Raw genomic sequence first — 55224 nt, 5'->3', positions numbered from 1 at the left:
GCAACCATGAACGAGGCCCGATCCGGCACGCTGGCCCGTGCAATCGACTGGTTGTTCCGGAATCGGCGCACCGGCGCGTTGACCGTGGCGCAATGGCCGAACCTGCCGCTCTGGCTGTTCGGCGCATGTTTCCTGGCGGCATGGTGGGAGCAAACCGACCCGTCCGTGGCGTCATGGCTGTCGCTGGGCGCCGACTTGACTTTGACGTGGTGGGCGCTTGATGAACTCCTGCGCGGTGTAAATCCCTGGCGCCGGCTCCTCGGGGCTGGAACCTTGCTTGGCCTGCTCGCACTCATCACGCTTCGGCGAGCAGGATGAGCCAGGAACGATCTGCCAAAGCCGCATTCGCGTTCATGACAATTCAATTCGTGGGCGCCAACAAGCTGGCCGAACCCGCCTTAACCTCGGAGCGCTGCCCTCCCTCCGCTGTTTGCAACAAGGTAGAAACCTAACGGTAGGTTGCACCGCCCGCGAATATGTGGATGTTCGCGCCGGGCGTCGGCGGGTGCGTCCGAATGAGGTTTGGTGTTCAGGGCATCATGACGGACGCAGGGGGATTTGATCCCATGGGCGCCACTTCATCCGCCGAGGAGCGGGCGCGGCTGCTCACACAGATCGCAGAGGCGTTGAAGATCCCCGTCTCGACCTTCCGTTCCCGGGGGAGCGTGAAGGCGGCGTCGGGCGGACCGACCGCCCCGGAATGCGCCGCGCTGCTGGCCGCCTTTGCGCGGATCGATGATCCGGAGCGGCGCCGGGAATGTCTGGCGCTGGTGGAACGATTCGGCGAGCCCTGACGCACCCAGCCGTGCGCAGGCGCACACGGAAGCCGTCCAGGCCGCGACATGGCGTGTTATAGCGCCGGCCGTCCTGGAGGCGGCTTCCGTCGGTTGACCGATGCGAGAGCCGACGGCTCCGGACTAGTCCAATGTCGTTCGGGACCTGATGCCGATCCTCTCCATCTCGAAGCTGACGAAGACCTATAAAACCGGCTTCACGGCATTGCGCGACATCAACCTCGCGATCGAGCGCGGGGAGATCTTCGCGCTGCTCGGCCCGAACGGAGCCGGCAAGTCGACCCTGATCAACATCGTCTGCGGCATCGTCACGCCGAGCTCCGGCACGGTGCTGGTCGATGGCCACGACATCGCGGACGATTACCGTGCGGCCCGCCGGGCGATCGGGCTCGTTCCGCAGGAACTGACGACCGACGCCTTCGAGACGGTGCTGAACACGGTGAGCTTCTCGCGCGGCCTGTTCGGGCTTCGGCCGGACCCCGGCCATATCGAGCGGACCCTGCGGGCACTCTCCCTCTGGGACAAGCGCGACAGCCGGCTGATGACCCTCTCGGGCGGCATGAAGCGCCGGGTGCTGATCGCCAAGGCCCTGTCGCACGAGCCCCGGGTGCTGTTCCTCGACGAGCCGACCGCCGGGGTCGATGTGGAACTGCGCCAGGACATGTGGCGCCTCGTGCGCGAGCTGCGCCAGCAGGGCGTGACCGTCATCCTCACCACCCACTACATCGAGGAGGCCGAGGAGATGGCCGACCGCATCGGCGTGATCCGCCGGGGCGAAATCATCCTCGTCGAGGAAAAGGCCGCGCTGATGCGCAAGCTCGGACGCAAGCAGCTGACCCTGAATCTCCAGCAGCCGATCGACAGTGTGCCGCCCGACCTCGGCGATTACGAGCTGGCCCTGGCCGCCGATGGTCGCGAGTTGGTCTACACCTACGACACCCGGGCCGAGCGGACCGGCATCACCGGATTGCTGACCGGGCTGGCTGCGGCAGGCATCCGCTTCAACGACCTCCACACCGAGCAGAGTTCGCTGGAGGACATCTTCGTGGATCTCGTCCGCGAGGAGGGAGCACGGGCATGAACGGTGCCATCCGCATGAACTGGCCGGCGGTCCGGGCGATCTACCTGTTCGAGATGGGGCGATTCTGGCGCACCGCCGGACAGAGCATCCTGGCCCCGGTCATCTCGACGACCCTGTACTTCGTGGTGTTCGGCGCCGCGATCGGCTCACGGGTCACGGCGGTGGACGGGGTCCCCTACGGGCTGTTCATCGTGCCCGGGCTGATCATGCTCTCCCTGCTGACGCAGAGCATCTCCAATGCCTCGTTCGGCATCTATTTCCCGCGCTTCGCCGGCACGATCTACGAGATCCTCTCGGCGCCGATCTCGCCCCTGGAGGTGGTTCTGGGCTTCGTCGGGGCAGCGGCCTCCAAGTCGATCCTGATCGGCCTGATCATCCTCGCGACCTCGGCGCTGTTCGTGCCGCTGCGGATCGACCATCCGCTGTGGATGATCGGCTTCCTGCTGCTCACCGCGGTGACCTTCAGCCTGTTCGGCTTCGTGATCGGCCTGTGGGCGGACGGGTTCGAGAAGCTGCAGCTGGTGCCGCTCCTCGTGGTGACACCCCTGACCTTCCTGGGCGGCAGCTTCTACGCGATCGGCATGCTGCCGCCGTTCTGGCACGCGGTGAGCTTGCTCAACCCGGTCGTCTACCTGATCAGCGGCTTCCGCTGGGCGTTCTTCGGCAAGGCGGACGTGAACATCGCGATCAGCCTTGGAATGACGGCCTTGTTCCTGGTGATCTGCCTCGGCCTGATCACCTACATCTTCCGCACCGGCTATCGGCTGAAGAGCTGACGCCTCAGGGCTGCGCGGCGAGGAAGGCCAGAACGCCATCCCGGTGCGGCTTGGCCCCGACCGCGGTGGAGTGGTCCTTGCCCTCGATCTCGAGGGCCCGCGCATCCGGGATCAAGGCGGCAAGTGCCGGTCCGGACCCCGCCACCGTGTCGAGGGTCCCAACCGAGACCAGCACCGGCACCTCGATCTGCGCGAGTTCCGCGCGGCTGAGCGTCTGGCGCGAGCCACGCATGCAGGCGGCAAGCGCCCGCAGGTCGCTTCGGGTCTGCTCGGCGAAGATGCGGAAGGCCGCAGCCGTCGGGTTCGGTGCTGGGGTGCCGGCGGGCGCCTCCAGGGCCTCGGCGATGCCCGACGGAAGCCCCTTGCCTTCGACGAGGTGCATGCCGAGACCGCCGATCAGCGCGGAGCGGACCCGGTCGGCGTGGTCGAGGGCGATATGCGCCGTGATCCGCCCGCCCATCGAGTAGCCCATCACGTGGGCGCGTTCGATCCCGAGATGGTCGAGCAGACGGATCGCGTCGCCTGCCATCGCCTCGGAGCTATAGGCGGCCGGATCGTAGAGCTTCTCGCTCTCGCCGTGGCCGCGATTGTCGAGGGCGATCGCCCGGTAGCCGGCCTGGGTCAGGGCCTTCACCCATTGCGTGTTGACCCAGTTGACCGCGTGGTTCGACGCGAAGCCATGGATCAGCAGGATCGGCTTGCCCGCCCCATTTACCGGCGGGACGTCGATATAGGCGATCCGCACGCCGTCGGACTTGAAGGACTCCATCCCGCGCAATCCATGCTCCGTAAGCTCGGCCACCCGCTTAGACCACCGGGGCGCGCCGGGGCAACGCGGCGCGTTTCGCTTGCGGGGCCGGGCGCCGGCTGGCAAACCGCCCCGGTCATGACGGACACGCAGCCCTACGGCACCTACGAACCCACCGGTCTCGTGGCGGCAATCACCCGCCGCACGAACCGGATCCCCGCCGGATCGTGGTACGGGCGGCGTCTTGCGCTGTTCCTGCGCCGGATCGCGATCTCGCGCCTCCGGGGCAAACCCCTGGACGTGACCCGCTACGGCGCGCGGATGCGGCTGCACCCGTACAACAACAATTGCGAGAAGAAGGTGCTGTTCACGCCGCAGTTCTTCGACCCCGAGGAGCGGGCGCTTCTCCAAGAAAAACTGCCACCGGACTGCGTCTTCCTCGATATCGGCGCCAATATCGGTGCCTACGCCCTGTGCGTGGCGGCCTTCTCGAGTGCGGCGGCGCGGATCGTCGCCGTGGAGCCGCAGCCCGACGTGTTCGACCGCCTGACCTACAACATCGCCCAAAACCCATTCCACACGGTCAAGGCCGTCGCCTGCGCGGTGGCCGACAAGGCCGGCGAGCTGACCCTGTTCATCGATCCGCGCAACCGGGGTGAATCGAGCCTGCGGATCGTCGGCACCAATGAGGGCGCCCGCATCACCGTGCCGGCGGTGACGCTCCTCGATCTGCTTCGCAGCGAGGGCCTGACGCGGGTGGATGCCGTCAAGCTCGACGTGGAGGGCGCCGAGGATCTGATCCTGGAGCCGTTCCTGCGCGAGGCGCCGGACGCGCTCCTGCCGCGCCTCCTGCTCATCGAGAACGGCACCGGGCAATGGCAGCTCGACCTGCCGAAGCACCTGGAGGGCTTCGGCTATCGCGAGATCGCGCGCTCCCGGCTGAACCTGATGTTCGAGCGGCCCGCCGTCAGGGCGGCGTAACCACCGGGATCTCCCCCACGATAGCAACACCCTCCGGCTCGACGGCGCAGCGATAGGCGCGGACCTCCACGCCCGCAGCCCGCGCTTCCCGGAAGGCTCGATCAAAGGCCGGATCGATATCGCGGGCGACGTCGAAGGCCTCCGCGCGCATCTGCACGACGACGACGACCAGCGCCCGGCCGCCTTCAGCCACCACCTGGGCCAGATCGCGCATGTGCCGGGCGCTGCGGGCGGCGGTGCAGTCGGGGAATTCCGCCAGGCCGGCCCGGCGCATCAGGTGGCAGTTCTTGACCTCGACATGGCACGGCCCGCCCAGGCCGCTCGCCACGAAATCGACCCGGCTCGCCTGTGCGTACCGCACCTCCGGCTTCAGCGCGTCGTACCCGGCCAGCGCCGGGATCACCCCGGCCCGGAAGGCCTCGGCCACGAGGGCGTTCGGACGCAGGGTGTTGAGGCCGACCCATTGCGGGCCACCGGGCAGATCGGCCTCGACCAGCTCCCAGGTCAGCGGCAGCTTGCGCTTCGGATTTGTCGAGCGGGACAGCAGCACCCGTGCCCCGGGCTGGTTGAGGCCCAGCATCGCCCCCGGATTGGGGCAATGCGCGGTGACGAGCCCCTCCGCGGTCTCGATATCGGCCAGGAAGCGCTTGTAGCGGTGGACCAGCCGTCCCGGCAGGAGCGGCGCGGCGAACTGCATGGCATCCTCGGCATTGTCGTAGTCGGGCGAGCGTGTCGCGCTATCTGCCCGCGCGATCCACCCGACGCCAGAGACCCATGGACCAGCCCTCCGAATCCATCACCGCCGCCATCCTCGTGATCGGCGATGAGATCCTCTCGGGTCGCACCAAGGACAAGAACATCGGCACCATCGCGGATTTCCTCACCGCGGCCGGTATCGACCTGCGCGAGGTGCGGATCGTGCCGGACGAGCCGGACATGATCGTCGAGGCGGTGAACGCCCTGCGCGCCCGCTACACCTACCTGTTCACCACCGGCGGGATCGGCCCGACCCACGACGACATCACCGCCGATTGCGTTGCCCAGGCCTTCGGGGTCGGCATCGATGTCGACGAGCGCGCCCGGGCGATGCTTCTGGAGCGACACAAGCCCGAGGATCTGAACGAAGCGCGCCTGCGCATGGCGCGGATTCCGTTCGGGGCCGATCTGATCGCCAACCCGGTCTCGAAGGCGCCGGGCTTCCGGATCGGCAACGTCCACGTGATGGCGGGCGTGCCGAGCATCATGCAGGCGATGCTCGATTCGATCGCCCCGACCCTGAAGGGCGGGGCCGCGATGCTCTCCGAGACGATCGAGGCGCAAGGCCTGCCGGAGGGCACTTACGCCGGAGACCTCGGCGCGATCGCCAAGGAACGGCCGAAGGTCTCGATCGGATCCTATCCCGCGATGACGCCGGAGGGTTTCCGCAATCGGATCGTGGTGCGCAGCCGGGATCCTGCGGCGCTCGCCGAGGCGCGCGAAGCCGTCGAAGCGCTGCTGGCGCGGCTGTCGGCTTGATTGCGTGTCGAACATCCGACTGAAACGGGTTGCGTAGCGGAGCAGGGCGGATGGTGCGGGACAAGAACAAGCGTGCCGATCCGGAGGTCCGCCGGGACGAGTTGCTGAAGGAGGTGTCCGAGATCGGCCGGCCGGACGCCTACGTACTGCACGAGGTCATCCGGCTCGAAGGCGACGAGGAGTTGCGGCGGCACGGCCTCGCGCTGTTCCTGTCGGCCTTCGCGGCGGGCTTGAGCATCGCCCTGTCGCTGATCGTGCCGGGCGTCCTGCGCAGCCACCTGCCCGAGACCGACTGGGCGAAGATCGTGAGCTCCATGGGCTACGCGGTCGGATTCCTCGTCGTGGTCCTGGGGCGGCAGCAGCTCTTCACCGAGAACACCATCACGCCGGTCCTGCCGCTGCTGCACGACCGCTCCGTGAAGACAGCCGTCCGGGTCGTCCGGCTCTGGGCGATCGTCCTGTCTGGCAACATTCTCGGGACGCTGGCGATCGCCGCGGTGGTGGCCCATTCGGGCGCCTTCGAGCCGCCGGTGCTGAAGGCCTTCGCGGAGATCAGCCACGACGCGATCGCGCACGACTTCTGGGCGACGTTCGTGAAGGCGGTCTTCGCCGGCTGGATGATCGCCCTGATGGTGTGGTTCCTGCCGGCGACCGCCAGCGCGGCGCCCTTCGTGATCCTGCTGATGACGTGGCTGGTGGCGCTCTGCAGCCTCGCCCACATCGTGGCCGGCTCGGTGGAGGCGTTCTACCTCGTGGTCACCGGCGCCGCCTCGATGGGCGATTACGGATTCAAGTTCTTCCTGCCGACCCTGCTCGGCAACACCTTCGGCGGTGCGGCCCTCGTGGCGGTTTTGAATTACGGGCAGGTGGCGCCCGAGGTGGAGGAGACCAAGGCGGTCGAGGGCGAGCGGCCCGATTGAGGCAGGCCGGTCAGTCGAGCTTCACCGGCGGGCTGATCAGGTGGTCGAGGTCGTCGAGCAGCCACGTCATGGTCCCGCGAACGGGTCCCAGCAGGCCGATCTGGTGCTGGCGGTACAGAAGGTCGTGTGTCAGCCGGGCGGACAGCCCGTTCAGGCGGCCGCCGCCGAAGGTGTAGCGGCCCAGCGTCCCCCAACCGTTGAAATCGGCCAGCGAGACGATGGCACCCTTCTCGACATAGTGGAACGGCGGGAGTTGCGCCGCCACCGGGTCACCCTGGGCCAGCGCCCGCCCGAGATGGCGGGCGAGGTGCTGGGCCTGCTGGCGCGCAGCCTGGGCCGTGGCGGGAACCGGCTTGCCGGTCTGCGGATCGGCGAGGCTGGCGCAGTCGCCGAGCGCGAGGATCGCCGGGTCGCGGGTCGTACGCAGGTCCGGGCCCACGACGAGCTGTCCGGTCCGTGACCGCTCCAGCCCGTCGAGGCCGGAAAGGATGTCCGGCGCCTTCACGCCGGCCGCCCAGACCTTCAGGCCCGCGGAGATACGGCTCCCGTCCTTCAGGGTGAAGCCCGTCGCGTCGGCCGCGGTCACCATGGCGCCGGTCCGGACTTCGACGGCGAGATCCGACAGCGTACGCGCGGCGGCCCGCGAGACCCGCTCCGGGAAGGCTGGCAGCAGGCGCGGCCCGCTCTCGATCAGGGTCAGCCGCAGGCGCTGCGGCAGATCCGGAGAGCCGTAGGCCGAGAGGAGGTTGATCGCGTGCTTCAGCTCCGCGGCGAGTTCGACGCCGGTGGCGCCCCCACCCACGATCGCGATCTCCAGCATGCCGCCGCGATCCAACCGCGCCAGCAGGTGGCACCGGAGCTGATCGTGAAAATGCTCAGCCTCGTTGAGGTCGTCGATGGTGAGGCAGTGTTCAGCCACGCCCGGCGTGCCGAAATCGTTCGCCCGGCTGCCGATTGCGAGAATCAACAGGTCGTAGGCGAGTTCGACCTCCGGCTGCCCCTCAGCGGCTTCGACGGCGAGCGTCACGCGCTTGGCGTCACGGTCGATCCCCGCCAGGGCCCCAGGTTGGAATCGAAAGCCGTTGCGGCGCCCTTGCGCGAAAAAATTGACCTTCTGCCGGTCGGCCCGGGCGGTGCCGGCCGCGAAGGTGTGCAGCATCGGCTTCCAGACATGGGAGAGGCTGCGGTCGGCGAGGATCACGTCGGCGCCGCCGCCGCGTCCGAGGCTCGTGGCCACCTCGATGCCGGCGACGCCGCCGCCGACGATCACGATCCGCGCTGTGCCTGCCATGCCGTCCCCGTGCTCACTCCGTGTCGGGAACGTCATTCAGGGCATCGTCGTTCGCTGCCGCGATCACGGATGCACCCCGTCTTTGCGAGGGTAGCGAAGCAATCGCGTGGCGCCACGCGGATTCAGGTCGCGCCGCCCTGGGTCGCTTCGCTTCGCTGGCGATGACGGGGTGGTCCAACATGAAAAAAGCCGCCCGGAGGCGGCTTTTCGATGCGGTCTTGAGGGGGATCAGGCCCGCAGGCGAGTCCGGACCTCGCCGAGGCTCGCACGGATCAGGCCCTGGGCGGCCTCGCCCTGCAACCGCTCACGCAAAATCGTCTCCGACACCTTCACGGCAGCCTCGGCGGCGGCGGCGCGGACCTGGGCCTCGGCCTGAGCCTCGGCCTGGGCGATCTTGGTCTCGGCAGCCTTGGTGCGGCGGGCCAGGAAGTCGTCGAGCTTGCGGTGGCCCTCCTCGGCGGCGCGCTGGGCCTCCTCGCGGGCGCCGGTGATGATCGCCTCGGCCTCCTTCTCGGCCTCGGCGCGGCGGCGCTTGTAGTCGGCCAGCACGGCGGCCGCCTCCTCGCGCAAGCGCTTGGCCTCGTCCAGTTCGTTACGGACACGCTTGGCGCGGCCGTCCAGCCCCTTGGTCATCGCCGAGAAGGCGCCGGCCTTCCAGGCGATGGCCATGAAGATGACGAACGCGACGGCGACCCAGAATTCGGCTTCGAGCAGCATCGTTGGGGTCCCGTCTAGTGTGCGGTGGCGTCGAGGGCGCGGTCGAGGGTCGCCCAGTCGGGGGCCTGACCCGTCAGACGCTCGACGATCGCCGAGGCGGCCTCGCCCGCGATGGAGCGGACATTGCCCATGGCGGCCTCGGTCCGCTGGCGGATGGTCGCCTCGGAGGCCGCGAGCCTGGCGTTCAGCTGCTCCTCAAGCGCCTTGCGCTTGGCGTCGGCCTCGGAGGCCAATTCGTTGCGGGTGGTCTGCGCGATATCGCGCGCCTTACCCTGAGCGTCGCGCAATGCGGTCTCGAAGGCGACGCCCGCGGCATCGGCCTCGGCCTTCATCGCCTGAGCCTGGTCCAGATCGGCACGGAGCCGCTCGGCGCGGGCATGCAGAATCGACTGGATGCGCGGCAGCGCGATCTTGTCCATCAGGTAGTAGAGGAGGCCAAAGGCCAGGGCGAGCCAGATCAGCTGCGCCAGGAAGCCGGAGCTCTCGAAGGGCGGGAAGGCCCCCGTATGGGCTTCCGTATGCTCGACATGGCCCGGCACGATCTGCGTGTCGGCGCCCGGGGGCGGCGTGGTGAGGGGATTGGGCTGCGCCATGGGACCGCTACACTGACACCGTTCGCTGAGGCCACCGCGGTGCGGTGACGGACGAAGGCGGGCGCTCCGTCACGGAGCGCCCACCGATTGACCGGGAGGCCGAAGCCTCCGATGCCGATCAGACGGCGAAGAGCAGCAGCAGCGCGATCAGCAGCGAGAAGATGCCGAGCGCCTCGGTGAGGGCGAAGCCCAGGAGCAGGGTGGCGCGCTGCCCGTCGGCGGCGGACGGGTTGCGAAGGGCGCCGGCAAGGAACTGACCGAACAGGTTGCCGAGGCCGATGCCCGCACCCGCCATGCCGAGGCAGGCGAGGCCGGCGCCGATGTACTTCGCAGCGACGGGATCCATGATAACTCCTGAGGTCTCTTCAGATCGAAACGTGCTTTGACGTTTGCGGCGGGTGGAGCCGGCCGGATTAGTGGCCGGGGTGAAGGGCGTCGTTGAGGTAGATCGCCGTCAGCGTCGCGAAGACGTAGGCCTGCAGCGCTGCAACGAGGAACTCGAGGGCGGTCAGCGCGATCGTCAGGAACAGCGGGAGCGGCGATAGCACGCTCCAGGCGCCTGCGAGAAGAAGCTGGACCACGAAGAACGCGAAGATCTTCATCGCGATGTGGCCGGCCAGCATGTTGGCGAAGAGACGGACCGACAGGCTGATCGGGCGCGAGATGAACGAGATGATCTCGATCGGCACCAGGATCGCCAGAAGCGGCTTCGGCACGCCCGACGGCACGAACAGGCCGAAGAAGTGGGTGCCGTGCTTCATCACGCCGAAGATCACCACCGTGGAGATCACCAGGGCGGCGAGCCCGAAGGTGACGATCAGGTGGCTGGTCACCGCGAAGGCGTAGGGGATCATCCCGAACAGGTTCAGGATCAGCACGAACATGAACAGGGAGAAGACCAGCGGCATGAAGCGCTTGCCGCCGTCGCCGGTCGCCTGGTGCAGCGTGTCGGCGATGAATTCGTAGAAGATCTCGGCCAGCGACTGCATCCGGCCCGGCACGATCGAGCGCGACGCGGTCGCCACGATGGTGATCAGCGCGATCACGCCGACGGCGGCGAACATGTAGAGGGCGGATTGCGTGAACGCGAGCTGCTGATGGCCGATATGGCCGAGCGACACGAGCGGCTTCAGCTCGAACTGCTCGATCGGGTCGATCGTGACCGCCATTCCCGCTCCCGCCCTTCTTGTCCGACGCACCAGCTCCCGCCAGCCGCCTCGATTGTCACCGACCGGCGCGCCTTATGGCTCCTGCCGGTCGCGCCGCTCTGGACGCGCGCCGGAGAACCCCGACACCCGCATCACGTTGTAGACCCCCGCGACGAACCCGAGCATCAGAAGGACGATCAAGCCCCAGGGTTTGGTCCCGAAGACATGATCGACGATCCAGCCGAGTATGCCCCCCGCAATCACGCCAGCGACGAACTCCGTGGAGAGCGTCATGGCCTGGCCCAGCGAGGACGACCCGTTGGTCCGAGGGCGCATGGAAGGATCGGCAGCAGCCTGCGGCCGCTTCCGTTCGATCTGCGTCTCGAGACGTCTGAGCCTCGCGGAGAGTTCGCTGTCTGTCGGCGTCCCCTCGGTCCCGTTCCCGTCCCTCGCGTCGTCGCCGTTCACGGCTCAAAACTCATAGGGCGGGAGGATCCGAAACCGGCTGGACGCCCCCAGCAAGCGGGCGCACCATAGTTTCGCCTATCTTGAGTGTCAAGGCGAAGCCCATACATGGTAAGCCATTGAGGGCGCTTTGGTATTCCAGTCTCGGCCGCTTCTTCTGCGTGGTGCTTCGCGCGAGCGGCGGCCGGGCATTCAGGCGCCAATCAGCGGCTTGATCACCTTCTCCATGCCCTCGACCGTCATCTCGCCGGTATAGCGCTCGCCGTTGATGAAGAAGGTCGGCGTGGAATCCACCTTGAACACATCGAGCCCGCGCTGCTTCACGGCGTTGACCCCGGCGTAAATCTTCTGGTCCTTCAGGCAGGCCTCGAAGGTCTGCTTGGTGTAGCCGGCCTGACGCAGCATCTGCTCCAGCGCGTCCACCGGCTTCGGGGTAAAGGCCCAGGCCGGCTGCTGGTCGAACAGCAGGTCGACGATCGGGTAGTACTTGGAATCGCCCTCGCAGCGCGCCAGCATGAAGGCGGCCGTCGCCAGCGGGTCGAGGGGGAACTCACGCAGCGTGAACCGCACCTTGCCGGTGTCGATGTAGCGCTCTTTGAGCGTCGGCCACGTGTTGCGATGGAAGGCGGCGCAGTGCGAGCAGGTCATCGAGGCGTACTCGATGATCGTGCACTTGGCGTCCGCAGGCCCGAGCCAGACATCACCCAGCGGACCCGGCTGCATCAGGGCGGCGACATCGGAGCCCTGAGCCCGCGCCGTACGGGACAGATAGGGAAGGGTAAGGCCGGCGCCGAGGGCGAGGCCGGAGAGTTTGAGAGCGTCGCGTCGCGTCGTCATCGGGCAGGCTCCGCCGGATTGAACAGTCTTGGCGTCCCGATGCGGGTACTCGGGCACGGCCCTCCTGGCAAGGCGACCGAATCGCCCCGCTCAACGCTCCGGGCGCGTCGCGACGGCGGCGGTGCCGAGGCGGTCGAGGGCCGCGCGCAGGCCGTCATCGGCGATCCCGGCAACCGCCTTCTGCACCTCGATGGCCCGGGCCGGATCGACGCGGGTGCGTCGCGCCTGCGTGCCGCCCCGGCCGACGCGATCCTGCTGCAGCACGATCCGCGACACGCAGGCCCAGCCGTAATGCGCGTTGATCCGCTGGATCACCACCGGGGCGAGGTGCTGCAACTCGATGGCGAACACCCCCTCGACGCGCACCACCAGCGTCCCGGATTCCGGCGTTTCGGCATCCTTGCGGCGGCGCTTCGGCCATTCGAGCCGGGACGGCCGGCAATAGCGGGCGAGCCGCTCGCCGACGATCTCCGGCCAGGCGGCCAGGATATCGGTGGAGGCAAAACCCTGCGCCGCGAAGGCCGGGCCAATGCAGCCCTCGATCAGTTCGGCCAGCGGTTTGACGCGCGCCATGGTGGTTCCGGCCCTGTGGATGCGACGAGATTAGCGCAGGAAGGTTGACGAAGGGAGGACGCAGCCGCGCTTTCGCCGCCCTATGATCGCCACCGGCCTCCGGCTATGCAGCGCGGACCCAGTCGACCCGATCATGCCGCCCCGCACAGTCACGGATCATCCAGCCGGTCCCGAACCGCGCGCCGACGACCTGCTCGCCTGGTACGACCGGCATCGGCGGGTCCTGCCGTGGCGGGCGCTCGCCGGCGAGGTGCCCGATCCCTACCGGGTCTGGCTCTCCGAGGTGATGCTGCAGCAGACCACGATCGCGGCCGTCAAACCGTATTTCGAGCGGTTCCTCACCCGCTTTCCCGACATCTTCGCCCTGGCCGAGGCCCCCGAGGAGGCCGTGATGGCGACCTGGGCGGGGCTCGGCTACTACTCCCGTGCGCGCAACCTGCACGCTTGCGCGAAGGCCGTCGCGGCGGCCGGCGGGCGCTTCCCCGATACGGCCGAGGGCCTGCGCAAGCTCCCCGGGATCGGCGCCTACACGGCGGGCGCGATCGCGGCGATCGCCTTCGACCGGGCCGAGGCCGCCGTCGACGGCAATGTCGAGCGGGTCCTGAGCCGGGCCTACGCGGTCGAGGCGCCCTTGCCGGGGAGCCGGCCGGAGATCCGCCGGCTGACGCAAGCGCTGGTTCCCGATGAACGACCCGGAGACTTCGCCCAGGCGCTGATGGATCTCGGCGCCACGATCTGCACGCCGAAGCGCCCCGCCTGCGCGCTCTGCCCCTGGATGCTGCCCTGCCGCGCCCGGGCACTCGGCACGCAGGAGGCATTCCCGCGCAAGATCAAGGTGGCCAAGGGGGCGCTGCACCGCGGCGCGGCCTTCGTGGCGATCCGCAGCGGCGACGAGGCGGTGCTGCTGCGGACGCGGGAACCGGAGGGCCTTCTCGGCAATATGGCGGAGCCGCCGGGCAGCGCCTGGGAGCCGGATTACGATGTCGCCGGTGCGCTGCTGGACGCGCCCCTCGATGCCCGGTGGAAGCGCCTGCCGGGCCTCGTCCGCCACGGTTTTACACATTTCCCCTTGGAATTGACCGTGTTCGCGGCCCGCGTGGCCCTCTCGACACCGGCACCGGCCGGCATGCGCTTCACCCCGCGGAGTGCCCTCGACGAGGAGCCGCTGCCGGGCCTGATGCGCAAGGTCCTGGCCCACGCCTTCGATCCGAAGCCCGAGCCGGAGAAGAAGCCGCGCGGGCGCCCGAAGAAGGAGCCGCCGTCAATGCCGCTGCTGGCGGCCATGGAGGCGCCGGTCTCGATGCCGGACCCCGAGCCGCGCCCGCGCATCCGAGCCGTGCCGAAACCGCAGCCGAAGCCTGCGCCCATGCCACCGCCGGACGTGGATGATCTCTTGGAGGGAGAGGTTGAGCTATCGACCGCTCCGGTGCGTGCCCGATCGTCGGCCCGCCGGCCAGGGTCGGTCCGGAAGCGATAGCCCAACCGTCATCGCGAGCGCAGCGACGCGACCCAGGGCAGCGCGACACGGACAGGCGTGGCGCCGACTGGGCTGCTTCGCTCCGCCCGCGAAGACGGTGGGCGTGTCAGCCGTTCGCCATCGCCTGCCGCAGGCCCGCCCGGTAGGTGTCGATCACCACCGGCTTGCCGCCGCGCTCGACGTGCCAGAACGTCCAGCCGTTGCAGGCCGGCAGACCCTGGACCAGCGCCCCGATCTTGTGGATCGAGCCGATCACCAGACCGTTGTCGAGCTGCCCGTCCGGCCGCACCGTGGCGCGGAAGCGGCGGCGCTCGTCGATCACGGTCTCGCCGGGGCGGATGTGACCCGCCTCGATCACCGACAGGAACGGCACCCGCGGCTCGGCGCGCTTGGTCGGCGCCACCATCAGGGCCGCCTTCGACAGGGGCTCCACGGCGGCGATCCGCGCGCGGGCCGCCTCGGCGTAGGTGGTCTCGCGCTCGATGCCGATGAAGCGGCGGCCGAGGCGCTTGGCGACGGCGCCGGTCGTGCCGGTGCCGAAGAATGGGTCCAGCACCACGTCGCCGGGATTGGTCGCGGCCAGCAGGGTCCGGGCGAGCAGGGCCTCGGGCTTCTGGGTCGGATGGACCTTCTGCCCATCCGAACCTTTGAGCCGCTCCTCGCCGGTGCAGAGCGGGATGAACCAGTCCGAGCGCATCTGGAGGTCTTCGTTCCCCCCTTTGAGCGCCTCGTAATGGAAGGTGTAGCCCTTCGACTGTGCCGAGCGCGAGGCCCAGATCAGGGTCTCGTGGGCGTTGGTGAAGCGCTTGCCGCGAAAATTCGGCATCGGGTTGGCCTTGCGCCAGACGATGTCGTTGAGGATCCAGTAACCGAGATCCTGCAACGCGCTCCCGACCCGGAAGATGTTGTGGTATGACCCGATCACCCAGAGGGTTGCGTTCGGCTTCATCACCCGGCGGCAGGCGGCAAGCCAATCCCGCGTGAAGGCGTCGTAGGCCTCGAAGGTGGCGAACTTGTCCCAGTCGTCGTCGACGGCATCGACGCGGCTCTGGTCCGGGCGCAGCAGGCCGGCTTCGCCGAGCTGCAGGTTGTAGGGCGGGTCTGCGAACACGCAGTCGACGCTCGACGCCGGCAGGGCGTTCATGGCTGCGATACAATCCCCGACCAGCACTTGGTCGAGGGGCAGGGGACGCTGGGCGGGTACGAGACCCATCCGTGGCGCCGACGCGGGCCGCCCGGCACGCGAGACCTGTTTCCGGGCGACGGCGTCGGCAGCCACGGTACGCGGGGAAGCCATGGCAAACACCGGTTACGCGACTGACCGGCAGACCATGCTCCCGACAGGGTAAAGGCCGGGTTTTCAAATTTTCTCGATGAGCGTCCCGTTCTGGGGCTGCAGTTTTTGCCGGGTCCGGAACCCGCGAATCCCGAACACGTTAAGGAAGCTTGATGACGGTGTGGAGCGCCACAGCCGGCAGGCTGCCCCATGGCGCTGTGCTCTTGTCCCAGGCCCGGCCATGTCGGAGCCGCACGACCCGGACATCTATGCGGACGATCGCGCGCTCCCCGGAGCGAGCCGTGCGGACCAGGCGCTTCCCATCTGGATCCTGTGGACGATTGAGCGCCTGAGCTTGACGGCGCGCATCCACCTCAGTGGGATACTGGGTCACGCTCAGCGCAAGGCTTTGGACTATTTTCCTTTCGCCGTGTGTTCCAGCCTGGCCTTGGGAAAAGCTTGCATAATTCCAGCTTTGACTTGCCAGCCTGTATTTCCAAGCAAAACTGGAAACGCTCCGCAACAATCGCGCATGTAATCAGAATCTGACGCGAAAAAGCCGGGCGCAATGCAACCGCGGCCGCAAGTGAAGACCCGCCTTATTCCGGCCGATTTCCGAAACGACTGGCGCCGTCCCGAAAAAACAAGGGAATGCGCAAAGAATGACGTTTGGTTTCGGTAAGCTCGTTGTCTCGCTTGGAATGCTGTCCACCGTCATCGGAGCAAGCCTCCCGGCCGCCGCGCAGAGCGGAGCGGCCTCCTGGTACGGGAGCGGTCACCGCACCGCGAACGGCGAGCGTTTTAACCCCAACGGACTGACCGCCGCCCATCGCAGCCTGCCGTTCGGCACCCGCGTCCGCGTCGAGAATACCCGGACCGGCCGCTCGGTGGTCGTTCGCATCAACGATCGCGGGCCGTTCGTGCGCGGCCGCATCATCGATCTGTCGCGCGGCTCCGCCCGCGCCCTGGGCATGGGCGGCACGACCTACGTGTCGCTGCAAGTCCTGCACTGATCCCACACGGAGGTCGGGCCGCCTCCGCCTGAGAGGGTGGGGCGGTCCCGACCGTTGTCTGGGGCGGCCCGAGGCCCCATCTGCTGCCGGGTTCAAGCCCGGATCAGCGTTTCATGCCCAAGCCCCTCATCGTCGACATCCCGCACGACCTCGGCCGCGACGAGGCCAAGCGGCGCCTGGAGCACGGCACCGATCAGGCCCGGGCGTTCCTCGCCAAGAGCGGCGTCACGGTGGACCAGCTCGCCTGGACGGGGGATCGCCTCGATTTCGGTGTCTCTGCCGTTGCACAGAAGATCGCCGGCACGATCGATGTCGGCGCCGAGAGCGTGCGGCTCGAGGTGAAGCTGCCGTTCCTGCTCGCCCTGTTCGCCGAGAAGATCCAGAAGGTGGCGAGCAAGGAAGGCAATCTTCTGCTGACCAAGAAGTAACCGCCCGGAACCGGATCAGTCGGGCCTTGTTTCCGCCCGAACGACGTCGGTCCCACAGATCGGGCCGCCGTCGGTCTCGCGGAGGATAGCGATGCCCGATTTCACCCTCGCCGACCCGGGGCAGGTCCCCGAGGTGCCGCCGCAGCCCAGCCCGGCGCCGGACCGGCCCTACGAGCCGCCGCAGGCACCGACGCAGCCGCCGGGTCCGGAAATCCCGGGCAACACCCCAGCCGAGTCGCCTGGCATTCAGCCGCCGGAGATCCCCGTGAACGATCCGGGCGCGCCGGAAATCAGCCCCCCGGGGCCGGCGAACCCCGTCGCCTGATTCCCGGGACGGCCTGGATTTGCATTCATGACTGCCCAGGCGGTCAATTCGGGAAGGCGCAGGCCCCCTCTCCCGTACGGAAGAGGGGGCTCGGTTGCACGCCATCGGAGGCGTCGTCTGTCGCCCTGTGTAGCCGTTGCAGTGTGATCGGCCAGCATCTGAGGCACCGGCGCGGGTTTGAACGGTGAGCCGCACACTGCCATAAGCCGGCGCATGGCCGCTCCCCCGCTACTGACTCTCCAAGACGTCGCGCTGACCTTCGGCGGCACCCCGCTGATTACCCGCGCCGAGATCGCCATTGCGCCGGGCGAGCGGACCTGTCTCGTCGGGCGCAACGGGTCCGGCAAATCGACCCTGATGAAGATCGCCGCCGGGCTGGTCGAGCCCGACAAGGGCCGCCGGTTTGTGCAGCCCGGCACCACGATCCGCTACCTCGCGCAGGAGCCCGATTTTTCCGGCTTCACCACGACGCTGGATTTCGTCGAGGCCGGTCTGCCGCCGGGCGAGTCGACCTACCGGGCCCGCTACCTGCTGGAGAGCCTTGGCCTGACGGGGGAAGAAGACCCCCAGAAGCTTTCGGGCGGGGAGGGGCGGCGCACCGCGCTCGCCCAGGCGCTGGCCCCAGAGCCCGACGTGCTGCTCCTCGACGAGCCGACCAACCATCTCGACCTGCCGGCAATCGAATGGCTCGAATCGGAGCTGCGGAACACCCGCGCCGCCCTCGTGCTGATCAGCCACGACCGGCGCTTCCTCTCGGCCCTGTCGCGGGCCACGATCTGGCTCGACCGCGGCGAGACCCGCCGGATCGACCAGGGATTCTCTGGCTTCGAGGCGTGGCGCGACGCCTTCTTCGAAGAGGAGGAGCGCGACCAGCACAAGCTCGACCGCAAGATCGCCGCCGAGGAGCACTGGCTCCGCTACGGCGTCACCGCGCGGCGTAAGCGCAACGTCCGCCGGCTCGGCAACCTGCACGAACTCCGGCAGAACCGCCGCGAGGTGCGCCGCCCGGTCGGCAGCGTCAGCATGCAGGCCTCGGATGCCGAGTCGTCGGGCAGCTTGGTCGTGGAAGCCCGTGACATCGCCAAGGCCTATGGCGAGCGGAAGATCGTCGAGGGCCTGTCGCTGCGGGTGATGCGTGGCGACCGGCTCGGCATCGTCGGGGCGAACGGCGCCGGCAAATCGACGCTGATCAACCTGCTGATGGGCCGGCTCGAACCGGATTCCGGGCAGGTGGTGCTCGGTACCAACCTGATGCCGGTGGTGCTCGATCAGGCCCGGGCCGTGCTGGTGCCCGGCATGACCGTCACCGACGTGCTGACCGGGGGCCGGGGCGACAGCGTCACGGTGAACGGCCAGAGCCGCCACGTGATCGGCTATCTCAAGGACTTCCTGTTCACCCCCGAGCAGGCGCGCACGCCGGTCTCGGTGCTGTCGGGCGGCGAGCGCAACCGGCTGCTGATCGCCCGCGCCCTGGCGCAGCCGGCCAACCTCCTCGTCCTCGACGAGCCCACCAACGACCTCGACCTCGAAACCCTCGACCTGCTTCAGGAGATGCTGGGCGATTACCAGGGCACGCTGATCCTGGTGAGCCACGACCGCGACTTCCTCGACCGGGTGGTCGGCAGCGTGCTCGTGTCGGAGGGGGCCGGCCGCTGGGTCGAGTATGCCGGCGGCTACAGCGACATGCTGATCCAGCGCGGCCAGGGTGTCGAGGCGCGCACCGTCGCGCCGAAGGCCAAGGAGCCCAAGGTCCGCGCCGCAGCGCCGGCGGCCGCACCGTCCGGCAAGCCGAAGCTCGGCTTCAACGAGCAGCACGAGTTGAAGACGCTGCCGGCCAAGATGCAGAAGCTGGAGGCGGCGATCGGCCAGCTCAAGACGATCCTGGCCGACCCCGACCTCTACGCCCGCGACCCCGCCCGGTTCGACAAGGCCTCGACCATGCTGGCCCAGGCCCAGACCGAGCTGTCGCAAGCCGAGGACCGCTGGCTGGAGCTGGAGATGCTGCAGGCGGGGTAAGCGCCGCAACCCTTTACGAGACTGACCGGACCGGAGATCGCATGACCGCCTATCAGACCCTCGAACAGCGCTTCGCCCGGCTCGCCGCCCTCGAAGGCGCCGCCGGGATCCTCGGCTGGGACGCGCAGACCCTGATGCCGGACGGCGCCGCCACGGCGCGGGGCGACCAGCTCGCGATCCTGCGCGGTCTCGCCCACGCGATGCTGACCGAGCCCGAGGCGGCCGCGGAACTCGACGCCGCCGAGCGGGATGGCGGCCTCGAATCCTGGTCCGCCGCCAACCTGCGCGAGATGCGCCGCGCGCAGGCGCATGCCACCGCTGTGCCGCGCGATCTGGTCGAGGCGAGTTCCCGGGCGGTCTCCCGCTCCGAGATGGTCTGGCGCGAGGCGCGGCGCGACGCCGACTTCGCCAAGCTGGAACCGCACCTCGCCGAGGTGCTGCGGCTCCAGCGGGAGATCGGCCAGGCCAAGGGCGCGGCGCTCGGACTCGATCCCTACGACGCGCTGCTCGACAGCTACGATCCCGGCATGCGCCGGGCGACGATCGACCCGCTGTTCTCGGATCTGACCCGCTGGCTGCCGGACCTGATCGCCCGCGCCCGGGAAATCCAGGCCTCGCGCCCGGCGCCGCTGCCGCTCACCGGCCCGTTCGACGTTGCGGTTCAGCGCGCCCTCGGCCTGAAGCTGATGGAGGCGGTGGGGTTCGATTTCACCCGGGGCCGGCTCGATATCAGCCTCCACCCGTTCTGCGGCGGCGCGACCGACGACGTGCGGATCACCACCCGCTACGACGAAGCCGATTTCGGCCGGGCCCTGATGGGCGTGCTGCACGAGACCGGCCACGCCCTCTACGAGCAGGGCCGTCCGGAGGCGTGGCGCAACCAGCCGGTGGGCTCGGCCCGCGGCATGAGCCTGCACGAGAGCCAGTCGCTGATCGTCGAGATGCAGGCCTGCCGGAGCCGGGACTTCTTCACCTTCCTGGCGCCGCTGCTGCGGGAGGCGTTCGGGCGCTCGGGGCCGGAATGGTCGCCGGAGAACCTGCACGCGCTCAACACCCGGGTCGCGCCGGGCTTCATCCGGGTCGATGCCGATGAGGCGACCTATCCGGCGCATATCCTGCTGCGCTACCGGCTGGAGACCGCGATGATCGCGGGCGATCTCGCGGTGCGGGACCTGCCGGGGGCGTTCAACGACGGGATGCGGGAGCTTCTGGGCCTCACCGTGCCGGACGACCGGGTCGGCTGCCTGCAGGACATCCACTGGCCGAGCGGCGCCTTCGGCTATTTCCCGACCTACACGCTGGGTGCGCTCGTGGCGGCGCAGCTGTTCCGGGCCGCGCGGGCGGCCGAGCCGGCGCTGCCGGGCTGCCTGGCGGAGGGCGATTTCGCGCCGCTGCGGCGCTGGCTGCGCACGAACGTGCACGAAGTCGGCAGCCTGCTCGACACCGACGCGCTGCTGACCCGTGCCACGGGTGCGCCGCTCGGCACGGACGCGTTCCGGGCGCATCTGGAGGCGCGGTATCTCGGGGGGTGATGGCCGCACGCCCTGCTCCGCCTCTCCCGCGCAGAGCTACGATGCTCACATATCTCTGATCGACACCGACGCAGGTGAGGGAGCGCAACCGGCCCCCTCTCCCGAGCGGGAGAGGGCTGGGGTGAGGGAGGAGAACTCACAGGATCGAGCAGGCGACCGACGCGGGTCGAAGGCGCGCCTCTTCCGGACGGACCTGATCCCTCACCCTGTCCCTCTCCCGCTCGGGAGAGGGGACCCGCGCCTGATCCTGAAGCCCTGGTGCCGTCGTCGTGTGACGCCGCCATCGGACCTATGCGATCCTTGTGGGGCGCGCAGAAGGTCGAGCCCCATCAAAGCGCCACGATATCGACCGCGTCCCCCAGCCGCGCCCGCGCAATGTCGGCCACGTGACGGTGGTGTGTGAACAGGATCGGCTGCACCGCGGCGCCGATCTCCGCGAGCGCGTCCAGGCCGAAGCCGGTGCGGGCCTCGTCGAAGGTCGAGAACAGGTCGTCGCCGATGAACGGCGCCGGCTCGGCGCGCGCGGCGTAATCCTCCAGATAGGCGAGCCGCAGGGCGAGGTAGAGCTGATCGCGGGTGCCCTCGCTCATGCCCTCGATCCCCACCTGACCGCCGCCAGCGCGCTGCCCGGCGAGCTTCGGGGTATCGTCTTGATCGAAGGTCTGCGCGAGGCCCGAGAAGGCGCCGCCGGTGAGCGACCGGAACAGCGCCCCGGCGCGCGCCACCAGGGGATCCTGCTGCCCGGCCCTGTGCCGGGCCACCGCCTGACCGAGCATCAGCCCGGCGAGCCGCAGCACTGCCCAGGACCGGGCCGCCCCCTGAAGATCGGCCTCCGCGGCCTTGCGCTCGGCCAGCGCCAACTCGGCCCCGGTCCCGCCTTCGAGCTCCGCCCGCCGCCGCTCGGCTCGGTCCCGGTCGGCAAAGATCACCCGCCCGCGCTCCTCCTGCTCCTCGGCCTCCAGGGCGAGCCGCGCCAGCTCAGCCTCGATCGCCTCGGGGGAGAATGCCTCCAGCCCGGCGCGTAACTCTGCCTCCGGCAGCCCGTCCGCCGCCCCCGCGAGGGTGCCGCGCAGGCGAAACAGGTCGGCGCGCAGCGTCTCCCGGGCCCGTAGCCGTCCGAACAGCCCCTCGATCTCGGGCATCGGCGCCTCGGCAAGCTCCAGCCTCGCCCCGGCGAGGTGGCGGCTCAGTGCCGCGCGCGCAGCCGCTTGCCCGTCGGTGGCGGCGCGGCTCGCGACGGCGGCTTCTTCGAGCCGACGGTCGAGGTCGGCCCGCCGGGCCTCCCGGTTCTGGGCCGCGACGAGGCGGGCATGCAGCGTGCGCACCGCAGCCGCAGGGCTCTCGTCGGCGAGATCGGGGGCGAGTGCCTCGACCAGAGCGGCCGCATTCGCCCGAAACGCCTCCCGGTCGCGCCGGATGCCGGCGGCCCGCCGGTCCAGGGCGGCGCGCTCGGTGAGCCGGTCGGGCACCGCCCGCCACGCCTCCAGGGCGCTCTCAGCCTCCTCGGGCCGGGAAGCGGCGTCGAGACCGAGGGGTTGCAGGGCTGCGAGCCAGTCGGATTGCCAGACGGCCCGACGGCCCTCCGCCTCTACGCGGGCCGCCTCCAGACGCTCGACCGCGGCGCGCGCGGCGTGCAGCAGGCCGCCGGTCTGCAGGCTCGCCTCCCAGCGGCTCGTCAGGGTGGCGACCCGCGCCTCGAACCGATCCAGACGCGCGCCGAGGTCGAGATCGGGCTCCGGTTCCAGCCCGGCGCGGGTCCAGAGATCGGCGATGGGCGCCCGAGCGGCCTCGATGACCGCCGCGACCCGGTCCCGCTCGATCCGCTGATCGGCGAGCCGTTGCTCGGCCTCGATCAGGCTCTCGACCTCGCCGAGCCACGCCGCCATCTCGGCCGGTGATCCGGGGGTGACGCCAGCCGGCCGCCATGCCTCGCGCCACGCCACCTCGCCCTCGGCGATCTCGGCGACGATGCCCGCCAGATTGTCCTCGGCGGCCGCCAGCTCCGCTTCCTCGGCGGCGAGACGGTCGCGGTCGGCCGCATGCGCGGCGACCCGGGCGGCATCGCTGGCGCGCTCATCGGCAAGGCGATCCGCATCGAGGAGCGCGCGCTCATAAGCGGCGAGGGACGCGGGCTCGATACTCCGCCCCACTGCCAGGGCGTCCCGGAGCGGCGCGAAGGCCGCGTCACGCGTGGCGCGGCAAGCCTCGATCCGCTCCCAGGTGGCGATCGGCCGGCCGGCCTCGCGCTCGCACAGCCGATCCCGGGTGGCGGCGGCCTGCCGGCGGGCCGCGTCGCGCTGGTCCGTGGCCCGCTCGCGCTCGCGGGCCTTGCCGTCGAGGAGGGCGCGATAGGCCGCCACCGTCTCGGGCGAGGGCAGGGGCATCCGCACGAGGGCAGCGCTGTCGGCGACCGGCGGCACGAGCCGGGCGGCCTGATTGCGCAGCAGCACCGTCTCCCGCCGGATCGCGGCTTCGAGCGTCTCGTGGGCGTCGATCCGCTCGCGCAGGCGGACGAGCGGCTTCAGCGCCTCCCGCAGCGGCGCCGGATCGCGCGGGGCGCCCGCCGCCTCGATCTCCCCGGCCAGACGGTCGCGCTCGGCCAGAGCAGCCGTGCGATCGCGGGCGAGCTGATCCTCGGCGGCCGCGAGCGTCCTGTGCTCGCGGATCAGACGCTCGATCCGCGCCCGGGCGGCATCGCTCGGCTGATTGGCTTCCAGGGCCGCGAGGTCGGCGACGCCGATCCGGGCGCGCAGCCGTTCGAGATCCAGGCCGACCTTGTGGGCGTCGCCCTCGATCCGGGGGAGATCGGTGCCGCCCTTCTCGAATTCCTTGGTGCCGCTGAACGCCGCCAGGATCGCGTCGGCCCGCAGCGTCAGCCCCGGCTCGACCGGCACCGCCTCGGCCTCGGCCCGCGCGCGGGCGAGGGCGGATCCGGCCTGCTCGGCCTCGACATCCGCGATGCGGCACTGTTCGAGAGCGGCGCCGAGTCGTTCGATCCAGACTGGATCCGCGTCGATCAGGCCGTCCTCGGCGGCGATGCGCTGCTCCAGGGCATCGATCTCGCCGAGCAGCGGCCGGACCCGTTTGAGCCGCTCCAGGCGGGCGCGGGCGACGGCGAGATCCTTCTGCTCGGCCCGGAGGGTGTCGAGTTGCCCGGCTGCGGCGGCGATCTCATCGTTCAGGGCGCGCCAGTCGCCGGAGCGCAGGGTGGTGTCGCGGATCGCCCGGCGGGCGGTCTCGTGGCGCTCCAGGGCCTGGTAAAAGGTCCGGTGCTTGGCTTGCCGCGGGGCGAAGATCGCGTCCGCCTCCTCCTCCAGGGTGGTCTGCAACTCCGTCAGCCCGCGCAGGCCAGAGCCCGCCGCGAAAAGGCTCGCGCCGACCTCGCCCTCGACATCGACCATCTCCCGCCCGCCGGCCCGCAGGCTCGCGGCGTCGAGGCCGAAGGCGCGGCAGAACACGGTGCGCGAGATGCCGCCGAGGAATGGCGCCAGGGCATCGTCCGAGATCGGCGCGTCGGCGGCGTCGATCAGGGTGCGGGCATTGCCCTTCCGGCGGCGGAAGCTCAGCCGGCGCCCGTCGGTGGCTGCGATCTCCGCACCGAGGCGCAGAAGGGGCATGTCGTGCTGGAAGGCGTACGGGGTGGTTTTCCCGAACCCGAACAGCAGGTCGGTGACGGCCGCGAGCGCGGTGCTCTTGCCGGCCTCGTTGGCGCCCAGCACCACGTGCAGGCGCGCATCCGGCCGGAACGCGAGGGCGCGGTCGGTGAAGGCGCCGTAGCGCTCCAAAGCGAGGTGGATCAGGCGCATCGGGGCTCTCGATCCACTCAGCAGTGCCGGCCGGTGAGGCGGCCGAGGATCAGCGCCTCGGCCTCGGCGCAAATTGCGTCGAACTCGGCCTCCAGATCGGCCTCGGCCGCGACCGCAGCGGGCATCCGGCCGCCGATCTCCTCCAGCGCGGCCCTGGCCCGGCTCCGGAACTCGGGATCGCGGTCGAGGTCGGCGAGCAGGGCGGCCGGGTCGATCGCGGCGCCGGAGAAATCCACCGCGGCCGGCGGCCGGCGCGTCTCGATCTTGAGGCGTTCGAGCCAGAGATCCTCGTGCAGCCGGTGGGCCGCGGCCTGGATCTCGGCCGTCACGGACTCCCGATCGGCCGCCAGGGCGTCGTGGGCCTTCGTGGTGCCGGCGAGATGGACGCGCACCAGCACGAGCCGGCTCGCCGCGAGGCCCGCGAGCGGGCGTAAGGTTGCCTCCACAGCCTCGATGACGGTGCGGGTGTCAGCGGCCTCGGCGAGATCCACCGAGACCCGCTCGAACCGGGCGCGGTCGAGGGCGAGGCGGGTCAGGCCGGTCACCCGGCCGTCGGCCACCTCCACCAGGACGGCACCCTTCTGCCCGCATTCGCGGATGCTCCGGCCCTGGAGATTGCCGGGGAACACGATCCAGGGATCCTGGGACAGCTCGGCATATTCGTGGATGTGGCCGAGCGCCCAGTAATCGTAGCCCTTGCCTGCGAGGTCGGCGACCGAGCAGGGCGCGTAGATCTCGTGGGCGGCGTGGCCGGTGCAGGAGGTGTGCAGGATCCCGAGGTTGAACCAGCCCGGCAGGGCGGCCGGGTAGGTCAGCGACAGGTTCTCCTCGACGGCCCGGCCCTGGAAGCTGCGGCCGTGCAGGGCGACGCGCAGGGCCTCGATCCGGTGGGTGCCGGCGCGGTTGGCCGGGAAGACGTGGACCGAGGGCGGCAAGGTGATCGCGCGGGTGATCACGCTCTCGGCGTCGTGGTTGCCGCGGATCAGGATCGTCGGGATGCCGGCGCGGTCGAGGCGGCTCACCTGCCGGGCGAAGAACAGGCCGATCGTGTTGTCGGCCCAGTCGCCGTCATAGACATCGCCCGCCACGACCACGAAGGCCACCGCGCGCTCGATCGCCTGGGTGACGAGATCCTCGAAGGCCTGCCGCCCGGCGGCAGCGAGGCGGCGGGCGAGATCCGCATCGCGGGTCGCGAGGCCCGAGAGCGGGCTGCCCAGATGCAGGTCCGCCGCGTGGATGAAGCTGAAGGCTGACATCGGCCCTTGGGAAAACGGTGGCGCGACCGGAACACGCGACTCTCCAGCGGGAGCCCGCGGTAACGAGGCTGGCTCTTAGGCCGGGGGCGGGGCGCGGCTCAAGCGCGGCGCGTCGTCGATCCCCCATCCCGTCGAACGTCCGGCCGCCACGCGCGTTACAGCGGGGCGGTGGCGGGAGCGCCGCGCGGTGAGGTACGTATCCGGCCCGATGACCATCGCTGCACGCCCAGGCCGCCTCGGCCCGACCACGGTCCCGAATCCGCCGCTCCGGCCGGCGGAGGCCCACGCGCCGTTCAAGATCGTCAGCTGGAACCTGCTGCGGCGCACCGGCGCGGCCGTCGATGACGTCGCCGCCCTGGTGGCCCAGGAGAAGCCGGATCTGCTGCTGATGCAGGAGGCGACGCGTGCCATCGGATTCCTGCTGGACCGGATCGGCGGGCACTATGCCTGGGCGCCGCTGCCGGGGCGGATCCACGGCCTCGCCATGTGGAGCCCAAAACCCTGGCCCGCGCCCCCGCGGGTGATCACGCTGCCCTCCGGCGCCCTGGTGCACCGGGTCTGCCAGATCCTCGATCTCGGCACGTTCGGCGTGGCCAATGTCCACCTGTCGCACGGGCAGATGCTGAACCGGCGCCAGCTCCGCCGGATCGTCTCGGAGCTGCCCCCGCGCGCCGCCGTGCTCGGCGATTACAACATCGTCGGGCCCGCGATGATCCCGGGATTCCGCGATGTCGGCCCCCGCCGGCCGACCCACGCGATGGTGGAGGTGCTGCCCCTGCGCCTCGACCGCTGCCTCGCCCGCGGCCTGATCTGCCACGCGCACGCGGTGCTGCCGCGGGGGCCGTCGGATCATCGGCCGATCGTCGTCCATCTCGGGCCGGCGCCCGAGGCGCACGCGCCCGCCCGCTTCAAAGGTATGGCAGCAGCAGTCGCACGCCTGCGTCGCGCAGACGGATCGGGAGTGCGCGCGCGGCGAGATCCTCCCGGCTGAGCCGCGCCTCCATCTTGCCGCGCATGAAGTGGTCCAATTCAGCGGCGAGATTTGCGTCGATGATCTCGACGTTCAGCTCGAAATTGAGCCGGAAGCTGCGCATGTCCCAGTTCGCGCTGCCGACGAAGCACCAGATGTCGTCCACCACCATCACCTTGGAATGGTCGAAGGGCGGCTCGTCGAGCCAGATCCGGACGCCGGCCCGGAGCAGCGGGTCGAGATGCGCCCGCGTCGCCCAGTCGATGAAGTGGTGGTCGCTGACCCGCGGGATGATCACGTCGACGGTGATGCCCCGGGTCGCGGCCTGGGCGAGGGCACCGGTGACCAGCTCGTCCGGCAGGAAGTAGGGCGTCACGAACCGGACGGTCTTGCGCGCACAGGCGAGCGCCTGAAGGATGACCTGCTCGATCTTCTCCACGTCAGCGTCCGGACCTGAGGTCACCGCCCGGGCGACGCTGTTGCCGGTCGGCTCAAGGTCGACGAACCACGGCGGCCCGTCGAGGTTCTCGCCGGCCGCGAAGGCCCAATCGGCCGCGAAGGCGGCGGCGAGTTGCTCCACCACGGGGCCGGTCAGCCGGTAATGGGTGTCGCGGATCGGGTGCTCGGGCTTCAGGGTGACGCGGTTCGCGTGCCAGATGTTCAGCCCGCCCGTGAAGGCGATGCGCCCATCGACGATCAGCAGCTTCTTGTGCGAGCGCAGGTTCAGGAACGGCATCCGCCAGGGCAGGGCCGAGTGCATGAACAGGGCCGCCGGCACGCCGGCCGCGGTCAGGCGGCGGTAGACCGGCGCCCGGAAGTACCCGCCGCCGATCCCGTCGATGATGACCCGGACCTCCACACGGCGGCTATGCGCCTCCACGAGGGCATCGCAGAACTCCCGGCCGGTCGGATCGTCGCGAAAAATGTAGCTCGACAGGCCGATGCTGGCCTTCGCCTCCCGGATGGCCGTCAGCATGGCCGGATAGCCCGCATCGCCGTTGCGGAACATCTGGACGGTGTTGCCCGCGAAGGCCGGCAGGCCGGTGATGCGCCGGATCGCCCGATCGAGGGGCCAGAGCGCCTCCGGCACCACCGCATCGTCGGTATCGGGCAGATGGGTGGGGTCGGAGAGCTTGGTCCGGAGACGACGGGCCCGGCGCGAGACGCGGTTGATGCCGAAGGTCAGGTAGAGCGCGGTGCCGAAGATCGGCGACAGCCACGCCAGACCGATCCAGCCCACCGTGACACTCACGCGCCGCTTGCGCAGCAGGGCGTGCAGGGTGACGCCGATGGCCAGGGCGAAGCCGATCAAGGCTTCCACGTCCGCGCGCATCAGCGCGGTCGATTGCAGCCATCGCGTGAGCGCGTTTTCCAAGGTCTCGGTATCCGGTTCGCGGGTCGTGGCGCCGGATATAGTCGAAGGAAACGCGGGCGCGCGGATTAATCCGCAGGCTTGACCAAATGCGCGGCCGCAGCCGGGTGATCACAGCGATAGGGGCCGCTGCCGTCGAGCGCCGCGTACAGGACGCGGCCACCGGACTGGATGCAGCGCGCCTTCGCCTCGGCGTAGGGCCGGTGGAAGCTCCAGATGGTGATCATCGGCCCCACCATGGCGATGCAAATGCCGCCGAACACCAGGGCGGCGGCCCAGGTCGCACCATTGCGGTTCGGGCGCGGCGGCCGGGGCGGCGGCATCGCGCCGTAGAAGGCCAGCGTCAGACCGAACAGGTCGATGGTGCTCATCAGCCGTTCCGCGTTGAGGGCGCCGGGTTCAGCAGACCTTGGCGCAACCACCATCCTAGGGCAGGGCGACGCCATAACCTACGTGCGCAGCGCCGATGGACCTGCGTCCTATCGCGCAACGCCGTCGGTCACGGCTCCCAGCGGGGCGGGCGCTTGCCCAGGAAGGCGTCGATGCCCTCCTGCGCATCGGCCATCATCATGTTCCGGACCATGACGTCGGCCGTGTAGGCATAGGCCTCCTCCAGGCCCATCTCGATCTGCCGGCCGAACGCCTCCTTGCCGATCGCCAGGACGCGCCGGGCTTTTCCCGCGATGCGGGCCGCCAGCGCGCCGATTGCGGCGTCGAGCTCCGCCTCCGGTACGACGCGGTTGACGAGGCCGATCCGCAAAGCCTCCTGGGCGTCGATCGGCTCGCCGACCAGCAGCATCTCCAGCGCGACCTTGCGCGACACGGCACGCGAGAGCGCGACCATCGGGGTCGAGCAGAACAGGCCGATCTGCACCCCCGGCGTGGCGAAGCGCGCCGCCTCGGTGCAGATCGCGAGGTCGCAGGTCGCCACGAGCTGGCAGCCGGCCGCGGTGGCGATCCCGTGGACCCGGGCGATCACCGGCTGCGGCAGGCGCGTGAGGCTCAGCATCAGACGGGCGCAGGTGCGGAACACCGCCTCCGTCGCCGCCCGGGACGGGTCGGCGCGCATCTCCTTGAGGTCGTGCCCCGCGCAGAAGGCCGGGCCGGCCCCCTGCAGGATTACGACCCGCACCGTGGGATCGTCGCGGATTGCGTCGAGCGCGTCTTGCAGGGCTTCCATCAACGCCATCGACAGGGCGTTGCGGGCGTGCGGGCGGTTCAGCGTCAGGGTCGCGACGCCGTCGGCATCGTTGCGCAGCAGGATCGGGCCGTGCGAATCGTGCGCGACGGACGGGACCGGCGCGGGGGCGGCTGTCATGGGGCGTCTCCCGATGCCGGGCGGCCTTTAGGGGCGCCGGCTTTTCGACCCACAGGTAGCATGTGAGCCAGCTGGCTGCGACGCCAGCGCGACAGGTCCGCGAAAGCTTGGCCCCTCATGCGTGCCGGCTCAAACGCGGGACCAGGCTCCCCCGGCCCCGCAGACAGACGGAGATTGTCCATGATGGTGCTGCCGTTCGTCGGCTTCGCGGGCAGCTTGGCCGCCCTGTTCGCAGGACAGCGCGGCCTCGCGATCGGCCTGTGGCTGGCCGCGCTGATCGGCACGCTCGCGCTGTACGCGGCCCATGCCACGTCGACGCTCAACCTCGCCTTCTAAGCGAAGCACCCGCCATGACGCTGCTTCACGCTCGGACGCTCAACGCCCTCGGATTGCTGGGCTGCTGCGTCATCCTCTTGGTGGCGTTCGGCTACCAATTCGCGCTCGGCGAGTTGCCGTGTCCGCTCTGCCTCCTGCAGCGGGCGGCGTTCGCGGCATCGGGCATCGGCTTCGCCCTCGGCGTCCGATTCGGCCCCCGGCCGTCGCATTACGGGATCGCGATCCTGAGCGCGCTCGCCGGCGCGGGCATCGCGGCGCGGCAGGTCGCCCTGCACATCGTGCCGGGAAGCGGCGGCTACGGCGCGACCCTGTTCGGCCTCCACTTCTACACCCTCGCGCTGATCGCCTTCGTGGCGCTCATCGGGGCGGTGGCCGTGCTTCTGCTGATCGCCGACATGGTCCGGCCCGAGCCGCCGGCAGGGCAGGGCGTCGGGACCTTCGGGACGGTCTGCCTCGTGCTGTTCCTGGGCGTCGTCCTCGCCAATGCCGTCTCGACGGCGGCGGAATGCGGCACCGGCCTGTGCCCGGACGACCCCACGCGCTACGAGGCGCTCGACGCGTGGCTGAAGCGATAGGCCCGGCTCTGACGACGCCTCAGGCCAGCTCGGCGAGAGCCAGATCCAGGCTCGCGAAATCGGCCCCCGGGCCGTTCCACCACAGGGCCGGGTAGGTCCCGAGGCGACCCATCACCTCGGCGTAGGCATCCGCGAGAGGCGTGTCGGCAATGACCAGGGCGGCTCCGGCCAGGCCCTCGGCGAGCGCGTCACCGCCGCGGCCGGCGAGGCAGGCCACGCGCAGGCCGATGCGGGCCAAGCCGAGGCGCATCGCCTCCGCCTGCCCGAGATCCTGCACCAGCAGCGCGACGGTATCGCCCGCCCGGAGGCCTTCGCCCCAGGCCCAGCGGGCCACGCGGTGCGGACAGACCGCAACGGGCGGAGCCGCCTCGGCGCGCCGTCCGCTGGTGCCGGAAATTCGCCCCTCGGCAGCGCGGGGCGCCGGAGTGGGAAAGGACGTGACAGTGGATTCGAAGCCGAACATGCGATGCAGACCGCCTGGATCTGGACAAACCGTGATGTCTGGCGTGACGCGAGCCGGTTAACACTCTGTCTCACCGCACGGCAGCACGGGAACAAGGGCCGCTTTTCGGTCGTTGTAACGCCCTTCACTGGTCCTATGACCAACGAGGCGTGAAGACCAAACGGTGCATTGTCGTCAAATTCGGTCGCAGTGGCACGGGGTTCGAACCGACCTATGTTGCTCTCCGTCGAGGCGGCCCGCCAGAGGCCGCATTCATCGAGGAAACAGGTTCGCATGCGCCACGTCGTTCTGTCCGCCGCCCTGATGGTCGCCGCCCTGCCGGCGCAGGCGCAGATCCGGAACGCGCCGGCTCCGCGGGCACTGGAGTTCGCCGCCTACATCTTCGCGGCCGCCAACGTCTGCGGCTATCGGATCGGCAGCGATCAGTTCGAGGGGCTTCTGGCGAAACAGAACGTGCGGATCGCCGACGTCCAGCCCCGCGGGCCGTTCGGCAACCGGGTGCAGACGATGTTCACGCTGATGTCGAACCAGATGCAGCAGAACCGCGATCAGGCCTGCCTCGCGGTGGCCGGCGAGTACGGGCCGGAGGGCACGGTCGCCAAGAACGTGCTGCTGCCGGCGGGCCAGGACGCGCCGGCCAAACCCGCCGAGCCCGCCAAACCCGCGGAGCCCGCCAAGCCGCAGTGATCGACACGTCGATACCTAGTCCAGCCGCCATTCGATCGGCTGGTCTCCATGCTCGGCGAGCCAGCGATTGGCCCGGCCGAACGGGTCCGAACCCGGAAAATCCCGGGCGCGGTTGAGCGGGGAGGGGTGCCCGCTCTCGAAGACGCCGTGGCGGGTCTGGTCGATCAGCGCCGCCCGGGCACGGGCCTGGGCACCCCAGAGCAGGAACACGGCGGGCTCCGGGCGCGCCGAGACCGCCGCCACCGCCTCGTCGGTCAGCCGCGCCCAGCCGAAGCGCAGATGCGCCCCGGCCTTGCCGGCCTCGACCGTCAGCGCGCTGTTGAGCAGGAGAACCCCCTGTCGGGCCCAGGCCGTGAGGTCGCCGCCCGCGGCGCGGTCGGACCCCGCCTCGGCCAGGATGACCTTCAGGGAGGCGGGCAGGCGGCCCGATCCCACGAACGAGAAGGCAAGGCCGTTGGCATCGCCCGGGGTCGGGTAGGGGTCCTGTCCGAGAATCACGGCGCGCACCGCCGGCAGGGGCGTCTCCGTGAGCGCGCGAAAAATCTGGGTTGGGGCCGGCAGCACGCGGGCGCCCGCCGCGATGCGTTCGTCCACCCGGGCCGCCACCGCTTCAGCCGTCCCATTGCCGAAGAACGGCAGCGCCAGCCAGGGTGAGCCGGAGGCGCGGAAGGCCGCGAGGGCATCGGCCACGGGTGTTGCGCTCATCGAATCTCCAGTTGTTCCGGCAAGAGCCTCGGTTGCAGCGCGCCGCCCACCGTGGTTAGGGACAGGAGTCGTGCGTGCGGCTCCGGTGCGGCATGTCGCATCCGGTCTTCGCCGGGCGGCATCGCACCCTACATGGAAGCACAACCCGACGGGTTAAGCCTCCGGTCCAGGCTCCAGCGCGCGCGCTGGCCACCGGATATCTGTAGCCAGAGGAAGGACTCGGCGCGCGGCGCCGGAACGCTGTCATGAACGAACGCGTCGAACCCGCCGCCGCGCTGGCGAATGGCCGTCCCCTCGCCCCACGCCAGCCCGGGGCCGATACCCTGCCGGCCGACCATCCGAAGGTCGCCTGGGGCCGCGTCGGCGTCCTGCTGATGAACCTCGGCACGCCGGAGGGCACGAGCTACTGGCCGATGCGCCGGTATCTGAAGGAGTTCCTGTCGGATCGGCGGGTCATCGAGGTGTCGCGGCTGATCTGGTGGCCGCTGCTCAACCTGATCATCCTGACCAAGCGCCCGGGGCCAAAGGGCCGCGATTACGCCAGCGTGTGGAACAACGCGCTGAACGAAGGGCCACTCAAGACCACCACCCGGGGCCAGAGCGAGCGCCTCCAGGCCGCGATGGGTGATTCGGTCGTGGTCGATTGGGCGATGCGCTACGGCAAGCCGGAGGTCGCCGGCCGGATCCAGGCGTTGCTGGACCAGGGCTGCGACCGCATCCTGCTGGTGCCGCTCTATCCGCAATACGCCGCCGCCACCTCGGCCACCGCCTGCGATCAGGCGTTCCGCGCCCTGATGGACATGCGCTGGCAGCCGACGGTGCGCGTCTCGCCGCCCTACCACGACGACCCGGTCTACATCGCCGCCATGGCCGATTCGATTCGGGAGGGGCTGGCCAAGCTCGATTTCGAGCCGGAGGTGATCCTCACCTCGTTCCACGGGGTGCCGCGCAGCTACCTGCTCAAGGGCGATCCTTACCATTGCCAGTGCCACAAGACCGGCCGGCTGATCCGCGAGGCGCTGGGGCTGTCGCCGGACAAGATGCGGGTGACCTTCCAGTCGCGCTTCGGCAATGAGGAATGGCTCAAGCCCTACACGGACGAGACCGTGATGGAATTGGCCAAGTCCGGCGTGAAGCGCATGGCGATCGTGGCCCCGGGCTTCACGGCCGATTGCCTGGAGACCCTGGAAGAACTCGACGGCGAGAACCGCCATTATTTCGAGGAGAATGGCGGCGAGCGCTTCGCCTACATCCCATGCCTGAACGACAGCGACCTCGGGATGAAGGTTATCGAGCACGTGGTGCGCCGGGAATTGCAGGGCTGGATCTGAGAACGGGGTCCGCGCGCTTGCTGCGCAGCCCGGACCGCCTATTCTCTTCCTAAGCCGGGCAGCGGATCGACTCGGCGCGGGAGGATCCCATGGCGTTCTTCATCGGCATCGCGTGTCCCTGGCTGCTGATCGCGGTGCTCGACCGGATCGCCGAAGGCCGCCGCATTAACGAGCTGGCCGCCCTCGGCGTGACGCCGCAATCCGCGCCGGCGCAGTCGAGCTACCTCGTGCCTGATCGGCCTTACTGACGGGCGCGCCTCTACGAGCCCGGCACGAAGCTGCGCTTTCCGGTGGCCGATCTCGACAGGCATTGATAACCCTGTAGCGATCCGGTCCATCAGGAGGACGCAATGATCCGTGCCGATCTCGGGGATCAGCTCGAGGCCTTCGTGATGCGGCTGGTCGCGAGCGGCCGGTACACGTCGGAAAACGAGGTGCTGCGGGAAGGGGTCCGCCTGATCCGCGACCGGGAGGCGGACCTCGCCACGTTGGATCAATCGATCGCGACTAGCCTCGCTCAGGCTCACAGCGGGCAGACCAAGTCCGCGGAAGAGGTTTTCGACCGGCTGGAGCGCAAGTATCGCGCCCTGACCGGCGAAACAGAATGATCGTCCGTTTCACGGATGCGGCGGAAAACGATTTAGAATCGCTCGGCGACTATATTGCGCAGGATAATCCCGAGCGCGCCCTCAGTTTCGTGCGGGAACTGCGCGTGGCATGCTTGGCGCTTGCCGATTTCCCCGAGCGCTTTCCGCTCGTTCCCCGCTACGAAAACAGCGGCGTCCGCCGACGTGTGCAGGGCGATTACCTGATCTTCTACAGGGTAGAGGCCCACCAGGTCGTCATCCTGCACATCCTGCGTGGCACAGTGAATCATGCCACACGCCTATTCCCATCCTGGCCGGACTGAACGGTCCGACCGTCACCGCAATCGGATCAGGGCTTCTTCGTCTCCGGCGCCGGCTGCGCCGCTTCGGCGGGTGCGTCCGGGCGCACGATCTTCGCCTCCGCGCGCAGCTTCAGGATCAGGTCCTGCTGCGCCTTGCGGATCAGGTGCTGGTCGATCTGCTCCTTCAGCTCGTCGAAGGTCGGCTGCGGCTTGGTCCGCATCTCCTCGACCTTGATGACGTGCCAGCCGAACTGCGTCTTCACCGGGTCGGAGACCTGACCGGGCTTCATCGCGAAGGCGGCATTGGCGAAGTCGGGGACCATCCGCTCCTTGGTGAACCAGCCAAGATCGCCGCCCTCGGCCTTGGAGCCCGGATCCTTCGAGGTCTCGGCCGCGACCTTGGCGAAATCCTCGCCGCCCTTGATCCGCGCCGCGATCTTCTTGGCCTCGGCCTCGTTGTCCACGAGGATGTGGCGGGCGTGCACCTCCTCCTCGGGCTTCATCAGCTTGACGGTCTGGTCGTAGATCGCGTGCTCGGCCTCGGGGGTGACGGCGCGCTTGGCCTCCTGCTCCAGGTAATCGTCGAGCAGGAGCTTGTCGCGGAAGTAAGCGAGCTTGCGCTTGAACTCCGGCGTGTCGCCGATCTTGGCGGTCTCGGCCGCCTGCGCGCCGACGCGCAGATCGACCATGTAGTCGATCAGCAGGTTCTTCTTCTGCGCCTCGTCAACGCCCGGCAGCGACAGGGCCGGATCGTCGGCCGCGATGGCGAGGTCGCCCTGCGTGATCGGCTTGCCGTTGACGCTCGCCACCACCGAATCTGGCCCCGCCGGGGTGGCGGTCGTGTTCGCGGCTGGCGTGCTGGCGGGAGCCGGCGCCTTTTGTGGGGCCTGAGCCAGCGCGACGCCCGGCAGCGCGATCAGGATTGCGAGCGCGCTGACGCGCCGGAGCAGGGCGGTATAGGGCATCGGGCGAAGTCCTCGGCTGACGTCTCGTGGCCGCTCCGGATCGGGCCGGGCGGCGGGCCGCGGCACAGGTGGCCCGCGTCGCGCGAGAAGGCAAGCGCGGCGGTTCGGCCGCTGGCGGAACCGTGACCGCACCGGCGGGCGTTGAGGGCTGCCCCTTTCAGGTGCACCGGGCGATGTTTACCTCTATAAGCCCGGCCAACTCCGCCCAGGCCGGCCCGCCACGCGTCCAGCGTGGGCGGGCTCGCGCGTCCGCAGGTCCACGATGCTCGGCTCGATCGCCAAGAAGATTTTCGGCTCCTCCAACGACCGGCGCGTCAAGGGCTACCGCCCCCGCGTGGCGCAGATCAACGCGCTGGAACCGGAGATCCAGGCCCTGTCGGACGAGGCGCTGCGCGCTCGCACCGACATGCTGAAGGCGGAACTCGCCGCCGGCAAGAGCCTCGACGACATCCTTGTGCCGGCCTTCGCCACCGTGCGTGAGGGGGCCAAGCGCGTCTTCGGCCAGCGTCACTTCGACGTGCAGCTGATCGGCGGCATGGTGCTCCACGAGGGCGGCATCGCCGAGATGAAGACCGGCGAGGGCAAGACCCTGGTGGCGACGCTGCCGGTCTACCTCAACGCGCTAGAGGGCAAGGGCGTCCACGTCGTCACGGTGAACGACTACCTCGCCGCCCGCGACGCCGAGTGGATGGGCCAGCTCTACCGGTTCCTCGGGCTCTCGGTGGGCACCATCGTCCACGGGCTCGACGACGCGCAGCGCAAGGATGCCTATGCCTGCGACATCACCTACGGCACCAACAACGAGTACGGGTTCGACTACCTGCGCGACAACATGAAGTACGAGCTGTCCCAGCTCGCGCAGCGGGGGCACAACTTCGCCATCGTGGACGAGGTCGATTCGATCCTGATCGACGAGGCGCGCACGCCGCTGATCATCTCCGGCCCGGTGGACGATCGCTCGGAGCTCTATGTGGCGGTCGATGCGATCATGCCCCGGCTGGTGCGCGAGCATTACGATCTCGACGAGAAGCAGCGTACGGTCTCGCTCACGGAAGCCGGCAACGAGTTCGTCGAGGAGACCCTGCGCGAAGTCGGCCTGCTCAAGGAGGGCGACCTCTACGACGCGCACAATGTCAGCCTCGTCCACCACGTGAATCAGGCTTTGCGCGCCCACACGCTGTTCACCCGCGACAAGGATTACATCGTCAAGAACGACGAGGTGGTGATCATCGACGAGTTCACCGGCCGCATGATGCAGGGCCGGCGCTACTCGGAGGGGCTCCATCAGGCGCTGGAGGCCAAGGAGCGGGTCACGATCCAGCCCGAGAACCAGACGCTGGCCTCGATTACCTTCCAGAATTACTTCCGGCTCTACAAGAAGCTCGCCGGCATGACCGGCACGGCATCGACCGAGGCCGATGAGTTCGCCGAGATCTACAAGCTCGACGTGGTCGATATCCCGACCAACAAGGAGGTCGAGCGCGTCGACGAGGATGACGAGGTCTACCGGACGGTGGCCGAGAAGTACGACGGCATCATCGCCGAGATCGACAAGGCGCATAGCCGCCACCAGCCGATCCTGGTCGGCACTGGCTCGATCGAGAAGTCCGAGCATCTCGCCGAGATGCTCAAGAAGGCCGGCTACACGCTGCTCGACTATTCCGATCCGAACGCGCTGACCGACGTCTACGCCGCCGCCCGCGAGGGCCGGGTGACCAAGCGCTTCGCCGTGCTGAACGCCCGCTTCCACGAGCAGGAAGCCTACATCGTGGCCGAGGCCGGCGTGCCGGGCGCGATCACCATCGCCACCAACATGGCCGGCCGCGGCACCGACATCAAACTCGGCGGCAACGTCGAGATGCGGGTCGAGAAGGAACTCGCCGGGATGCCGGAGGGGCCGGAGCGCGACGCGCGGATCGAGGCCATCAAGGCCGAGATCGCCGAGAACCGCGCTAAGGTGCTGGCCTCGGGCGAGAAGGCCGATCCGGAGGCAGGCCGCAAGAAGGATCTGCCCGGCGGCCTCTACATCATCGGCACCGAGCGCCACGAGAGCCGGCGCATCGACAACCAGCTGCGCGGCCGCTCTGGCCGGCAAGGCGATCCCGGCCGCTCCAAGTTCTACCTGTCGCTTCAGGACGACCTGATGCGGATCTTCGGCTCCGACCGCATGGACGGGATGCTGCAGAAGCTCGGCCTGGAGCAGGGCGAGGCGATCATCCACCCCTGGATCAACAAGGCGATCGAGAAGGCGCAGCAGAAGGTCGAGGCGCGCAACTTCGACATGCGCAAGAACGTGCTGAAGTACGACAACGTCATGAACGACCAGCGCAAGGTCGTGTTCGAGCAGCGCCGGGACTTCATGGCCCAGGAGAGCGTCCGCGAGACCGTGGACGAGATGCGCGAGGGTGTGATCGACGATCTGGTCGCCCGGCACATCCCGGAGAACGCCTACGCCGAGCAGTGGGATGTCGCCGGCCTGCACGAGCAGGTGAAGGAGATCCTCAACCTCGACGTGCCGGTGGAAGAGTGGGCCAAGGAGGAGGGCATCGCCGACGAGGAGATGCGCGAGCGCCTGCTCAAGGCGGCCGAGGAGGCCTACGCGGCCCGGACCGAGAAGAACGGCGCCGAGGTCACCGCCTATATCGAGAAGCAGGTGCTGCTTCAGACCCTGGACCACCTGTGGCGCGAGCACCTCGTGACCCTCGACCACCTGCGGCAGGTGATCGGCTGGCGCGGTTTCGCCCAGCGCGACCCGCTGAACGAGTACAAGTCCGAAGCCTTCGACCTGTTCAACAGCCTCGTCACGGCCCTGCGCGAGCAGGTGACCGCACAGCTCTCACGGGTCGAGATCATGTTCCAGGAGCCGCAGGAGCAGTTTCCGGCTGGCGGGCCGGCGTTGCCGCCGATGTTCGCTCAGCATCTCGATCCGGTCACCGGCGAGAACGAGATGGACTATGCCGGCCAGGGCTCCGGCAGCGACGGCGGCGGCGGGCCGGCCTATGGCTACGCCGCCCAGGGTCTTTCGGCCGATGGTGCGGTCCTGGAGCGCGACCCGCAGGACGCCGGCACCTGGGGGCGCGTCGGCCGCAACGAGCCGTGCCCCTGCGGCTCGGGCAAGAAGTACAAGCACTGCCACGGCACCCTGCAGGCCTGAGGCCGGCATGGCGGCCCGGACGGTCTTCATCGCGGGGGCCGGCACCGAGATCGGCAAGACCTACGTCACCGCCGCGCTGACCCGGCGCCTGCGGGCGCAGGGCCGGCCGGTCCGGACCGTGAAGCCGCTGGCGAGCGGCGTCCCACCGCTGGGCGATCCCGGCTTTGCCGAGAGCGACACCGCCCGCCTGCTCGACGCCCAGGACATCCCCCTCGGTGCCGAGGATGTGGAAGCCTGCTCGCCCTGGCGCTTCTCCGCGCCGTTGTCGCCCGATCAGGCGGCCGTGCTGGAGGGGCGGTCGCTGGATCTGCTCGACCTCGTCGGCTGGTGCCGCGCCCAGATCGCCTGCACCCCGGGCACCCTGCTGATCGAGGGTGTCGGCGGCCTGATGAGCCCGGTCACCGAAGGGGCGACCGGCCTCGATTGGCTCCGGGCCCTGGATGTTCCAGCGCTGCTGGTGTCCGGCAGCTACCTGGGGGCGATCAGCCACACGCTGACGGCCTGCGAGACCCTGCGCCGATACGATGTGCCGCTCCTGGCCATTGCGGTCAGCGAGAGCGAGGGCGCGCCGGCCCCGGCCAGCACCGTGGCCGCTTCGATCGCCCGCCATGCCGGCGCTGCGGTTTTTTGCCTGAGGCGCGGCGAGGCCTGCCCCGAAGCGTTGGCGGATCTGATCTGATCCGGCGGCGCCGGGCGGCCTTTTCAGGGTGTTGGGTCGAGCACGCCGGTGAAGCCGCCGGCATACGAAGCGCCGCGCAAGCGGCACTGGATCGGGACGCTGCGCCTGTTCCCGTGCCGGCTTCCGGGGGCATGCCGCTGGCGCTGCATGCCCCCGGGGGAAAAGGCCGGTGCCGAGCCGGCGGACACGGCATTCGACGACTTATACCCTCAAGTCCGCGTGTAGAGCCGACATCTCGGGGGCCTTCAGCTGCCCCGTCGCTGGACGGTCGAGCTCGGGCTGCTAACTGTCGAGCAACGTCGACTCGCCCAGATCCGGGCAGGTTCGTGTGGGAGCCGATGCGTTGAGTCAGTCCCTCGCCCCCGCCGCGGAGACCGAAGCCGAGACTGAAGCGGCGGCCCATCGTCGTCTGCAGCCGGGCCTCGTGCTCGGTGCGCTGGGGGTGGTGTACGGCGACATCGGCACGAGCCCGCTCTACGCCTTCAAGGAAGCCGTGAAGGCCGCCACCAGCGGTGGCGCCTCGGTGCCGGCGGCCGCGACCGGTGCGGTCTCGCTGATCCTGTGGTCGCTGATCCTGATCGTCTCGCTGAAATACGCGGTGCTGATCCTGCGCGCTGACAACCGTGGTGAGGGCGGCATCGTGGCCATGCTGGCGCTGCTCGGTGCACGACAGGCGCGGCCGGGCAGCTGGGGGGCGATGTTGCTCGTGGTTGGCCTCGTCGGGGCGGCCTTGCTCTACGGCGACGGGGCGATCACGCCGGCGATCTCGGTGCTGTCGGCGATCGAGGGCCTGAAGGTCGATGCGCCGTCGCTCGGGCCGTACGTTGTGCCGATCACGATCGTGATCCTCGTCGGGCTGTTCCTCGTCCAGCACAAGGGCGTCGCCGCCATCGGCCGGGTGTTCGGACCGGTCATGTTCGCGTGGTTCCTGGTTCTCGGCTTGCTGGGGATCGCCGGGATCCTGCGCGCGCCCGAGATCCTCGCGGCCGCCAACCCGTTCCGGGCGCTCGACTTCATGCTGCATGCGGGGCTGCCGGTGAGCTTCGCCATGCTGGGCGCGGCGTTCCTGGCGGTGACGGGCGGCGAGGCGATGTATGCGGATCTCGGCCATTTCGGCGCCCTGCCGATCCGTCTGGCATGGTTCGCCCTGGTGCTGCCCGCGCTGATGCTCAACTATTTCGGCCAGGGCGCGCTGCTGATCGCCGCCCCCGATGCCTTGGAAAACCCGTTCTTCCGCTTGTGCCCCGACTGGGCGCATTACCCGCTGGTGGGGCTCGCCACCATGGCGACCGTGATCGCCTCGCAGGCGATCATCTCGGGCGTGTTCTCGCTGACCCAGCAATCGGTGCAGCTCGGCTTCCTGCCAGCGATGCGGATCGTGCAGACCGCACGCGAGGAGCGCGGGCAGATCTACGTCCCGATGGTCAACTGGCTGCTCGCCCTTGCCACCCTCGTTGCGGTGGTGATGTTCGGCTCGTCCGACGCGCTGGCCGGGGCCTACGGCATCGCGGTGTCGATGCTGATGGGCATCACCACGCTGCTCGCCGCGCTGATCGCGCTCCGCTGGGGCTACAATCCCGTCCTGGTCTTCGCGGTGAACGGCTTTTTCCTTGCGATCGACCTCGTGTTCTTCGCCGCCAACAGCGTGAAGATCCTGGAGGGCGGCTGGTTTCCCCTGGTGCTGGCCGGCTTCGTCGCCCTGATGATGCTAACGTGGAAGAGGGGCAACGAGCTGGTCGAGAACGCGCGGGTCGCCCTGCGGCTGCCGGAGGATGTTTTCCTCTCCGGCCTCCAGCACCGCGATCTGCTGCGCCTGCCGGGCACCGCGGCCTTCCTGTCGGCAGCCGAGCACGGGATCCCGCTGCACCTGTCGCGCTTCGTGGAGCGCAACCGCGCCCTGATGGAACGCATCCTGATCATCACGGCGCTCTACGAGGAGACCCCCACCGTTCCGAGGGAGCAACGCGCGCACGTGACGATCCTGGCACCGGATTTCTACCGGGTGATCCTGCGCTACGGCTTCATGGAAGAAGCCTCGATCCCCGAAGGCTTGGCCTGTGCGGTCGACTCCCGACACCTGCCGCCGCACGTGCTCGACGACATGACCATCTTCGTCGGCCACGAGACGATCATCCCGAAGAGCGACGTGCGCGGGATGGCACCCTGGCGGGAAAACCTCTTCGCGTTCATGCAACGCAACGCCGAGCGCACCGGCGCTTTCTTCGGCGTGCCGACCCGGCAGGTGGTGGAGGTCGGGACGGAGATCGAAATTTGAGGGCCTTGCGGCCGCCTGGAACGCATTTGTCCCGGGCGTGGCGCACCGAAACGTGTGATTCGACCCGCGATCCAAGCGGAACCGCACCGCTCCCGCCTCGTTCCGCCCCGACGCAGGCGATGCGCCGTCCAAGGCACCATCCAAGCGCACGCCGGATCGGAGGGATACGATGAACAGGGATCATCTCGAGGGCGGTCTTCGCCACCTGCGGGGCCGGGCCAAGACGGCCACTGGCGCCGTCCGCGGCAACCCGGGGAGCCAGCTCGAAGGCGCCTACAACCAGGCTGCGGGCGCGGCGCAATACGCCTACGGCGAGGCGCGGGATGCCGTACGCGACCTGCGCCATGGCGGCGAGCACCTCGTCGAGGAGGGTCGGAGCCGGTTCCGGGACGTCAGCGCGCGCGGCCGGGACCTGGCCGACGAGGCTGTCGAGCGTGGGCAGCACTATCGCGACCGCGCCGTCCACCACGGCCGCCACCTCGCGGCGCGCGCGGACGAGAACCGCGGCACGACCCTCGCCCTGGTGGCCGCCGTCGCATTCGCTGTCGGCTGGCTGGCCCGCCCGAGCCGATAGGCAGACCGCGATTTTGCGGCCGGCGGGGCGGCGTGAAGGTCGCCCCGCCGGCCGGAACGCATAAAGACATCTTTATGTCTTGATTGCTTCGCGGCCCGCGAGGTGGTAGAGGCTCGCGCCGAACCCCACCGCGAACACGGAGCCGCTGCGACATGGCCAAGGATTATATCGTCAAGGACATCGGGCTGGCCGATTACGGCCGCAAGGAGATCTCGATCGCCGAGACGGAGATGCCGGGCCTGATGGCGGTCCGCGAGGAGTACGGCGCCGCGCAGCCCCTGAAGGGCGCGAAGATCGCCGGCTCGCTCCACATGACGATCCAGACCGCGGTGCTGATCGAGACCCTGAAGGCGCTCGGCGCCGACATCCGCTGGGTCTCCTGCAACATCTACTCGACCCAGGACCACGCCGCCGCCGCCATCGCGGCCGCCGGCATCCCGGTCTTCGCCGTGAAGGGCGAGACGCTGGAGGAGTACTGGGACTACACCTCGCGCCTGTTCGACTGGCATGACGGCGGCATGCCGAACATGATCCTCGACGACGGCGGCGACGCCACCATGTTCGTCCATCTCGGCCTGCGCGCCGAGAACGGCGACACTGCCTTCCTCGACAAGCCGGAGAGCGAGGAGGAGGAGGTCTTCTTCGCGCTCCTCAAGCGCAAGCTCGCCGAGAAGCCGAAGGGCTGGTTCGCCGGTCTCGCCGACAGCATCAAGGGCGTCTCCGAGGAAACCACCACGGGCGTCCACCGCCTCTACGTGCTGGCCAAGGAGGGCAAGCTGCTCTTCCCGGCGATCAACGTGAACGACTCGGTCACCAAGTCGAAGTTCGACAACCTGTACGGCTGCAAGGAGTCGCTGGTCGACGGCATCCGCCGCGGCACCGACGTGATGATGGCTGGCAAGGTCGCGATGGTCGCGGGCTTCGGCGATGTCGGCAAGGGCTCGGCCGCGTCCCTGCGCAATGCCGGCTGCCGCGTGCTCGTGTCGGAGATCGATCCGATCTGCGCGCTCCAGGCCGCCATGGAGGGCTACGAGGTCGTGACCATGGAGGATGCCGCCCCGCGCGCCGACATCTTCGTCACCGCCACGGGTAACAAGGACATCATCACCATCGACCACATGCGGGCGATGAAGGACCGGGCGATCGTCTGCAACATCGGCCACTTCGACAACGAGATTCAGGTCGCCGGCCTGAAGAACCTGAAGTGGAACAACATCAAGCCGCAGGTCGACGAGATCGAGTTCGCCGACGGCCATCGCATCATCCTCCTGTCGGAGGGCCGTCTGGTGAACCTCGGCAACGCCACCGGACACCCGTCCTTCGTGATGTCGGCCTCGTTCACCAACCAGACGCTGGCGCAGATCGAGCTGTGGTCCAACCCGGGCAAGTACCAGAAGCAGGTGTACACCCTGCCGAAGGCGCTCGACGAGAAGGTCGCGGCCCTGCACCTGGAGAAGATCGGCGTGAAGCTCTCGAAGCTGCGCCCCGATCAGGCCGCCTATATCGGCGTCTCCGAGAAGGGCCCGTTCAAGCCCGAGCACTACCGCTACTGAGGCGCGAACGGATCGGCGGCCTCTTGTCCAGCCGCCGCCGATCCACCCGTCGGTCCCCGCCTTCGCGCTTCGGGCCGACGATCCCTCCGAGGCCCGGCGCCCTGCGTCGGGCCTTTTTGTTTGTCAAGGCATGTATGCACGGTCGAACTGTGTCTTCTGTGTGTCGTTAACGATTGATTATGCGCGGGCTACCCAAAGCCACGCTTCGTTCCCCTTCCGGGCGGATTCCGAGGCACGATAAGGTGCGGGCGAATCTTTGATCGATGGGGCCGCGCCGGTTCGGGAGAATCGCCGCGGGGAGGGTGCGTGTGGCGCCGCGCGATGGCGCGCGCCGTTCGCATGACCGTCGGTGGTGGGGGCGGGGTTAGCAATGGGTGTCGGTCGTGCGACCCACGTTCGGATCTGCGTGGGTGCGCTCGCCCTGACCATGGCGAGCGCCGCTCTGGCCGAATTGTCCGACGCGCCGGTGGTGCATTCGGCGCGTGAGATTCACAGCGTGGCTGCCCTGGCGATTTTCGGCGGGCTGGTCGCCTTCGCGGTGATCCTCTCGTTGCTCCATCTCTACGAGCGCAACCGCTGGACCCGGCGCGAGCGCGAACTGGCGGCGGCGCTGGATGTCCTGCGCGGGGCCCATGACCGGGCCGAGATGCTGCTCAACGCCGAGCGTCAGATCATCGTCACCTGGGACCGGCGCAGCGAACCGGTGGTCGAGGGCGACATCAGCCTCGCGATCCACGGCGAGCGGCCCACCTCGGGATATGCCCGCCGGGTCCTGGCCTTCGGCACTTGGCTCGTCGCGGCGGATGCGAACGCGGTCGAGGCTGCTGTCGAGACCCTGCGGTCGCGGGGCACGAGCTTCACCCTGAGCCTGCGGACGCAGACGAGCCGCAGCATCGAGGCGCATGGGCAAGCCGTAGCCGGCCGCGCGCTCCTGCGCCTGCGCGAGACCAGCCAGGAGCGCAGCGAGATCGCCGATCTGCGGGCCACCCTGGAAGAGACCCGTCGGGGCCTCTCGACCTTGTCCGGGCTCCTGGACGCGATCCCGCAACCCGTTTGGCGCCGCAGCCGCGACGGAAGCCTGAGCTGGGTCAACGCCGCCTACGTGGCCGCCGTGGAAGCCGAGAGCCGCGAAGCCGCCCTCGATGCCGGGCTGGAACTGTTCGATCGGCCCGCCCGCGAGACCATCGCTCGCGAGGAGGCGGCCCGCTCGGCCGGGCTGACGCGAAGCCTGCCGCGGCTCTCGGCGATCGTGGCCGGCAGCCGGCGCATGCTGGACGTGTTCGAGACCAGCCTCGACACCGGCCGGGTCGGGATCGCCATCGACGTATCGGAGCTGGAGAGCGTCCGCGCCGACCTGCAGCGGCAGATGAACGCGAACGTCCGCACCCTCGACCAACTGCCGACGGCCGTCGCGATGTTCGACGTCTCGCAGCGGCTGATCTTCCACAACGCCGCCTACCGCCAGCTCTGGGACCTAGATCAGGCCTTTCTGGACGGGCGCCCCTCCGACGGCGAGATCCTCGATCATCTGCGGGCGGAGCGGAAGCTGGAGGAGCAAGCCGATTTCCGCGGCTGGAAGCAGCAGGTGCTCGCGGCCTACCGCGCCGTGGAGGCGAATCAGACGTGGTGGTACCTGCCCGATGGCCGGACGCTGCGTGTGGTGGCGGACCCGAACCCGCAGGGCGGCCTGACATATCTGTTCGACGACGTCTCCGATCACCTGAACGCGGAGTCCCGCTACAACGCCCTGCGCCGCCTGCAGGCCGAAACCCTCGACACCTTGGCCGAGCCCGTAGCGGTGTTCGGGGCGGACGGACGGCTGACCCTGGCCAACCGCGCCTTTCACACCGTGTGGCGGCTGGACCCCGCCATGGTGGAGGAGCGCCCGCACGTGGATGCGGTCATCGCGGCCTGCCGGGAATTGGCCCCCGCCGAGGAGGCCTGGCTCGATATCCGCGACGCCGTAGTCGGGCTCGAATCGCGGACTGCCCGCGAGTGCCGCATCGAGGTGGTGGACGGGACTGTCCTGGACTGCGCCGCCCAGCCGCTGCCCGAGGGCGCTACCCTGCTGACCCTCATCGACATCACCGCGAGCGTGAATGTCGAGCGCGCGCTCACCGAGAAGAACGATGCCCTGGTGAAGGCCGCGCAGCTGCGCGACACCTTCGTGCATCACGTCTCTTATGAGTTGCGCTCGCCGCTCACCAACATCATCGGCTTCACGCAACTCCTCGGCGACGAAACGGTCGGAGCGCTGAACGAGCGGCAGCGCGAATATGCCGACCACATCATGCGCTCCTCCGCGGCGCTCCTCGTCATCATCAACGACATCCTCGATCTCGCCTCGATCGATGCCGGATCGCTGGAACTCCAACGGGAGGAAGTCGATATCCAGGCCACCGTCGAGGCTGCGGTGCGCGGCATCGAGGATCGCCTCGCCGAATCGAGCATCACCCTGGTGCTCGACGTGCCCGAGACGATCGGCAGCGTGCATGCGGACGGAAAACGGGTCCGGCAGATCCTGTTCAATCTGCTCTCGAACGCGGTCGGGTTCTCGGAGGCCGGCCAGCGGGTCGAGGTCCACGCGCGGCGCAACGCCCAGGATCTGCTCCTCAGCGTGCGCGACCACGGCCGGGGCATGCCGCCGGAGATCGCGGATTCCGTCTTCAACCGGTTCGAGAGCCATACCCTGGGGACGCGGCACCGCGGGGTGGGCCTCGGCCTGTCGATCGTCCGGTCCTTCGTCGAGCTGCATGGCGGCCGGGTCCATCTGGAGACGGCCCCCGGCGAGGGAACCTGCGTGACCTGCACCTTCCCGCTCGACCCCAACAGCAAGCCCCGGCGCGATCCGATACCGGATGTCCGTCCAGCCGGAGCGATGGAGCCGACCGCCAGTCCGATGCGCAAGACCGGTCTCACCGTCCACTAATCGGCTTCAAAGCGCAGAAACCAAAGCAGTCCGACCCGCGGCGAGGCTTGATTCTTTCCCTCACGCCACGCAGCAGGGGGAATGTCCCAACAAGATCGTTCCGGCTGGGCTGTCTTCGGCATCGGCGATTTCCGCCTGTTCGGCGCGGCCCGCTTCCTGACGGGCCTCGCCTACCAGATGCAGGCGGTGGCGATCGGCTGGTTCGTGTACGACCTGACCCATTCCGCCTTGGCGCTGGGCCTCGTCGGCCTCGCGGGCTTCCTGCCGGCGATCGTCTGCGCCCTGATCACCGGCCATGTCGCGGATGCCTACGACCGCCGCCTCGTCGCGGCCGGGGCCTTCGCGCTCCAGAGCGTGGCGAGCGTCGGCCTGCTGGCCTGTGCCCTGTCGGGCGTCCATGTCGTCTGGCCGATCTACGCCCTGGTGATCCTCGTGGGCACCGCCCGGGCCTTCGCCAACCCGTCCCTCCAGGCTCTGCTGCCGACCCTGGTGCCGGCGGCCCAGTTCAGTTCGGCCATCGCGTGGAACGCCTCCCTCTGGCAGAGCGCCTCCGTGATGGGGCCGGCGTTGGGCGGCTTCCTCTACGCCCTCGGGCCGGCGGTGGTGTTCGGCGGGGCGGGGGCAAGCTTTGCCCTGGCGAGCCTGCTCACGGCCCTTATCCGCTTCCGCCCGGCGGCGTCAGCCGAGCGGCCCCCGATCACCTGGGCGGCCCTCTCGGCGGGGATCGCCTATATCCGCTCGCAGCCGGTGGTGCTGGGCGCGATCAGCCTCGATCTGTTCACCGTCCTCCTCGGCGGCGCCACGGCGCTGCTGCCGATCTATGCCGGGGAGGTGCTGCATGTCGGCCCCCTCGGGCTCGGGGCGCTGCGCAGCATGCCGGCCTTCGGCGCGGTCACGATGGCGGTGCTGCTGGCAAACTATCCCCTGCGGCGCCATGCGGGGCTGCGGATGCTCCGGGCGGCGGCGGTCTTCGGCGCTGCCACAGTGGTGTTCGGCCTCTCAACCTCGCTGCCCCTGTCGATGGCCTGCCTGTTCGTCACCGGCGCCGCCGACATGATCTCGGTCTATGTCCGCCAGACCTTCGTGCAGGGCGAGACGCCGGACGCCATGCGCGGCCGGGTCTCGGCGGTGAACACGGTGTTCATCGGCGCCTCGAACGAACTTGGCGAATTCGAATCCGGAGTGCTGGCCGCCGCGATCGGGGCGGTCCCGGCGGTGGTGGCAGGCGGCGCCGCAACGGTCGGTGTCGCGCTATTGTGGGGGAAGCTGTTTCCCGCGCTCAGGAACCGCGACCGGTTGATGGTGCAGGGGTGACGGCGATTATCCATCGGCGTCCTCGATCGGCACGCAGAATGGATTATCTCAATCCGATCATGGCCTTCTTCCCGTCAGCAGGCCGGCAACCCTGATGCTACTCGGCGATCAGGGCCCGGCTGTTACGCCGGACCCCGCCGCCCTCAGCGCCCGCCGAGCAGCGGCGACCAGGTCGGATCCGACGCGTAGGCCGGCGTCGGGACCGGCTGCTCCACCTTGCCGGTGATGTCGACCATGAACAGCTTGCCGCCGCCCTGGCCGCCGGGATCGCGGAAGAATAGCACGTATTGCCCGTTCGGCGCGAAGGTCGGCCCCTCGTTGTGGAAGCCCTCGGTCAGCACACGCTCGCCGGAGCCGTCGGGCTTCGAGACGCAGATGGCGAAGCCGCCGTTGCGCTGGCGCGTGTAGGCGATCAGGTCGCCGCGGGGTGAGAAGGCGGGCTGCGAGGCCGAGCCCGGGCCGAAGGTGATGCGGTGCGGGTTCGAGCCGTCCGCCCCCATCACGTAGACCTGCTGCGAGCCGCCGCGATCGGATTCGAAAGCGATCTGCGAGCCGTCCGGCGAGTAGGTCGGCGAGGTGTCGATCGCCATGCCGTTCGTAATCGAGCGTTGCGCCTTGGAGGCGAGATCCATGGTCACGATATCGGCGTTGCCGCCCTGCTGGACGCTCATCACGATCTTGCGGCCATCCGGCGAGAAGCGCGGGCTGGCGCTCATCGAATCGACGTTGCCGAGCGCCTGCCGCGAGCCGGTCTCCAGATTGATCATCTGGACCCGCGGCTGATGGCCATTGGCCTGCGCCATGAAGGCGATGTCCTGCGTGGCCGGCGAGTAGCGCGGCGCGACGATCGACATCTCGCCGCTGGTGATCGCCCGGACGTTGGCGCCGTCCTGATCCATGACCATCAGGCGCTTGCGCCGGTTCTCCTTCGGGCCGGTCTCATCCACGAAGGCGATGCGGCTGTCGAACCAGGGGCCGAGGCCGGTGATCTTGGTGTAGACCGCGTCCGAGATCAGGTGGCCGGTGCGTCGGACGTTGGCGGCGTCGGTGCCGTATTGCTGGCCGGTCATCTGCTGGCCGGAGGTCACGTCCCAGAGCCGGAACTCGACCTTGACCCGGCCGGCCTCGCGGACCACGCGCCCGGTGACGAGACCCTGGACGCCGGTGGCGCGCCATTTCTCGAAATTCGGGGCGGCATCGAAATTCGGCTGCTCGGGGAAGCGCGCGTGATCGAGGGGCGTGAAGTACCCCGAGCGGCGCAGGTTGTTGGTCACCACGCCGGAGACGAGGCCGGCGAGGCTCGGGTCGCCGCCGAAATCCGCGATGGCGATGGGCATCGGCTGGAAGTTGCCGCCGCCGATGCGCAGCTGGAGCTGCGCCTGGGCGGGTCCGGCCAGGAAGGCCGTCAGCAGGGTGAAGACCGCGATCAAGCGCGCGGCGAAGGACGTCGGGAGACGCCCGGCGGAGGGCAGGTTCAGCATGGTGGGTCGGATCCGAGTGACGATCTGACGAGGCGGCCGGATCAGGGCGGAAGAAGGGCTGGAAGGCCTCAAGTCGCCGTGAACTCGAACTCCGCGTTGATGGCCTTCCAGTCGTTGTAGTACGGCGCGTAGGTGGCCGGGATGTTGTACGGCGCGCAGCGGCGGACCGCCCGGAGCGCGGCCTGCGCGATCGACTGGTCGACCGCGCTGGCCCCGCCGCGCATGATCCGCGGCTCGGTGCTGAGCGAGCCGTTCGGGTTCAGGCGGATATCGAGCACCGGCAGGACCACGCCCTGCGCCGCCCCGGGGGGCGCCGAGTAGCAGCGCTCGATCTGCTGTTGAAGCAGGCCAACCAGGGCATCCCGCAGCGACGGCGACAGACGCTGGGCATTGCCGGTCGCCGCGCCCAGAGCCGCCACCTTCTGCACGGCGTGGCCCGTGGCCCCGGTCGATTGCGACGGCGCCTTCGAGGCCAGCATCGAGCGGATGTCGCCGGCGTTGAACTTGTTGGCGAGCTCGGCCTGCTTGCGGGCCTTGGCCTCCCCGTCGGCCTTGGCCTTCGCATCCGCCATCGCCTTGGCTTTCGCCTTCGCGGCGGCCTCGGCCTTCGCCGCAGCTTCAGCCTTCGCAGCCTCCGCCTTGGCCTTCGCGGCGGCCTCCGCCTTCTCGGCCTCGGCCTCGGCCTTCGCCTCGGCGAGTTCCTTCTGACGCTCGGCTTCCGCCTCGGCCTTCGCCTTGGCGTCGGCCGCCTTCTTGGCGGCCTCCTTGGCCGCCTCAGCCTTGGCGGCAGCCTCGGCCTTCGCCTTCGCGGCGGCGGCCTTCTGGGCGGCTGCTTCAGCCTCGGCCTCCTGCTTCTCGATCAGCTTCTCCAGCTGCTCGCGCTTTTCGGCCTCGGCCTTCGCGGCCGCATCTGCCTTGGCCTTCGCCTCGGCCTTGGCTTCAGCCTTGGCGGCAGCGGCCTTCTCGGCCGCCGCTTTCTCGGCCGCAGCCTTGGCGGCTTTCTCGGCCGCCTTTTCCGCGGCTTTCTCGGCGGCGGCCTTCTCAGCGTCGCGCTTCTCCTGGGCCGCCTTGGCGGCCTGCGCCACCTCCTGCGGGTCCGGCTCGGCGCGCAGCGGCATCTCCTCCGCGTTGGCGAGCTTCATCTCGGCCGTGCGGGTGGGCGCGGTGGGCGCGTCGGTCTTGCTGTTCTCCGGCTCGCGATCCTCGACCTTTTCGGCCTTGCGGTCGGCCCGGGAGGTCGCGTTCGGCATCGGCTTGTCGGCCTGACGCTCGCCCTTGGTGATCTCGGACAATTGCTGCTCGGTGATCACCTCGACGGGCACGCCCTCCTGCGCCTCCGGCAGGGCGGGCGCCGCGACGCTGAACAACGCCAGCGCGAGGAGCGCCACGTGGGTGCCGGCGGAAATCCAGACACCCGGTTCTTTGCGGTCGAAGCGGAACTCCACGGCCAACGCCCTACTGATGCTCAGGCTCGGTCACGAGGGCGACCTTCTTGAAGCCCCCGCCGGTCACGATCGCCATCACCTGCGCCACGCGGCCGTAATCGACCCGCTTGTCGCCCCGCACGAAGACACGCTCCTCGGTGCCGGTCTTGGCGGCCTCCAAGAGCTTCGGCACGATCGTGTCGTCGGTGAGTTCGTCCTCGCCGAGGAAGACCTGACCGGTCTGGCGGATCGACAGGGTGATGGGCTTCACGTCGGAATTGAGCGGCGAGGCCTTCGACTGCGGCAGGTCCAGCGGCACGCCGACCGTCATCATCGGCGCCGCCACCATGAAGATGATCAGCAGCACCAGCACGACGTCGATGAACGGCGTCATGTTGATTTCATTGATGGGCCCGCCGCGCCGGCCCCGGCGACGGCGCTTGCCGCCGCCCTGTGATGCGCCCGCTGCCATGCCCATGGTTTTTGTCTCCTCCGGATCGGCCTCAGGCGGCGAGCGGCAGACGCTCGTCGATCTGGCGGGACAGGATGGCGGAGAACTCGTCGGCAAAACCCTCCAGCCGCGACTGCAGCTTGGCGACCTCGGCCTGGAGCTTGTTGTAGGCCAGCACCGCCGGGATCGCGGCGAAAAGGCCGATGGCGGTGGCGAACAACGCCTCGGCGATGCCGGGAGCGACGACTGCGAGCGAGGTATTCTTGGAGGCTGCGATCGAGGTGAACGCGGTCATGATGCCCCAGACCGTGCCGAACAGACCGATATACGGACCCGCGGAGCCGATCGAGGCGAGGAACAGGAGGCGGGACTCGAGGCGCTCCACCTCCCGGTGGATGGTCACGTCGAGCTGCTTCTCGATCCGCTGCGATAAGGACTGGATCTGGCGGCCCGAACCCTCGAACGAGCGCTTCCACTCCCGCATGGCGGCGACGAAGACGGCGGCCAACCCGGTGGCCGGGCGGTCATTGAATGAACGGAACAGCTCCTCCAGCGAGCGGCCGGACCAGAATGCGTCTTCGAACGCGTCCATCTCGGCCCGGGTGCGGCGGAACAGCAAAGTCTTGTCGACGATGATCGACCAGCACCAGATCGAGGCACTGAGCAGCCCGATCATGACGATCTTCACGACGAAGTGGGCCTGCAGGAACAGACCGAGCAGCGTCATATCGGCGACAGGCGCGGCCTGCATCGCGTCGGCTGGGTTCATCCGTCGAGGTCTCCTGCTCCGGACCGCGCTGCGCCGGGCGAGGCCCGCGTCCGCCGGATCCGTGAGCGATATCAACGCTGTCGCCCGCGAATCTGTCGAAAGTAAGGGCCGTCGGCGGCCCCGCGCCCCGCCGTGGCGGCGGGTCTGTTAAGGGCGCGGCAGGGTTAAGGATCGGTTTCGATCCCGGCGATCCTGAGGCGTCCGGCTGTTCGGACGGGGGCGGGGTGGACCTGCCGGAACCCGGTCCCTTATGGTCTGAGCCAGCGACGCCGAGTCGCGCCTCATTCGAGATCTGCACAGGAAGCGCATGACACTTCCCGTTCCCAGTCTTCAGGAGCTGCTGCCCACGGGCCACGCCCGGTTCCTCGGATGGTCCTGCATCGCCGATCCCGCGATCGCGGGCGCCCTGGCCCGGGCCGGATTCGATGCCGTACTGCTGGATCAGCAGCACGGGGCCTACGACTACAAGACGAGCTGCGCGGCGATCACCGAGGTGGCGCTCGCCGGCAAGGCCGCTCTGGTGCGGGTGCCGGTCGGCGATGTCGCCATGGTGTCGCGGATGCTGGACGCGGGCGCGGCCGGGATCGTCGCGCCGATGATCAACACGGTGGCGCAGGCCGAGGCGCTTGCCGCCGCCGCCAAGTTCCCGCCGGTCGGTCAGCGCAGCTGGGGGCCGGACCGGGCGATCGTGCTGTCGGGCCTGCGGAACGGGGCGGAATATCTCGCAGTCGGCAACGCGCGCGCCCTCACCATCGCCATGTGCGAGACCGCGGAGTCGATCGCCGCGCTGGAGGCGATCCTGGCGGTGCCGGGCATCGACGGCATCCTGGTCGGTCCCGCCGACCTTTCGATCGCCCTGTCGAAGGGCGCGGCCGTCGATCCGGCGGGCTCGGCCGTCACGGCAGCTTTGGGCGAGATCGTCCGCAGGACCCTGGCGGCGGGCAAACTGCCCTGCGCCTTCGCGCCCTCGGCCGCCCGAGCACGCGAAATGGTGGCGATGGGCTTCCAGCTCGTGTCGATCGGTTACGATTCGATGATCGTCGCGGACGCGTTCGCGCGGCTGCTGTGCGAGGCCGACCCGTCCCGGGCGGGCTGAGGCCTATTCGGCCGGAGCGAGCTGACGCCGCAGAGCATCCGGCAGGCGGACCGCTCGGCCGTCGCGGACGCAGGCCACCGTCACCTCGGCGGCGACCAGCAGCGTGTCGCCCCGGCGCACCTCCTGAGCGAGTTGCATCGAGGCGCCGCGGAGCGCTCTCGTGTGCGTAATGATCGTCAGCAGATCGTCCATCCGAGCCGGGCTCACGAAATCGAGGCTCATCCGACGGACGACGAAGACGAGGCCCTGCGCCTCGCGGTGCAGGTTCGACTGGTCGCCGGCAAGTCCGCGGAGCAGTTCCGTCCGGCCGCGTTCCAAGAAGCGCAGGTAGCTGGCGTGGTAGACGAAGCCCGAGAAATCGGTGTCTTCGTAATAGACGCGCACACGCATCTGGTGCGGCTGACCATCCTGCATCGGGTGGCCGGTCGCCGGCTCGATCACGCTCATACCGTTCGTGTAGCGGCTTTCTGAGCAGGGGTGCAACGCGACGAAGGCCGCCCGGAGGGCGGCCTTCGCAAAGTTCAGATCACGGCAGGTTCGATCAGCCGCCGATGCGGTTGGCGAGGCTCGCCGAGTGCGCATGCTCGTCGGCGATGTAGGGCAGCGCCTCGGTGGCGAACTGGCGGCCCTGGGCGTTGTCGCCCGACTTCGCGTAGGCGTCGTAGAGCGCCAGCGTACGGGCATCCGACCGAGCCTGCTGATCGATGTAGGTACGGTCGAAGGCACGGCCATTCGGAGCCGACTGGAGCTGCGCCAGACGGGCCTGACCGCGCTCGCCCAGGGCGACCCGGCGGCCCGGCTCGGCGGGGCTGTTGTCGACGATGCCGACGGCGCCCAGCGCGCCGCCCACGATGCTGGTGCCGAGGTTGGCGGCGACCGTCACGGGGGCGAGAACGAGGCCGATCGGGTTGCTCAGGTCGGTGCGGATCCCTTGGTTGTCCGAGATCACCGTGCCGTTGCGCGACAGGGAAGTGTTCGGCGGCAGGAGGGCGTCGGTGGTCGCCTTGCGCTCGACCAGAACGCGGTTGGCGTAGTGGCGGACCTGCGGGTTACGCGACCGCTCGAGGGCGATGCGGCTCGCCTCGATGCTGGCGGCGTCCGACCGCAGGGCCTCGGCGCGGAAGGCCGGGGTCTCGGTCGTGGCGGCGCCGATCCCGTCCTGCTGGGCGAACGGCAGCACACGGATCGGGAGCGCATCCTGCGCGAAAGCCGGCGCGGAAATCACAGCGGCGGAGAGGCCGAGAACGGCGAGCGTGATTGTCTTCATGGCGGAAGTTAATCCCTGACGTTGTTCTTGATGGCTCGAAGATCTCTCGTGAGCCGAGGGGCAGGGCCTCGCTCACGAAACCCTGGCCGGCGCCTCGCAAACGGGGCACGGTCGGCTCCACAACTGCCGCGTTTCGGCGCTGTTCCACGATCGAGCGTAGAAACTTTTGGCCACAATGGCGTGATGCTTGACCGCAAGCTCGGCTATACTGGCGCGTCGCACGCCCAGAAATTGCAGCTGAGGCAGAGACTTGCGGTGGATGGGCCGCACAATGGCGGCGGATGGACTGTCAGGCTCCGCACCGCCGGTCCATGAGCTTGGCGAAAATCGGCCCCGCTCCGAGTGCATACGCTGCGAAGGCTCGCCACTCGGATCGGAGCGATCCCGTTGCACTCTCAGCCGTCTTCGCCATCGAACAGCCGACCCGTCGCGTTCGGATCGCGCTTCGGCTCTGCCAGACCCATATGCCGGTAGGCGTGGCGGGTGAGCACGCGGCCGCGGGGGGTACGCTGCACGAAGCCGCGCTGGATCAGGTACGGCTCGATGATGTCCTCGATCGCGTCCCGCGGCTCCGACAACGCCGCCCCGATCGTCTCGATCCCGACAGGCCCGCCTCCGAACGAGCGCGCGATCAGGCTCAGGTACTTGCGGTCCATCACGTCGAGACCCGCCTCGTCCACGTCCAGCAGCTTCAGCGCCCGGTCGGCGATCGCCCGCGTCACCGTCTCGGCCTCCGCCACCACGGCGAAATCGCGCACCCGCCGCAGCAGCCGCCCCGCGATCCGCGGCGTGCCGCGCGCGCGCCGTGCGATCTCGTTGGCCCCCTCGGCCGACATGCCGAGGCCGAGAACCCGCGCCCCGCGGGCCACGATCTGCTCCAGCTCGTCGATCTCGTAGAACTCCAGCCGGATCGGGATGCCGAACCGGTCGCGCAGCGGCGTGGTCAGCAGGCCCGCGCGCGTGGTGGCGCCGACCAGCGTGAACTTGGGCAGATCGATCTTGACCGAGCGCGCCGCCGGACCCTCGCCGATGATCAGGTCGAGCTGGTAATCCTCCATGGCCGGGTAGAGGATCTCCTC

General features: G+C 69.3%; 55 protein-coding genes. 29 read left to right on the top strand and 26 right to left on the bottom strand.

What is annotated here, in order from left to right:
* Positions 1-6: 6 nt before the first annotated feature.
* The 4 genes from BLQ49_RS02990 (at position 7) to BLQ49_RS02975 (ending at position 2651) form a co-directional block, all read left to right on the top strand.
* Positions 7-318 carry a hypothetical protein gene (locus BLQ49_RS02990; protein WP_208859002.1) on the top strand — a complete coding sequence of 104 codons (312 nt, stop codon included), beginning with the start codon at positions 7-9 and terminating at the stop codon, positions 316-318.
* A gap of 248 nt (positions 319-566) precedes the next feature.
* The gene (locus BLQ49_RS02985) at positions 567-794 is read left to right on the top strand and encodes a hypothetical protein (RefSeq protein WP_244507411.1); all 228 of its coding nucleotides are present in this window, start codon (positions 567-569) and stop codon (positions 792-794) included.
* Positions 795-939: 145 nt separating this feature from the next.
* Entirely contained in the window at positions 940-1875 is a 936-nt protein-coding gene (locus BLQ49_RS02980) for an ABC transporter ATP-binding protein (RefSeq protein ID WP_091713191.1), read from the top strand.
* Positions 1876-1889: 14 nt separating this feature from the next.
* Entirely contained in the window at positions 1890-2651 is a 762-nt protein-coding gene (locus BLQ49_RS02975; protein WP_091713867.1) for an ABC transporter permease, read from the top strand.
* 4 nt (positions 2652-2655) lie between these two features.
* Here the strand turns inward: BLQ49_RS02975 and BLQ49_RS02970 are convergent, their stop codons facing one another.
* Entirely contained in the window at positions 2656-3420 is a 765-nt protein-coding gene (locus BLQ49_RS02970) for an alpha/beta fold hydrolase (RefSeq protein ID WP_091713189.1), read from the bottom strand.
* A gap of 117 nt (positions 3421-3537) precedes the next feature.
* Between BLQ49_RS02970 and BLQ49_RS02965 the strand changes: the two genes are divergently transcribed.
* Positions 3538-4380 (top strand): FkbM family methyltransferase, encoded by an 843-nt coding sequence (locus BLQ49_RS02965; protein WP_091713188.1) that lies wholly within the window; start codon positions 3538-3540, stop codon positions 4378-4380.
* Here the strand turns inward: BLQ49_RS02965 and sfsA are convergent.
* Complete coding sequence (gene sfsA / locus BLQ49_RS02960; RefSeq protein ID WP_091713186.1) at positions 4367-5077, bottom strand: DNA/RNA nuclease SfsA; 711 nt, start codon at positions 5075-5077, stop codon at positions 4367-4369. The genes BLQ49_RS02965 and sfsA overlap by 14 nt on opposite strands.
* Before the next feature lie 77 nt (positions 5078-5154).
* On the opposite strand from sfsA, the gene BLQ49_RS02955 reads away from it, so the two are divergent.
* Positions 5155-5895, top strand: a complete 741-nt coding sequence (locus BLQ49_RS02955; protein WP_091713184.1) for a competence/damage-inducible protein A — start codon at positions 5155-5157, stop codon at positions 5893-5895.
* Between the two features lie 50 nt (positions 5896-5945).
* Positions 5946-6815 carry a formate/nitrite transporter family protein gene (locus BLQ49_RS02950; protein ID WP_091713182.1) on the top strand — a complete coding sequence of 290 codons (870 nt, stop codon included), beginning with the start codon at positions 5946-5948 and terminating at the stop codon, positions 6813-6815.
* 10 nt (positions 6816-6825) lie between these two features.
* Here the strand turns inward: BLQ49_RS02950 and BLQ49_RS02945 are convergent, their stop codons facing one another.
* The 8 genes from BLQ49_RS02945 to BLQ49_RS02910 all read right to left on the bottom strand — a co-directional run bounded on the left by BLQ49_RS02945 (position 6826) and on the right by BLQ49_RS02910 (position 12439).
* Positions 6826-8142, bottom strand: coding sequence for an NAD(P)/FAD-dependent oxidoreductase (locus BLQ49_RS02945; protein ID WP_244507410.1), 1317 nt, complete (start codon positions 8140-8142; stop codon positions 6826-6828).
* 192 nt (positions 8143-8334) lie between these two features.
* On the bottom strand, positions 8335-8820 hold the full coding sequence (locus BLQ49_RS02940) for a F0F1 ATP synthase subunit B family protein (protein ID WP_208859007.1): 486 nt from the start codon (positions 8818-8820) through the stop codon (positions 8335-8337).
* 17 nt (positions 8821-8837) lie between these two features.
* Complete coding sequence (locus tag BLQ49_RS02935; protein ID WP_091713178.1) at positions 8838-9416, bottom strand: F0F1 ATP synthase subunit B family protein; 579 nt, start codon at positions 9414-9416, stop codon at positions 8838-8840.
* A gap of 118 nt (positions 9417-9534) precedes the next feature.
* Complete coding sequence (locus tag BLQ49_RS02930; protein WP_007566773.1) at positions 9535-9762, bottom strand: F0F1 ATP synthase subunit C; 228 nt, start codon at positions 9760-9762, stop codon at positions 9535-9537.
* Between the two features lie 67 nt (positions 9763-9829).
* Positions 9830-10585: a F0F1 ATP synthase subunit A gene (locus BLQ49_RS02925; protein WP_091713176.1), complete on the bottom strand. Its 756-nt coding sequence runs from the start codon at positions 10583-10585 to the stop codon at positions 9830-9832.
* Between the two features lie 72 nt (positions 10586-10657).
* On the bottom strand, positions 10658-11032 hold the full coding sequence (locus BLQ49_RS02920; protein WP_091713174.1) for an AtpZ/AtpI family protein: 375 nt from the start codon (positions 11030-11032) through the stop codon (positions 10658-10660).
* 189 nt (positions 11033-11221) lie between these two features.
* Positions 11222-11866, bottom strand: a complete 645-nt coding sequence (locus tag BLQ49_RS02915; RefSeq protein WP_091713173.1) for a DsbA family protein — start codon at positions 11864-11866, stop codon at positions 11222-11224.
* 90 nt (positions 11867-11956) lie between these two features.
* Positions 11957-12439: a DUF721 domain-containing protein gene (locus BLQ49_RS02910; protein ID WP_091713171.1), complete on the bottom strand. Its 483-nt coding sequence runs from the start codon at positions 12437-12439 to the stop codon at positions 11957-11959.
* Positions 12440-12572: 133 nt separating this feature from the next.
* Here BLQ49_RS02910 and mutY point away from each other — a divergent pair, with 133 nt between their 5' ends.
* Complete coding sequence (gene mutY, locus BLQ49_RS02905) at positions 12573-13916, top strand: A/G-specific adenine glycosylase (protein WP_091713865.1); 1344 nt, start codon at positions 12573-12575, stop codon at positions 13914-13916.
* 106 nt (positions 13917-14022) lie between these two features.
* Here the strand turns inward: mutY and BLQ49_RS02900 are convergent, their stop codons facing one another.
* A complete protein-coding gene (locus BLQ49_RS02900) occupies positions 14023-15129 on the bottom strand; it encodes a site-specific DNA-methyltransferase (RefSeq protein WP_091713864.1) in 1107 nt (368 codons plus the stop codon).
* A 725-nt stretch (positions 15130-15854) separates the two neighbouring features.
* Here BLQ49_RS02900 and BLQ49_RS02895 point away from each other — a divergent pair.
* The 5 genes from BLQ49_RS02895 (at position 15855) to BLQ49_RS02875 (ending at position 20506) form a co-directional block, all read left to right on the top strand.
* Positions 15855-16205, top strand: coding sequence for a septal ring lytic transglycosylase RlpA family protein (locus BLQ49_RS02895; protein WP_091713169.1), 351 nt, complete (start codon positions 15855-15857; stop codon positions 16203-16205).
* Positions 16206-16318: 113 nt separating this feature from the next.
* Positions 16319-16633, top strand: a complete 315-nt coding sequence (locus tag BLQ49_RS02890) for a polyhydroxyalkanoic acid system family protein (protein WP_091713167.1) — start codon at positions 16319-16321, stop codon at positions 16631-16633.
* Positions 16634-16724: 91 nt separating this feature from the next.
* Positions 16725-16958 carry a hypothetical protein gene (locus BLQ49_RS02885; RefSeq protein ID WP_091713166.1) on the top strand — a complete coding sequence of 78 codons (234 nt, stop codon included), beginning with the start codon at positions 16725-16727 and terminating at the stop codon, positions 16956-16958.
* A gap of 213 nt (positions 16959-17171) precedes the next feature.
* Positions 17172-18974 (top strand): ATP-binding cassette domain-containing protein, encoded by a 1803-nt coding sequence (locus tag BLQ49_RS02880; protein ID WP_091713164.1) that lies wholly within the window; start codon positions 17172-17174, stop codon positions 18972-18974.
* Positions 18975-19015: 41 nt separating this feature from the next.
* Positions 19016-20506, top strand: coding sequence for a carboxypeptidase M32 (locus BLQ49_RS02875; protein WP_091713162.1), 1491 nt, complete (start codon positions 19016-19018; stop codon positions 20504-20506).
* Between the two features lie 329 nt (positions 20507-20835).
* Here BLQ49_RS02875 and BLQ49_RS02870 read toward each other — a convergent pair whose 3' ends face one another.
* The gene (locus BLQ49_RS02870) at positions 20836-24312 is read right to left on the bottom strand and encodes a YhaN family protein (protein ID WP_091713161.1); all 3477 of its coding nucleotides are present in this window, start codon (positions 24310-24312) and stop codon (positions 20836-20838) included.
* Between the two features lie 17 nt (positions 24313-24329).
* The gene (locus BLQ49_RS02865) at positions 24330-25568 is read right to left on the bottom strand and encodes a metallophosphoesterase family protein (RefSeq protein WP_091713159.1); all 1239 of its coding nucleotides are present in this window, start codon (positions 25566-25568) and stop codon (positions 24330-24332) included.
* 208 nt (positions 25569-25776) lie between these two features.
* On the opposite strand from BLQ49_RS02865, the gene BLQ49_RS02860 reads away from it, so the two are divergent.
* On the top strand, positions 25777-26559 hold the full coding sequence (locus tag BLQ49_RS02860; protein WP_244507438.1) for an endonuclease/exonuclease/phosphatase family protein: 783 nt from the start codon (positions 25777-25779) through the stop codon (positions 26557-26559).
* Here BLQ49_RS02860 and BLQ49_RS02855 read toward each other — a convergent pair.
* The 3 genes from BLQ49_RS02855 to BLQ49_RS02845 form a co-directional block, all read right to left on the bottom strand.
* Positions 26477-27913 (bottom strand): phospholipase D-like domain-containing protein, encoded by a 1437-nt coding sequence (locus tag BLQ49_RS02855; protein ID WP_091713158.1) that lies wholly within the window; start codon positions 27911-27913, stop codon positions 26477-26479. The two genes, BLQ49_RS02860 and BLQ49_RS02855, sit on opposite strands and share 83 nt — an antisense overlap.
* Positions 27914-27978: 65 nt before the next feature.
* Positions 27979-28281, bottom strand: coding sequence for a hypothetical protein (locus tag BLQ49_RS02850; protein ID WP_091713156.1), 303 nt, complete (start codon positions 28279-28281; stop codon positions 27979-27981).
* Positions 28282-28409: 128 nt separating this feature from the next.
* A complete protein-coding gene (locus BLQ49_RS02845) occupies positions 28410-29228 on the bottom strand; it encodes an enoyl-CoA hydratase (protein WP_091713154.1) in 819 nt (272 codons plus the stop codon).
* 180 nt (positions 29229-29408) lie between these two features.
* Here BLQ49_RS02845 and BLQ49_RS29465 point away from each other — a divergent pair, with 180 nt between their 5' ends.
* Positions 29409-29564, top strand: coding sequence for a DUF5993 family protein (locus tag BLQ49_RS29465; protein WP_167627610.1), 156 nt, complete (start codon positions 29409-29411; stop codon positions 29562-29564).
* Positions 29565-29578: 14 nt separating this feature from the next.
* Positions 29579-30139, top strand: coding sequence for a disulfide bond formation protein B (locus BLQ49_RS02840; protein WP_091713153.1), 561 nt, complete (start codon positions 29579-29581; stop codon positions 30137-30139).
* Between the two features lie 19 nt (positions 30140-30158).
* Here the strand turns inward: BLQ49_RS02840 and BLQ49_RS02835 are convergent, their stop codons facing one another.
* Positions 30159-30602, bottom strand: a complete 444-nt coding sequence (locus BLQ49_RS02835) for an AMP-dependent synthetase (protein ID WP_091713151.1) — start codon at positions 30600-30602, stop codon at positions 30159-30161.
* 273 nt (positions 30603-30875) lie between these two features.
* Between BLQ49_RS02835 and BLQ49_RS02830 the strand changes: the two genes are divergently transcribed.
* Positions 30876-31289 carry a hypothetical protein gene (locus BLQ49_RS02830; protein WP_091713149.1) on the top strand — a complete coding sequence of 138 codons (414 nt, stop codon included), beginning with the start codon at positions 30876-30878 and terminating at the stop codon, positions 31287-31289.
* Positions 31290-31304: 15 nt separating this feature from the next.
* Here BLQ49_RS02830 and BLQ49_RS02825 read toward each other — a convergent pair whose 3' ends face one another.
* Positions 31305-31994, bottom strand: coding sequence for a uracil-DNA glycosylase (locus tag BLQ49_RS02825; protein ID WP_091713147.1), 690 nt, complete (start codon positions 31992-31994; stop codon positions 31305-31307).
* 245 nt (positions 31995-32239) lie between these two features.
* Between BLQ49_RS02825 and hemH the strand changes: the two genes are divergently transcribed.
* From hemH to BLQ49_RS02810, 4 genes are all read left to right on the top strand, one after another.
* A complete protein-coding gene (hemH, locus tag BLQ49_RS02820) occupies positions 32240-33325 on the top strand; it encodes a ferrochelatase (RefSeq protein ID WP_091713146.1) in 1086 nt (361 codons plus the stop codon).
* Between the two features lie 89 nt (positions 33326-33414).
* Positions 33415-33573: a hypothetical protein gene (locus BLQ49_RS29460; RefSeq protein WP_167627612.1), complete on the top strand. Its 159-nt coding sequence runs from the start codon at positions 33415-33417 to the stop codon at positions 33571-33573.
* Between the two features lie 102 nt (positions 33574-33675).
* Entirely contained in the window at positions 33676-33933 is a 258-nt protein-coding gene (locus tag BLQ49_RS02815; RefSeq protein ID WP_091713144.1) for a type II toxin-antitoxin system ParD family antitoxin, read from the top strand.
* Positions 33930-34235 carry a type II toxin-antitoxin system RelE/ParE family toxin gene (locus BLQ49_RS02810; protein WP_091713143.1) on the top strand — a complete coding sequence of 102 codons (306 nt, stop codon included), beginning with the start codon at positions 33930-33932 and terminating at the stop codon, positions 34233-34235. The genes BLQ49_RS02815 and BLQ49_RS02810 overlap by 4 nt, the downstream gene beginning before the upstream one ends.
* A gap of 26 nt (positions 34236-34261) precedes the next feature.
* Here BLQ49_RS02810 and BLQ49_RS02805 read toward each other — a convergent pair whose 3' ends face one another.
* Positions 34262-35179: a peptidylprolyl isomerase gene (locus BLQ49_RS02805; protein ID WP_091713141.1), complete on the bottom strand. Its 918-nt coding sequence runs from the start codon at positions 35177-35179 to the stop codon at positions 34262-34264.
* Between the two features lie 262 nt (positions 35180-35441).
* Here BLQ49_RS02805 and secA point away from each other — a divergent pair, with 262 nt between their 5' ends.
* From secA to BLQ49_RS02770, 7 genes are all read left to right on the top strand, one after another.
* The gene (secA, locus tag BLQ49_RS02800; protein ID WP_091713140.1) at positions 35442-38333 is read left to right on the top strand and encodes a preprotein translocase subunit SecA; all 2892 of its coding nucleotides are present in this window, start codon (positions 35442-35444) and stop codon (positions 38331-38333) included.
* A gap of 7 nt (positions 38334-38340) precedes the next feature.
* The gene (gene bioD / locus BLQ49_RS02795) at positions 38341-39012 is read left to right on the top strand and encodes a dethiobiotin synthase (protein WP_091713138.1); all 672 of its coding nucleotides are present in this window, start codon (positions 38341-38343) and stop codon (positions 39010-39012) included.
* Positions 39013-39355: 343 nt separating this feature from the next.
* Entirely contained in the window at positions 39356-41287 is a 1932-nt protein-coding gene (locus tag BLQ49_RS02790) for a potassium transporter Kup (protein ID WP_091713136.1), read from the top strand.
* A gap of 169 nt (positions 41288-41456) precedes the next feature.
* Positions 41457-41861: a CsbD family protein gene (locus BLQ49_RS02785; RefSeq protein WP_091713134.1), complete on the top strand. Its 405-nt coding sequence runs from the start codon at positions 41457-41459 to the stop codon at positions 41859-41861.
* Between the two features lie 152 nt (positions 41862-42013).
* Complete coding sequence (gene ahcY / locus BLQ49_RS02780) at positions 42014-43414, top strand: adenosylhomocysteinase (RefSeq protein WP_091713133.1); 1401 nt, start codon at positions 42014-42016, stop codon at positions 43412-43414.
* 370 nt (positions 43415-43784) lie between these two features.
* Entirely contained in the window at positions 43785-46343 is a 2559-nt protein-coding gene (locus tag BLQ49_RS02775) for a sensor histidine kinase (protein WP_244507409.1), read from the top strand.
* 81 nt (positions 46344-46424) lie between these two features.
* Positions 46425-47657, top strand: coding sequence for an MFS transporter (locus BLQ49_RS02770; protein ID WP_091713131.1), 1233 nt, complete (start codon positions 46425-46427; stop codon positions 47655-47657).
* A gap of 143 nt (positions 47658-47800) precedes the next feature.
* Here BLQ49_RS02770 and tolB read toward each other — a convergent pair whose 3' ends face one another.
* The 4 genes from tolB to tolQ form a co-directional block, all read right to left on the bottom strand.
* A complete protein-coding gene (tolB, locus tag BLQ49_RS02765) occupies positions 47801-49138 on the bottom strand; it encodes a Tol-Pal system beta propeller repeat protein TolB (RefSeq protein WP_091713129.1) in 1338 nt (445 codons plus the stop codon).
* A 68-nt stretch (positions 49139-49206) separates the two neighbouring features.
* Positions 49207-50583 carry a cell envelope integrity protein TolA gene (gene tolA, locus BLQ49_RS02760; RefSeq protein ID WP_091713860.1) on the bottom strand — a complete coding sequence of 459 codons (1377 nt, stop codon included), beginning with the start codon at positions 50581-50583 and terminating at the stop codon, positions 49207-49209.
* A 10-nt stretch (positions 50584-50593) separates the two neighbouring features.
* Positions 50594-51040, bottom strand: a complete 447-nt coding sequence (locus BLQ49_RS02755) for an ExbD/TolR family protein (RefSeq protein ID WP_091713128.1) — start codon at positions 51038-51040, stop codon at positions 50594-50596.
* A gap of 25 nt (positions 51041-51065) precedes the next feature.
* A complete protein-coding gene (tolQ, locus tag BLQ49_RS02750; RefSeq protein WP_091713126.1) occupies positions 51066-51782 on the bottom strand; it encodes a protein TolQ in 717 nt (238 codons plus the stop codon).
* A gap of 307 nt (positions 51783-52089) precedes the next feature.
* On the opposite strand from tolQ, the gene BLQ49_RS02745 reads away from it, so the two are divergent.
* Positions 52090-52878, top strand: a complete 789-nt coding sequence (locus tag BLQ49_RS02745) for an HpcH/HpaI aldolase family protein (RefSeq protein ID WP_091713125.1) — start codon at positions 52090-52092, stop codon at positions 52876-52878.
* Between the two features lie 3 nt (positions 52879-52881).
* On the opposite strand, the gene ybgC is transcribed toward BLQ49_RS02745, so the two are convergent.
* From ybgC to ruvB, 3 genes are all read right to left on the bottom strand, one after another.
* Complete coding sequence (gene ybgC, locus BLQ49_RS02740) at positions 52882-53325, bottom strand: tol-pal system-associated acyl-CoA thioesterase (protein WP_091713124.1); 444 nt, start codon at positions 53323-53325, stop codon at positions 52882-52884.
* 94 nt (positions 53326-53419) lie between these two features.
* Positions 53420-54145 carry a DUF4142 domain-containing protein gene (locus tag BLQ49_RS02735; protein ID WP_091713123.1) on the bottom strand — a complete coding sequence of 242 codons (726 nt, stop codon included), beginning with the start codon at positions 54143-54145 and terminating at the stop codon, positions 53420-53422.
* Positions 54146-54540: 395 nt separating this feature from the next.
* The coding region (gene ruvB / locus BLQ49_RS02730; RefSeq protein WP_091713122.1) for a Holliday junction branch migration DNA helicase RuvB at positions 54541-55224 on the bottom strand (684 nt) is incomplete at its 5' end.

Source organism: Methylobacterium phyllostachyos, assembly GCF_900103445.1.
In the GTDB taxonomy this organism is placed as follows: domain Bacteria; phylum Pseudomonadota; class Alphaproteobacteria; order Rhizobiales; family Beijerinckiaceae; genus Methylobacterium; species Methylobacterium phyllostachyos.
Note: the sequence above shows the minus strand (reverse complement) of the source record. Positions and strands in the feature narration are given on the sequence as shown.

What these genes read in the sequence shown, in the direction of transcription:
- BLQ49_RS02990 (WP_208859002.1), top strand. Translation starts at nt 7, where the DNA reads ATGAACGAGGCCCGATCCGGCACGCTGGCCCGTGCAATCGACTGGTTG.
- BLQ49_RS02985 (WP_244507411.1), top strand. Translation starts at nt 567, where the DNA reads ATGGGCGCCACTTCATCCGCCGAGGAGCGGGCGCGGCTGCTCACACAG.
- BLQ49_RS02975 (WP_091713867.1), top strand. Translation starts at nt 1,890, where the DNA reads ATGAACTGGCCGGCGGTCCGGGCGATCTACCTGTTCGAGATGGGGCGA.
- BLQ49_RS02970 (WP_091713189.1), bottom strand. Translation starts at nt 3,420, where the DNA reads ATGGAGTCCTTCAAGTCCGACGGCGTGCGGATCGCCTATATCGACGTC.
- BLQ49_RS02965 (WP_091713188.1), top strand. Translation starts at nt 3,538, where the DNA reads ATGACGGACACGCAGCCCTACGGCACCTACGAACCCACCGGTCTCGTG.
- sfsA (WP_091713186.1), bottom strand. Translation starts at nt 5,077, where the DNA reads ATGCAGTTCGCCGCGCCGCTCCTGCCGGGACGGCTGGTCCACCGCTAC.
- BLQ49_RS02955 (WP_091713184.1), top strand. Translation starts at nt 5,155, where the DNA reads ATGGACCAGCCCTCCGAATCCATCACCGCCGCCATCCTCGTGATCGGC.
- BLQ49_RS02950 (WP_091713182.1), top strand. Translation starts at nt 5,946, where the DNA reads ATGGTGCGGGACAAGAACAAGCGTGCCGATCCGGAGGTCCGCCGGGAC.
- BLQ49_RS02945 (WP_244507410.1), bottom strand. Translation starts at nt 8,142, where the DNA reads ATGACGTTCCCGACACGGAGTGAGCACGGGGACGGCATGGCAGGCACA.
- BLQ49_RS02935 (WP_091713178.1), bottom strand. Translation starts at nt 9,416, where the DNA reads ATGGCGCAGCCCAATCCCCTCACCACGCCGCCCCCGGGCGCCGACACG.
- BLQ49_RS02930 (WP_007566773.1), bottom strand. Translation starts at nt 9,762, where the DNA reads ATGGATCCCGTCGCTGCGAAGTACATCGGCGCCGGCCTCGCCTGCCTC.
- BLQ49_RS02925 (WP_091713176.1), bottom strand. Translation starts at nt 10,585, where the DNA reads ATGGCGGTCACGATCGACCCGATCGAGCAGTTCGAGCTGAAGCCGCTC.
- BLQ49_RS02915 (WP_091713173.1), bottom strand. Translation starts at nt 11,866, where the DNA reads ATGACGACGCGACGCGACGCTCTCAAACTCTCCGGCCTCGCCCTCGGC.
- BLQ49_RS02910 (WP_091713171.1), bottom strand. Translation starts at nt 12,439, where the DNA reads ATGGCGCGCGTCAAACCGCTGGCCGAACTGATCGAGGGCTGCATTGGC.
- mutY (WP_091713865.1), top strand. Translation starts at nt 12,573, where the DNA reads ATGCCGCCCCGCACAGTCACGGATCATCCAGCCGGTCCCGAACCGCGC.
- BLQ49_RS02900 (WP_091713864.1), bottom strand. Translation starts at nt 15,129, where the DNA reads ATGGGTCTCGTACCCGCCCAGCGTCCCCTGCCCCTCGACCAAGTGCTG.
- BLQ49_RS02895 (WP_091713169.1), top strand. Translation starts at nt 15,855, where the DNA reads ATGACGTTTGGTTTCGGTAAGCTCGTTGTCTCGCTTGGAATGCTGTCC.
- BLQ49_RS02890 (WP_091713167.1), top strand. Translation starts at nt 16,319, where the DNA reads ATGCCCAAGCCCCTCATCGTCGACATCCCGCACGACCTCGGCCGCGAC.
- BLQ49_RS02885 (WP_091713166.1), top strand. Translation starts at nt 16,725, where the DNA reads ATGCCCGATTTCACCCTCGCCGACCCGGGGCAGGTCCCCGAGGTGCCG.
- BLQ49_RS02880 (WP_091713164.1), top strand. Translation starts at nt 17,172, where the DNA reads ATGGCCGCTCCCCCGCTACTGACTCTCCAAGACGTCGCGCTGACCTTC.
- BLQ49_RS02875 (WP_091713162.1), top strand. Translation starts at nt 19,016, where the DNA reads ATGACCGCCTATCAGACCCTCGAACAGCGCTTCGCCCGGCTCGCCGCC.
- BLQ49_RS02870 (WP_091713161.1), bottom strand. Translation starts at nt 24,312, where the DNA reads ATGCGCCTGATCCACCTCGCTTTGGAGCGCTACGGCGCCTTCACCGAC.
- BLQ49_RS02865 (WP_091713159.1), bottom strand. Translation starts at nt 25,568, where the DNA reads ATGTCAGCCTTCAGCTTCATCCACGCGGCGGACCTGCATCTGGGCAGC.
- BLQ49_RS02860 (WP_244507438.1), top strand. Translation starts at nt 25,777, where the DNA reads ATGACCATCGCTGCACGCCCAGGCCGCCTCGGCCCGACCACGGTCCCG.
- BLQ49_RS02850 (WP_091713156.1), bottom strand. Translation starts at nt 28,281, where the DNA reads ATGAGCACCATCGACCTGTTCGGTCTGACGCTGGCCTTCTACGGCGCG.
- BLQ49_RS02845 (WP_091713154.1), bottom strand. Translation starts at nt 29,228, where the DNA reads ATGACAGCCGCCCCCGCGCCGGTCCCGTCCGTCGCGCACGATTCGCAC.
- BLQ49_RS29465 (WP_167627610.1), top strand. Translation starts at nt 29,409, where the DNA reads ATGATGGTGCTGCCGTTCGTCGGCTTCGCGGGCAGCTTGGCCGCCCTG.
- BLQ49_RS02840 (WP_091713153.1), top strand. Translation starts at nt 29,579, where the DNA reads ATGACGCTGCTTCACGCTCGGACGCTCAACGCCCTCGGATTGCTGGGC.
- BLQ49_RS02835 (WP_091713151.1), bottom strand. Translation starts at nt 30,602, where the DNA reads ATGTTCGGCTTCGAATCCACTGTCACGTCCTTTCCCACTCCGGCGCCC.
- BLQ49_RS02830 (WP_091713149.1), top strand. Translation starts at nt 30,876, where the DNA reads ATGCGCCACGTCGTTCTGTCCGCCGCCCTGATGGTCGCCGCCCTGCCG.
- BLQ49_RS02825 (WP_091713147.1), bottom strand. Translation starts at nt 31,994, where the DNA reads ATGAGCGCAACACCCGTGGCCGATGCCCTCGCGGCCTTCCGCGCCTCC.
- hemH (WP_091713146.1), top strand. Translation starts at nt 32,240, where the DNA reads ATGAACGAACGCGTCGAACCCGCCGCCGCGCTGGCGAATGGCCGTCCC.
- BLQ49_RS29460 (WP_167627612.1), top strand. Translation starts at nt 33,415, where the DNA reads ATGGCGTTCTTCATCGGCATCGCGTGTCCCTGGCTGCTGATCGCGGTG.
- BLQ49_RS02815 (WP_091713144.1), top strand. Translation starts at nt 33,676, where the DNA reads ATGATCCGTGCCGATCTCGGGGATCAGCTCGAGGCCTTCGTGATGCGG.
- BLQ49_RS02810 (WP_091713143.1), top strand. Translation starts at nt 33,930, where the DNA reads ATGATCGTCCGTTTCACGGATGCGGCGGAAAACGATTTAGAATCGCTC.
- BLQ49_RS02805 (WP_091713141.1), bottom strand. Translation starts at nt 35,179, where the DNA reads ATGCCCTATACCGCCCTGCTCCGGCGCGTCAGCGCGCTCGCAATCCTG.
- secA (WP_091713140.1), top strand. Translation starts at nt 35,442, where the DNA reads ATGCTCGGCTCGATCGCCAAGAAGATTTTCGGCTCCTCCAACGACCGG.
- bioD (WP_091713138.1), top strand. Translation starts at nt 38,341, where the DNA reads ATGGCGGCCCGGACGGTCTTCATCGCGGGGGCCGGCACCGAGATCGGC.
- BLQ49_RS02785 (WP_091713134.1), top strand. Translation starts at nt 41,457, where the DNA reads ATGAACAGGGATCATCTCGAGGGCGGTCTTCGCCACCTGCGGGGCCGG.
- ahcY (WP_091713133.1), top strand. Translation starts at nt 42,014, where the DNA reads ATGGCCAAGGATTATATCGTCAAGGACATCGGGCTGGCCGATTACGGC.
- BLQ49_RS02775 (WP_244507409.1), top strand. Translation starts at nt 43,785, where the DNA reads ATGGGTGTCGGTCGTGCGACCCACGTTCGGATCTGCGTGGGTGCGCTC.
- BLQ49_RS02770 (WP_091713131.1), top strand. Translation starts at nt 46,425, where the DNA reads ATGTCCCAACAAGATCGTTCCGGCTGGGCTGTCTTCGGCATCGGCGAT.
- tolB (WP_091713129.1), bottom strand. Translation starts at nt 49,138, where the DNA reads ATGCTGAACCTGCCCTCCGCCGGGCGTCTCCCGACGTCCTTCGCCGCG.
- BLQ49_RS02755 (WP_091713128.1), bottom strand. Translation starts at nt 51,040, where the DNA reads ATGGGCATGGCAGCGGGCGCATCACAGGGCGGCGGCAAGCGCCGTCGC.
- tolQ (WP_091713126.1), bottom strand. Translation starts at nt 51,782, where the DNA reads ATGAACCCAGCCGACGCGATGCAGGCCGCGCCTGTCGCCGATATGACG.
- BLQ49_RS02745 (WP_091713125.1), top strand. Translation starts at nt 52,090, where the DNA reads ATGACACTTCCCGTTCCCAGTCTTCAGGAGCTGCTGCCCACGGGCCAC.
- ybgC (WP_091713124.1), bottom strand. Translation starts at nt 53,325, where the DNA reads ATGAGCGTGATCGAGCCGGCGACCGGCCACCCGATGCAGGATGGTCAG.
- BLQ49_RS02735 (WP_091713123.1), bottom strand. Translation starts at nt 54,145, where the DNA reads ATGAAGACAATCACGCTCGCCGTTCTCGGCCTCTCCGCCGCTGTGATT.